The organism is Acinetobacter baretiae, assembly GCF_015627105.1.
Lineage (GTDB): Bacteria > Pseudomonadota > Gammaproteobacteria > Pseudomonadales > Moraxellaceae > Acinetobacter > Acinetobacter baretiae.
In genome coordinates this window covers 1-53,416 of the sequence record NZ_VTDM01000020.1, presented here as the reverse complement: position 1 = coordinate 53,416, position 53,416 = coordinate 1, and the positions used below count along the sequence as shown (strand labels likewise).

Annotated in this window: 71 protein-coding genes, 4 tRNA genes and 1 pseudogene; 25 read left to right on the top strand and 51 right to left on the bottom strand. The window is 37.5% G+C overall.

The features are described from left to right. Positions 1 to 49: 49 nt before the first annotated feature. From I2F17_RS09045 to I2F17_RS09020, 6 genes are all read right to left on the bottom strand, one after another. The gene (locus tag I2F17_RS09045) at positions 50 to 388 is read right to left on the bottom strand and encodes a phage tail protein (protein WP_211139682.1); all 339 of its coding nucleotides are present in this window, start codon (positions 386 to 388) and stop codon (positions 50 to 52) included. Then, the gene (locus I2F17_RS09040; protein WP_211139681.1) at positions 388 to 717 is read right to left on the bottom strand and encodes a hypothetical protein; all 330 of its coding nucleotides are present in this window, start codon (positions 715 to 717) and stop codon (positions 388 to 390) included. The genes I2F17_RS09045 and I2F17_RS09040 overlap by 1 nt, the downstream gene beginning before the upstream one ends. Before the next feature lie 25 nt (positions 718 to 742). Further along, positions 743 to 4,546, bottom strand: a complete 3,804-nt coding sequence (locus I2F17_RS09035) for a tape measure protein (protein ID WP_211139680.1) — start codon at positions 4,544 to 4,546, stop codon at positions 743 to 745. Positions 4,547 to 4,618: 72 nt separating this feature from the next. Continuing rightward, a complete protein-coding gene (locus I2F17_RS09030; protein WP_211139679.1) occupies positions 4,619 to 4,963 on the bottom strand; it encodes a hypothetical protein in 345 nt (114 codons plus the stop codon). Between the two features lie 85 nt (positions 4,964 to 5,048). After that, positions 5,049 to 5,936 (bottom strand): KilA-N domain-containing protein, encoded by an 888-nt coding sequence (locus tag I2F17_RS09025; protein ID WP_211139678.1) that lies wholly within the window; start codon positions 5,934 to 5,936, stop codon positions 5,049 to 5,051. 80 nt (positions 5,937 to 6,016) lie between these two features. Next, positions 6,017 to 6,169: an Arc family DNA-binding protein gene (locus tag I2F17_RS09020; protein ID WP_211139677.1), complete on the bottom strand. Its 153-nt coding sequence runs from the start codon at positions 6,167 to 6,169 to the stop codon at positions 6,017 to 6,019. A 92-nt stretch (positions 6,170 to 6,261) separates the two neighbouring features. On the opposite strand from I2F17_RS09020, the gene I2F17_RS09015 reads away from it, so the two are divergent. Further along, positions 6,262 to 6,867 carry an XRE family transcriptional regulator gene (locus I2F17_RS09015; RefSeq protein ID WP_211139676.1) on the top strand — a complete coding sequence of 202 codons (606 nt, stop codon included), beginning with the start codon at positions 6,262 to 6,264 and terminating at the stop codon, positions 6,865 to 6,867. Positions 6,868 to 6,886: 19 nt separating this feature from the next. Here the strand turns inward: I2F17_RS09015 and I2F17_RS09010 are convergent, their stop codons facing one another. From I2F17_RS09010 to I2F17_RS08955, 12 genes are all read right to left on the bottom strand, one after another. Then, positions 6,887 to 7,123, bottom strand: a complete 237-nt coding sequence (locus tag I2F17_RS09010; RefSeq protein ID WP_211139675.1) for a hypothetical protein — start codon at positions 7,121 to 7,123, stop codon at positions 6,887 to 6,889. A 32-nt stretch (positions 7,124 to 7,155) separates the two neighbouring features. Next, the gene (locus tag I2F17_RS09005; protein ID WP_211139674.1) at positions 7,156 to 7,599 is read right to left on the bottom strand and encodes a hypothetical protein; all 444 of its coding nucleotides are present in this window, start codon (positions 7,597 to 7,599) and stop codon (positions 7,156 to 7,158) included. Positions 7,600 to 7,602: 3 nt separating this feature from the next. After that, a complete protein-coding gene (locus I2F17_RS09000) occupies positions 7,603 to 8,532 on the bottom strand; it encodes a phage tail tube protein (RefSeq protein ID WP_211139673.1) in 930 nt (309 codons plus the stop codon). 87 nt (positions 8,533 to 8,619) lie between these two features. Then, a complete protein-coding gene (locus I2F17_RS08995; protein ID WP_211139672.1) occupies positions 8,620 to 9,015 on the bottom strand; it encodes a hypothetical protein in 396 nt (131 codons plus the stop codon). Further along, complete coding sequence (locus tag I2F17_RS08990) at positions 9,012 to 9,431, bottom strand: hypothetical protein (RefSeq protein ID WP_211139671.1); 420 nt, start codon at positions 9,429 to 9,431, stop codon at positions 9,012 to 9,014. Before I2F17_RS08990 ends, I2F17_RS08995 begins: the two co-directional genes overlap by 4 nt. A gap of 2 nt (positions 9,432 to 9,433) precedes the next feature. Further along, on the bottom strand, positions 9,434 to 10,075 hold the full coding sequence (locus I2F17_RS08985; RefSeq protein WP_211139670.1) for a hypothetical protein: 642 nt from the start codon (positions 10,073 to 10,075) through the stop codon (positions 9,434 to 9,436). A 50-nt stretch (positions 10,076 to 10,125) separates the two neighbouring features. After that, the gene (locus I2F17_RS08980; RefSeq protein ID WP_211139687.1) at positions 10,126 to 10,566 is read right to left on the bottom strand and encodes a hypothetical protein; all 441 of its coding nucleotides are present in this window, start codon (positions 10,564 to 10,566) and stop codon (positions 10,126 to 10,128) included. Further along, positions 10,562 to 10,939 carry a hypothetical protein gene (locus I2F17_RS08975; protein WP_211139669.1) on the bottom strand — a complete coding sequence of 126 codons (378 nt, stop codon included), beginning with the start codon at positions 10,937 to 10,939 and terminating at the stop codon, positions 10,562 to 10,564. Before I2F17_RS08975 ends, I2F17_RS08980 begins: the two co-directional genes overlap by 5 nt. 5 nt (positions 10,940 to 10,944) lie before the next feature. Further along, positions 10,945 to 11,373 (bottom strand): hypothetical protein, encoded by a 429-nt coding sequence (locus tag I2F17_RS08970; protein WP_211139668.1) that lies wholly within the window; start codon positions 11,371 to 11,373, stop codon positions 10,945 to 10,947. Positions 11,374 to 11,425: 52 nt separating this feature from the next. Further along, a complete protein-coding gene (locus I2F17_RS08965; protein WP_211139667.1) occupies positions 11,426 to 12,382 on the bottom strand; it encodes a major capsid protein in 957 nt (318 codons plus the stop codon). Positions 12,383 to 12,400: 18 nt separating this feature from the next. Continuing rightward, on the bottom strand, positions 12,401 to 13,162 hold the full coding sequence (locus I2F17_RS08960; protein ID WP_211139666.1) for a DUF6651 domain-containing protein: 762 nt from the start codon (positions 13,160 to 13,162) through the stop codon (positions 12,401 to 12,403). A 112-nt stretch (positions 13,163 to 13,274) separates the two neighbouring features. Next, positions 13,275 to 14,120 carry a phage antirepressor N-terminal domain-containing protein gene (locus tag I2F17_RS08955; protein ID WP_211139665.1) on the bottom strand — a complete coding sequence of 282 codons (846 nt, stop codon included), beginning with the start codon at positions 14,118 to 14,120 and terminating at the stop codon, positions 13,275 to 13,277. 207 nt (positions 14,121 to 14,327) lie between these two features. Here I2F17_RS08955 and I2F17_RS08950 point away from each other — a divergent pair, with 207 nt between their 5' ends. After that, the gene (locus tag I2F17_RS08950; protein ID WP_211139664.1) at positions 14,328 to 14,555 is read left to right on the top strand and encodes a transcriptional regulator; all 228 of its coding nucleotides are present in this window, start codon (positions 14,328 to 14,330) and stop codon (positions 14,553 to 14,555) included. Between the two features lie 81 nt (positions 14,556 to 14,636). Here I2F17_RS08950 and I2F17_RS08945 read toward each other — a convergent pair whose 3' ends face one another. The 22 genes from I2F17_RS08945 to I2F17_RS08840 form a co-directional block, all read right to left on the bottom strand. Continuing rightward, on the bottom strand, positions 14,637 to 15,455 hold the full coding sequence (locus I2F17_RS08945; RefSeq protein WP_211139663.1) for a hypothetical protein: 819 nt from the start codon (positions 15,453 to 15,455) through the stop codon (positions 14,637 to 14,639). 80 nt (positions 15,456 to 15,535) lie between these two features. Next, positions 15,536 to 16,216, bottom strand: coding sequence for a hypothetical protein (locus I2F17_RS08940; protein ID WP_211139662.1), 681 nt, complete (start codon positions 16,214 to 16,216; stop codon positions 15,536 to 15,538). Between the two features lie 33 nt (positions 16,217 to 16,249). Further along, the gene (locus I2F17_RS08935) at positions 16,250 to 17,287 is read right to left on the bottom strand and encodes a minor capsid protein (RefSeq protein ID WP_211139661.1); all 1,038 of its coding nucleotides are present in this window, start codon (positions 17,285 to 17,287) and stop codon (positions 16,250 to 16,252) included. Further along, positions 17,265 to 18,734, bottom strand: a complete 1,470-nt coding sequence (locus I2F17_RS08930) for a DUF4055 domain-containing protein (RefSeq protein ID WP_211139660.1) — start codon at positions 18,732 to 18,734, stop codon at positions 17,265 to 17,267. The genes I2F17_RS08935 and I2F17_RS08930 overlap by 23 nt, the downstream gene beginning before the upstream one ends. Beyond that, positions 18,731 to 20,221, bottom strand: coding sequence for a terminase (locus I2F17_RS08925; RefSeq protein ID WP_211139659.1), 1,491 nt, complete (start codon positions 20,219 to 20,221; stop codon positions 18,731 to 18,733). Before I2F17_RS08925 ends, I2F17_RS08930 begins: the two co-directional genes overlap by 4 nt. Positions 20,222 to 20,229: 8 nt before the next feature. After that, positions 20,230 to 20,682 (bottom strand): terminase small subunit, encoded by a 453-nt coding sequence (locus I2F17_RS08920; protein ID WP_211139658.1) that lies wholly within the window; start codon positions 20,680 to 20,682, stop codon positions 20,230 to 20,232. Between the two features lie 9 nt (positions 20,683 to 20,691). Next, entirely contained in the window at positions 20,692 to 21,219 is a 528-nt protein-coding gene (locus I2F17_RS08915; protein ID WP_211139657.1) for a hypothetical protein, read from the bottom strand. Between the two features lie 89 nt (positions 21,220 to 21,308). Beyond that, positions 21,309 to 22,382 (bottom strand): RelA/SpoT domain-containing protein, encoded by a 1,074-nt coding sequence (locus I2F17_RS08910; protein WP_211139656.1) that lies wholly within the window; start codon positions 22,380 to 22,382, stop codon positions 21,309 to 21,311. A gap of 92 nt (positions 22,383 to 22,474) precedes the next feature. After that, positions 22,475 to 22,750 carry a DUF968 domain-containing protein gene (locus tag I2F17_RS08905; protein ID WP_211139655.1) on the bottom strand — a complete coding sequence of 92 codons (276 nt, stop codon included), beginning with the start codon at positions 22,748 to 22,750 and terminating at the stop codon, positions 22,475 to 22,477. 25 nt (positions 22,751 to 22,775) lie between these two features. Next, positions 22,776 to 22,982, bottom strand: a complete 207-nt coding sequence (locus I2F17_RS08900; RefSeq protein ID WP_211139654.1) for a hypothetical protein — start codon at positions 22,980 to 22,982, stop codon at positions 22,776 to 22,778. Positions 22,983 to 23,043: 61 nt separating this feature from the next. Next, positions 23,044 to 23,217 carry a hypothetical protein gene (locus tag I2F17_RS08895; RefSeq protein WP_211139653.1) on the bottom strand — a complete coding sequence of 58 codons (174 nt, stop codon included), beginning with the start codon at positions 23,215 to 23,217 and terminating at the stop codon, positions 23,044 to 23,046. Positions 23,218 to 23,871: 654 nt separating this feature from the next. After that, positions 23,872 to 24,426, bottom strand: a complete 555-nt coding sequence (locus I2F17_RS08890) for a hypothetical protein (protein WP_211139652.1) — start codon at positions 24,424 to 24,426, stop codon at positions 23,872 to 23,874. A gap of 10 nt (positions 24,427 to 24,436) precedes the next feature. Beyond that, a complete protein-coding gene (locus I2F17_RS08885) occupies positions 24,437 to 25,111 on the bottom strand; it encodes a metallophosphoesterase (protein ID WP_211139651.1) in 675 nt (224 codons plus the stop codon). Next, positions 25,108 to 25,416, bottom strand: coding sequence for a PDDEXK family nuclease (locus I2F17_RS08880; RefSeq protein ID WP_235985942.1), 309 nt, complete (start codon positions 25,414 to 25,416; stop codon positions 25,108 to 25,110). Before I2F17_RS08880 ends, I2F17_RS08885 begins: the two co-directional genes overlap by 4 nt. Positions 25,417 to 25,422: 6 nt before the next feature. Beyond that, complete coding sequence (locus I2F17_RS08875) at positions 25,423 to 25,605, bottom strand: hypothetical protein (protein WP_211139650.1); 183 nt, start codon at positions 25,603 to 25,605, stop codon at positions 25,423 to 25,425. Further along, the gene (locus tag I2F17_RS08870) at positions 25,602 to 26,177 is read right to left on the bottom strand and encodes a hypothetical protein (RefSeq protein ID WP_211139649.1); all 576 of its coding nucleotides are present in this window, start codon (positions 26,175 to 26,177) and stop codon (positions 25,602 to 25,604) included. Before I2F17_RS08870 ends, I2F17_RS08875 begins: the two co-directional genes overlap by 4 nt. Before the next feature lie 211 nt (positions 26,178 to 26,388). Beyond that, positions 26,389 to 27,108, bottom strand: coding sequence for a hypothetical protein (locus I2F17_RS08865; RefSeq protein ID WP_211139685.1), 720 nt, complete (start codon positions 27,106 to 27,108; stop codon positions 26,389 to 26,391). Continuing rightward, a complete protein-coding gene (locus tag I2F17_RS08860; RefSeq protein ID WP_211139648.1) occupies positions 27,098 to 27,970 on the bottom strand; it encodes a DNA-binding protein in 873 nt (290 codons plus the stop codon). The genes I2F17_RS08865 and I2F17_RS08860 overlap by 11 nt, the downstream gene beginning before the upstream one ends. An 8-nt stretch (positions 27,971 to 27,978) precedes the next feature. Continuing rightward, the gene (locus I2F17_RS08855; protein WP_211139647.1) at positions 27,979 to 28,275 is read right to left on the bottom strand and encodes a hypothetical protein; all 297 of its coding nucleotides are present in this window, start codon (positions 28,273 to 28,275) and stop codon (positions 27,979 to 27,981) included. Further along, positions 28,275 to 28,952, bottom strand: coding sequence for a phage antirepressor KilAC domain-containing protein (locus I2F17_RS08850; protein ID WP_211139646.1), 678 nt, complete (start codon positions 28,950 to 28,952; stop codon positions 28,275 to 28,277). The genes I2F17_RS08855 and I2F17_RS08850 overlap by 1 nt, the downstream gene beginning before the upstream one ends. 46 nt (positions 28,953 to 28,998) lie before the next feature. Further along, complete coding sequence (locus I2F17_RS08845) at positions 28,999 to 29,262, bottom strand: hypothetical protein (protein WP_211139645.1); 264 nt, start codon at positions 29,260 to 29,262, stop codon at positions 28,999 to 29,001. Between the two features lie 10 nt (positions 29,263 to 29,272). Next, positions 29,273 to 29,455, bottom strand: coding sequence for a Cro/CI family transcriptional regulator (locus tag I2F17_RS08840; protein ID WP_211139644.1), 183 nt, complete (start codon positions 29,453 to 29,455; stop codon positions 29,273 to 29,275). Between the two features lie 76 nt (positions 29,456 to 29,531). On the opposite strand from I2F17_RS08840, the gene I2F17_RS08835 reads away from it, so the two are divergent. From I2F17_RS08835 to I2F17_RS08825, 3 genes are all read left to right on the top strand, one after another. Continuing rightward, positions 29,532 to 30,206 carry a LexA family protein gene (locus I2F17_RS08835; RefSeq protein WP_211139643.1) on the top strand — a complete coding sequence of 225 codons (675 nt, stop codon included), beginning with the start codon at positions 29,532 to 29,534 and terminating at the stop codon, positions 30,204 to 30,206. 74 nt (positions 30,207 to 30,280) lie between these two features. Then, positions 30,281 to 31,147, top strand: coding sequence for a KilA-N domain-containing protein (locus I2F17_RS08830; RefSeq protein ID WP_211139642.1), 867 nt, complete (start codon positions 30,281 to 30,283; stop codon positions 31,145 to 31,147). A 51-nt stretch (positions 31,148 to 31,198) separates the two neighbouring features. After that, entirely contained in the window at positions 31,199 to 31,471 is a 273-nt protein-coding gene (locus tag I2F17_RS08825) for a hypothetical protein (RefSeq protein ID WP_211139641.1), read from the top strand. 7 nt (positions 31,472 to 31,478) lie between these two features. On the opposite strand, the gene I2F17_RS08820 is transcribed toward I2F17_RS08825, so the two are convergent. Beyond that, positions 31,479 to 31,784 (bottom strand): hypothetical protein, encoded by a 306-nt coding sequence (locus tag I2F17_RS08820; RefSeq protein WP_235985941.1) that lies wholly within the window; start codon positions 31,782 to 31,784, stop codon positions 31,479 to 31,481. Positions 31,785 to 31,989: 205 nt separating this feature from the next. Between I2F17_RS08820 and I2F17_RS08815 the strand changes: the two genes are divergently transcribed. From I2F17_RS08815 to I2F17_RS08760, 12 genes are read left to right on the top strand one after another with little or no spacing between them, the layout of a single operon-like run. Then, complete coding sequence (locus tag I2F17_RS08815) at positions 31,990 to 32,175, top strand: hypothetical protein (protein WP_211139640.1); 186 nt, start codon at positions 31,990 to 31,992, stop codon at positions 32,173 to 32,175. Further along, positions 32,175 to 32,384 carry a hypothetical protein gene (locus tag I2F17_RS08810; protein ID WP_211139639.1) on the top strand — a complete coding sequence of 70 codons (210 nt, stop codon included), beginning with the start codon at positions 32,175 to 32,177 and terminating at the stop codon, positions 32,382 to 32,384. Before I2F17_RS08815 ends, I2F17_RS08810 begins: the two co-directional genes overlap by 1 nt. Then, positions 32,381 to 32,749 carry a hypothetical protein gene (locus I2F17_RS08805; RefSeq protein WP_211139638.1) on the top strand — a complete coding sequence of 123 codons (369 nt, stop codon included), beginning with the start codon at positions 32,381 to 32,383 and terminating at the stop codon, positions 32,747 to 32,749. Before I2F17_RS08810 ends, I2F17_RS08805 begins: the two co-directional genes overlap by 4 nt. 2 nt (positions 32,750 to 32,751) lie before the next feature. Continuing rightward, complete coding sequence (locus tag I2F17_RS08800) at positions 32,752 to 33,420, top strand: hypothetical protein (protein ID WP_235985940.1); 669 nt, start codon at positions 32,752 to 32,754, stop codon at positions 33,418 to 33,420. Continuing rightward, positions 33,420 to 33,605 (top strand): hypothetical protein, encoded by a 186-nt coding sequence (locus I2F17_RS08795; protein ID WP_211139636.1) that lies wholly within the window; start codon positions 33,420 to 33,422, stop codon positions 33,603 to 33,605. The genes I2F17_RS08800 and I2F17_RS08795 overlap by 1 nt, the downstream gene beginning before the upstream one ends. Beyond that, a complete protein-coding gene (locus I2F17_RS08790; RefSeq protein WP_211139635.1) occupies positions 33,592 to 34,134 on the top strand; it encodes a hypothetical protein in 543 nt (180 codons plus the stop codon). Before I2F17_RS08795 ends, I2F17_RS08790 begins: the two co-directional genes overlap by 14 nt. Beyond that, positions 34,122 to 34,673 (top strand): HNH endonuclease, encoded by a 552-nt coding sequence (locus I2F17_RS08785; RefSeq protein ID WP_211139634.1) that lies wholly within the window; start codon positions 34,122 to 34,124, stop codon positions 34,671 to 34,673. Before I2F17_RS08790 ends, I2F17_RS08785 begins: the two co-directional genes overlap by 13 nt. After that, on the top strand, positions 34,661 to 35,170 hold the full coding sequence (gene ssb, locus I2F17_RS08780; RefSeq protein WP_211139633.1) for a single-stranded DNA-binding protein: 510 nt from the start codon (positions 34,661 to 34,663) through the stop codon (positions 35,168 to 35,170). Before I2F17_RS08785 ends, ssb begins: the two co-directional genes overlap by 13 nt. 9 nt (positions 35,171 to 35,179) lie before the next feature. Next, positions 35,180 to 35,617, top strand: coding sequence for a hypothetical protein (locus I2F17_RS08775; protein WP_211139632.1), 438 nt, complete (start codon positions 35,180 to 35,182; stop codon positions 35,615 to 35,617). A 2-nt stretch (positions 35,618 to 35,619) separates the two neighbouring features. Then, positions 35,620 to 36,030, top strand: coding sequence for a hypothetical protein (locus I2F17_RS08770; RefSeq protein ID WP_211139631.1), 411 nt, complete (start codon positions 35,620 to 35,622; stop codon positions 36,028 to 36,030). Continuing rightward, on the top strand, positions 36,023 to 36,274 hold the full coding sequence (locus tag I2F17_RS08765; RefSeq protein WP_211139630.1) for a DUF551 domain-containing protein: 252 nt from the start codon (positions 36,023 to 36,025) through the stop codon (positions 36,272 to 36,274). The genes I2F17_RS08770 and I2F17_RS08765 overlap by 8 nt, the downstream gene beginning before the upstream one ends. Next, the gene (locus tag I2F17_RS08760) at positions 36,274 to 36,573 is read left to right on the top strand and encodes a hypothetical protein (RefSeq protein ID WP_211139629.1); all 300 of its coding nucleotides are present in this window, start codon (positions 36,274 to 36,276) and stop codon (positions 36,571 to 36,573) included. Before I2F17_RS08765 ends, I2F17_RS08760 begins: the two co-directional genes overlap by 1 nt. Here I2F17_RS08760 and I2F17_RS08755 read toward each other — a convergent pair. The 4 genes from I2F17_RS08755 to I2F17_RS08740 all read right to left on the bottom strand — a co-directional run bounded on the left by I2F17_RS08755 (position 36,570) and on the right by I2F17_RS08740 (position 40,099). After that, the gene (locus I2F17_RS08755; protein WP_211139683.1) at positions 36,570 to 37,577 is read right to left on the bottom strand and encodes a tyrosine-type recombinase/integrase; all 1,008 of its coding nucleotides are present in this window, start codon (positions 37,575 to 37,577) and stop codon (positions 36,570 to 36,572) included. The genes I2F17_RS08760 and I2F17_RS08755 overlap by 4 nt on opposite strands. Positions 37,578 to 37,739: 162 nt before the next feature. Beyond that, a tRNA-Val gene (locus tag I2F17_RS08750) sits at positions 37,740 to 37,816 on the bottom strand. A gap of 287 nt (positions 37,817 to 38,103) precedes the next feature. After that, a complete protein-coding gene (groL, locus tag I2F17_RS08745) occupies positions 38,104 to 39,741 on the bottom strand; it encodes a chaperonin GroEL (protein WP_196422480.1) in 1,638 nt (545 codons plus the stop codon). 67 nt (positions 39,742 to 39,808) lie between these two features. Further along, on the bottom strand, positions 39,809 to 40,099 hold the full coding sequence (locus tag I2F17_RS08740) for a co-chaperone GroES (RefSeq protein WP_196422481.1): 291 nt from the start codon (positions 40,097 to 40,099) through the stop codon (positions 39,809 to 39,811). Positions 40,100 to 40,402: 303 nt separating this feature from the next. Here I2F17_RS08740 and I2F17_RS08735 point away from each other — a divergent pair, with 303 nt between their 5' ends. After that, positions 40,403 to 41,110 (top strand): glycosyltransferase, encoded by a 708-nt coding sequence (locus tag I2F17_RS08735; protein ID WP_211139628.1) that lies wholly within the window; start codon positions 40,403 to 40,405, stop codon positions 41,108 to 41,110. On the opposite strand, the gene I2F17_RS08730 is transcribed toward I2F17_RS08735, so the two are convergent. Together I2F17_RS08730 and I2F17_RS08725 are read right to left on the bottom strand one after the other, a co-directional pair. Next, a complete protein-coding gene (locus tag I2F17_RS08730; RefSeq protein WP_196422483.1) occupies positions 41,076 to 41,864 on the bottom strand; it encodes a metallophosphoesterase family protein in 789 nt (262 codons plus the stop codon). The genes I2F17_RS08735 and I2F17_RS08730 overlap by 35 nt on opposite strands. Next, positions 41,845 to 42,783, bottom strand: coding sequence for a diacylglycerol/lipid kinase family protein (locus I2F17_RS08725; protein WP_211139627.1), 939 nt, complete (start codon positions 42,781 to 42,783; stop codon positions 41,845 to 41,847). Before I2F17_RS08725 ends, I2F17_RS08730 begins: the two co-directional genes overlap by 20 nt. Positions 42,784 to 43,164: 381 nt before the next feature. Between I2F17_RS08725 and I2F17_RS08720 the strand changes: the two genes are divergently transcribed. The 3 genes from I2F17_RS08720 (at position 43,165) to I2F17_RS08710 (ending at position 46,534) form a co-directional block, all read left to right on the top strand. Further along, positions 43,165 to 45,003 (top strand): phosphoenolpyruvate carboxykinase (GTP), encoded by a 1,839-nt coding sequence (locus I2F17_RS08720; RefSeq protein ID WP_211139626.1) that lies wholly within the window; start codon positions 43,165 to 43,167, stop codon positions 45,001 to 45,003. A gap of 121 nt (positions 45,004 to 45,124) precedes the next feature. Then, complete coding sequence (locus I2F17_RS08715; RefSeq protein WP_211139625.1) at positions 45,125 to 45,553, top strand: hypothetical protein; 429 nt, start codon at positions 45,125 to 45,127, stop codon at positions 45,551 to 45,553. 57 nt (positions 45,554 to 45,610) lie between these two features. Continuing rightward, positions 45,611 to 46,534 (top strand): TIGR01777 family oxidoreductase, encoded by a 924-nt coding sequence (locus I2F17_RS08710; protein WP_407926559.1) that lies wholly within the window; start codon positions 45,611 to 45,613, stop codon positions 46,532 to 46,534. A gap of 45 nt (positions 46,535 to 46,579) precedes the next feature. On the opposite strand, the gene folD is transcribed toward I2F17_RS08710, so the two are convergent. After that, positions 46,580 to 47,428 carry a bifunctional methylenetetrahydrofolate dehydrogenase/methenyltetrahydrofolate cyclohydrolase FolD gene (folD, locus tag I2F17_RS08705; RefSeq protein ID WP_211139623.1) on the bottom strand — a complete coding sequence of 283 codons (849 nt, stop codon included), beginning with the start codon at positions 47,426 to 47,428 and terminating at the stop codon, positions 46,580 to 46,582. Positions 47,429 to 47,578: 150 nt separating this feature from the next. Between folD and I2F17_RS08700 the strand changes: the two genes are divergently transcribed. Beyond that, positions 47,579 to 47,652 (top strand) — tRNA-Cys (locus tag I2F17_RS08700). A gap of 12 nt (positions 47,653 to 47,664) precedes the next feature. Beyond that, a tRNA-Leu gene (locus tag I2F17_RS08695) sits at positions 47,665 to 47,750 on the top strand. A gap of 66 nt (positions 47,751 to 47,816) precedes the next feature. On the opposite strand, the gene I2F17_RS08690 is transcribed toward I2F17_RS08695, so the two are convergent. Together I2F17_RS08690 and I2F17_RS08685 are read right to left on the bottom strand one after the other, a co-directional pair. After that, on the bottom strand, positions 47,817 to 48,476 hold the full coding sequence (locus I2F17_RS08690) for a hypothetical protein (RefSeq protein ID WP_235985943.1): 660 nt from the start codon (positions 48,474 to 48,476) through the stop codon (positions 47,817 to 47,819). A gap of 91 nt (positions 48,477 to 48,567) precedes the next feature. Beyond that, positions 48,568 to 50,661, bottom strand: a complete 2,094-nt coding sequence (locus I2F17_RS08685) for a TonB-dependent siderophore receptor (RefSeq protein WP_235985939.1) — start codon at positions 50,659 to 50,661, stop codon at positions 48,568 to 48,570. A gap of 335 nt (positions 50,662 to 50,996) precedes the next feature. Between I2F17_RS08685 and I2F17_RS08680 the strand changes: the two genes are divergently transcribed. Together I2F17_RS08680 and I2F17_RS08675 are read left to right on the top strand one after the other, a co-directional pair. After that, positions 50,997 to 51,082: transfer RNA gene (locus I2F17_RS08680), tRNA-Leu, on the top strand. Positions 51,083 to 51,252: 170 nt separating this feature from the next. Continuing rightward, positions 51,253 to 52,596 (top strand): MFS transporter, encoded by a 1,344-nt coding sequence (locus I2F17_RS08675; RefSeq protein WP_211139620.1) that lies wholly within the window; start codon positions 51,253 to 51,255, stop codon positions 52,594 to 52,596. Between the two features lie 641 nt (positions 52,597 to 53,237). Here I2F17_RS08675 and I2F17_RS08670 read toward each other — a convergent pair. Further along, positions 53,238 to 53,416, bottom strand: a pseudogene (locus I2F17_RS08670) (IS982 family transposase); the annotation flags it as partial.

Here is a 53,416-nt window from a genome sequence, read left to right as displayed (position 1 = left end):
AGGCATAAAAAAAGCACCTTTCGGTGCATGGATTGATTTGGTTGTAAAACTAAAACTGCTGTTTAAATGTAGTTGAGATTCGCCACACTGCACCGCCTAAGCATGTAGGCGTATAGCTTGTATCTGTTTTCACTCGAACTGTGCCATCAAGTGGCGATTCCCATAAAAAAGAATCTGCCCCTTTATGGTCATCAAAGAATGCTTTAATCGCTAAGATTTCATCTTTTAACGCAGTTCGTTGATAGTTCCACTGTCCTTTTCGGTTGTTGATGCCAATAGATGTATGTTGCTCATACCCATCACCAAGTACGTTAGACACCACGTTAAAACTTTGAGTATTTGAGTTGCCATCTAAGTCAGATTTGAATGTGAATTGTCTGTTGCTCATTAGGATAATAAGCCCCCTTGACGTTTTTCATCACGTATTACTTTTTGTATCGCATCATGAATAATTTGATTTAAATTTGGCGTTTCCAAATTAATTGAATGCAATGCTAAAAATTCATCATGACTGAGAATAACTATCTCTTTGTTATCTTTCTCAATAATCCAGTCGCCAAAGTGGATTTCTGCATTGAAGTCATTACGTCTATAAGAGATGGTTATCTGTTGTGGTTTACAGGTTCCAACATAGCTGATCTGGCCACCAAGTAGACTTAACACTTCATCATCATTACCAACTACTCCAACTGCGTTCTTGAATTGAATTGCTTTCATAATATTCTCCAGATAATAAAAAAGGCTACTTACTCAGTAGCCCTCCTTGACGTTGTTCTTGTTGAATGATCGTTCTTACCGTATTACCAATCATTTGACCTAGTTGTTTTTGGTTGTCTGTACTAGCACCAGATGTTGTTACACCTGAGTCTGTTACATTCACTTCAATATTCACATTGCCTTGTGGTTGACCATTACTACTCAACTGGCTTGCAATACTTGCAGATCCACCAACTACACCGCCATCAGAATAGCCTTTAATACCCTTCCGAATGCCTTCGACTGTTGAAACACCACCAAGCCGTGCAACATCGGCTTGTGAGAATACAACTTCACCTTTGTGCACAACACCTGCAGGTTCAAATACACCACCATCACCTGTGTAACCACCATCTGAAAATCCTGCGATAGTTTGGGCAGCGATAAGGCCTACTGATGCATAACCCATAGCACGGATCAAAGTTGCTGCTGGCAAACCAAAAATACCTGTTTGGGCTGTTGTTGCACCTGCTGCCAACTCAGTATTAATAATTTGCTGACCAATAGCCATTGCCTTTTGTGCTAAGAACATTGCCTTGTATTCTTTGGAGTTTTCTCCTCTTGCCTGCTTAACCATATCAGTCATAGAGCCCCACACTTCCGATGCTTGGCTTGTAAGTTGACTATATAATTGTAGTTGACTTTGGGTTTGAGCAATCCTTAAGCTATCTTCTTGGTTAGCATATTTTTGTGTGATTGCAAGTTTTTGTGCTGAATATGCTTCATCAGCCTCAAGTAACAACTTATATCTTTCGTTTGCATCTGCTATTTCATACTTACCGTTTTTATCCTGGCTGTTAATTTTACGGGTACTGCTATTGTGATCATCAGAAGCTGCACTCAATTCACTACTATATTGATTTTGCATGTTCCACATAGCTAGTGATTGTGGTGTCATTGCACCTCTAACTTGTGCTTGTGCTTCTATAGAACCTGCTTGAGCCTTACCGAGTTGATCATTTATTGCTGTCTGAAGCTCTTGCACTTTTAATGCTTGAGTTTTCCTAAAGGTATCAATCTCATATGATGCCTGCTCATCAATACCACGTTTAGCAATAGTTTTTTGCTGTTCACTAAGGTCTGTAGATGCATCAATAATCGCTTTTTTAACCTCAGCATCTTTAGCTATTCTTTGCTCACCAACCCAAGCCCAACCATTGACTTGTTGATCAAATTGAAGTTTTGAAAGTTGTGTTTGAGCTTGGAACTGATCTTCTGATTGTTTCAGCTTTTCAGCTTGTTCAGAACCTGTGTAGGTTAAGCGGATATCACGAAGTTCTTTTTCATGATCTTGTTGTAGCTTTTGATCCTTAGTATAAAACTTTTCAGCAAGCTGGAGTTTAATTTGATAGAGCTTATCTTCATCTGCACCGAGTTTACTAATATCAAGGTCACTTGAATCACCATTTGTATTAACTATATTTGCTAACTGATTTCTATAGTTTTGCTCCTTTGCTTTTGCACTCTCTGCTTTACTAACACCAATTTTATTACCGCTATAATCCCATCTAACATAATTGGTGCCAATAACCTTAGATAATTCAGATTGACTCAATGAATCATTAGTTAGAGCATTTTTAGTTCTCTGGTATGATTTGTTCGTTGTAATTTCACGAACTGCAAATTTCGCTTGTGCATCAATAGCACTCTGATTGTTTTTAATCGTACCATCATCATTCAACAGGTCTTTTGAACGTAACTCACGTATAAGATCAGTTGCTCTATCTCCTTGATATGAGAACATGCCAACATTTGTTTTTTTATTGTTTGCATCAATATGAGAACCAAATAAATATTTATCATTAAAGTCATTCTCACGACCAACTTGAGCAGCCATTGCGAGTGCTTGGTTTTTTCCTAGACCAGCTTTTAAAAATGCTTGATATATTTGATAGCCTCTAGCAAGTTGCTCATTTGCACTAAGATCAAGAGCTAATTGACGCTCTTTTTCTTTTGTCTGCTCCTTAATCGCCTTACTATTGTCTTCTTGTTGATTTTTCAAATCTTCTTGAAGATTGAACTGATTATCAGAAATGCTTTTCTGCTCTTTCGTGAGTATTTGAGTAAATGGGATTTTATTGTCTTCACGCCACTTCACAATAAACTCTACATAACGAGCACCACGCTCAGTACCACCATTTAACCTTTCAGTATTTAACTGATATTGTGTTTTGAGATTCTGAGTATCTGTTAGCTTTTGCATATCCCGAATCTTTTGATTATACATCTCTTGGCTTGCAGCTGCTTTTTGTGTAGATTCTGATGTTTTATCCATACCAGAGCCAACACTATCAAGCTTTCCTTTTACATCGAGCAACGCCTTACTTGTATCAACATAACTATCATATAACTCACCTAAGCGACTGATTTGCTCAGGTGTTACTGTCTGAATTTTATTTAACTGCTTAAATGCCTCAGCCTTGCTTATAACACCTTGACGCACTTTATTTGAGATATCTACAACTTGCCAATTTGCTTTATTACTGTTTTGTATATCAATGACCTGAGCATTATATTGACTAGACAGCTCTTTCATTTTCTTAGCTAAATCAGCATATGTTGCTGAAAGATCCTCAATTGCACCTCTTTTTTGTGCTCCTTGAAGTTTTAACAAATCTTCTGTGCTTTGTCGTGCATATTTTGAGTTTTCAATTAATGCTTGTGTTGATCGATCTGTGCTATCACGCATAAGTAAATAAGCTGCAGCAGTAGCTGCTACTGTTACACCCAAACCAACAGGTCCACCAATGATGCCAAGTAAAGAACGACCAACTGCCAAACTTGTCATCTTAGCTGCATTGTTAGCAAGTACAGCTCGTGTTTCAGTATTCCAAGCAACAATACTTCCTGCCATTGAGATAGTTTGCTTTACAATTTGGGTGGTGATTAAGCCCATTAAAGTGGCGATACCAAGTGAAGCAAATGTACTAAAATTATTTGCAATCAATTGAATACCATCGGCTAAAGCTTTGGCGCTTCCATTCGCTTTGCCTGCTTCACCCACAAACTTTGTCACTTCATTATTCAAGATAGTAAATGACTGTCCAATGGTTGGATCTGTTTTAGAAAATAAGGTATCGACTGAACCTTTGGCTTTATCTAGTGCCTTAACAAGAGCTTCGGAAGTAATAGATCCTGTTGCTGCTACAGTTTTTAATTGGCCAACTGTAATCCCCATCCCCTGTGCAATTGCTTTGGCGAGTGCTGGCGTTTGTTCCATCACAGAATTTAATTCTTCACCACGTAAAGCACCTGCAGATAATGCTTGGTTAAATTGAATTAAGGCTGCTTCTGCTGATGCTGTTGTTGCACCTGAAATGGCCACTGCTTTTGATACAGTCTCAGTAAGCCTTGCAGTTTGTTGCATGTTTAAACCAAGTGTTTTAGCATTGTTGGCAAAGCCTTGATAAACCTGTGCTGCACTTTCCCATGATTGGCGTGTACTTTGAGCAATTTTAAAAGTATCGCTCATAGCTTGACTAAGTTCAATTTGGGATTTAGTGACAAGCTTTAATCTATTTTGAAGATTGGTGTAAGCATCAGACTTATTAATTGCCTCTGAAATTGAAAGATACCCACCCATGATGACAGCAAGTTTTTTAGCTGAAGTTGCAAGTACATCAACATTTTGAGTTGATTTATTCGCATTATCACCAAAGCTTTTAACTGACTTACTTGCATCATTACCACTTCTAGTTGTTTGATTTAAAGCAGCAGCTAAAGCTTCCGCATTTTTTTGGGCATTTTCACCACTAATTTCAATAACCAAACGGCTTTTAGCTTCTGCCATGAGTTGTATCTCCAAATTTTAGGCAATAAAAAACCCACCGTTTGGTGGGTTTTATTAATCATGTAATATAGTTTAGTCATCTTTCATGACTTTAACGCATCTTAAGTACTTCTGATTTGCAAACTCATTAACAGCATTTTTCTTCGCTTCCTCTGTTTCCCATCTCGGCTCAGCATATGCACTATAGACGATATTTCTATAGTAATCTTTTAACGAATCTCTAATATTGGGAAAGTCATTAATAAAGTGAATATCATTAGAAATACTCCCATCTGTTTGACGCGATTCCATAATTGTACGGGCAAAGTCTGCCATGCCACTACAAAATTTATCAATACGTTCCTCGTCTACTTTTGTTCCAGCGAAAGCACTACTAACCGTAAGAGAAATTAAACACCCTAAAATTATTTTTTTCATATTCACTCCTAATTATTAAAGCAAATATAATTTATTGGGCAATAAAAAACCACCCATAAAGGGTGGCTGTTAAGATAATTTTAAATTACCAAGACTGTGCATTAAACCATTTAGGATTCACGCCCATTCTTATACCTGTTGAAAAATTAATGGTTCGGCAATATCCATCAATCAAAGGCAACCCTTGTTTTGTTTGATAATTAAGGTCAATGCTGACTTCCCTTGCTAATTCGTTAGATCGAATGATATATCTAGCATAATCTCTCATATCACGTGGACACATTAACTCTAAAGCTTTCCATAGATCATTCATCATGCCATTTTGACTCAGAATCGCTTCAATTAAGCTTCTGATCTTTTCGTACATTTCATTTTCTTCAAATTTCGGGGCTTGTTCCACTTTACTTTTAATTACCATTTCTTCTAAATATTTCACGGCATCTTCAAAGTGAATAGCCAATAATTCAGAGTAACGTGGAATTTTAAAATGGCGGTTATGACGTGACCACATTTCAGCATAAATCTTTCTTTCGCCTTTAGAGCGTCTGTCTACAATTTCATGTAATAGAGCTTGTTGTTCAGGTGAAATACTTTTTCTATCGTTCATTTGCCACTGCATAACCATAGCATCATAAGCACGAATTACAGTTAAATGAAACTTTGCAGAAATCCACATTGCGTAAGCATAAACAATTTCTTTAACAACGTATGTACCTCGATTTTTACCACCATTGATTGATTTAATTGCACTCTGCAAATTTGCAGAGTGGTTTTCTGATTCAATCTCAGCTACCAAATCTTTTGTTTGCTTGTTGCGAACAAAGAATGCAGGTTGATGTTTTTCAGCACCGCCACTTGCCTTATGCAAATCATGTAAACAATAACGTCCATCTTCATCTTGACGAATTGAAAAGTCGCCAATTGCTAAAGGTTGAGTATTTGTGCTGACTCGGTTTTGTGTTAAATTAGACATGTTGTTTTTCCTTACAGATTGCGACTTCATCAAAGCTCCGTACCGTCCAAAGTCAGGAGCTTTTTTGTTGTCTGTTAATTTCATGCTTTCGCACTCTCTTTTCGTTTTTCTTCAAGAATTTTGATTACTTCAAATGAGAAATTGCGATAGTTTTCTTTTGCTCTTTCATTCAACCAATCGACGAGGTCTTTTGGCATGCGAATAGATGTTGTCTTTACATTATTCTCTTGCATAATCTATACTCAAATTTAGCTAAATTACTCCAACTTATTTTGGAATAACTTAATACTAAACCATATTATTAGATAATTTCAAGTAATTTATTATGAATTATTCAAAACCCCTACATGTTGCACTTAGAGAAGCACGTCTAAATATTGGAGTCAGTCAGAAAGAATTATCTGAAATGACAGGGATAACTCGTGCCTTGATATCTAAATATGAGAGCGGAGTATCAAAGCCTAGAGCTGAGACTATTCAGCGCCTATCCGTTGCTTTGAAAACGGATTTATCTAATTTGTTGCAATCTACTGAAAATCACATTCCTTTTATTCAGATAGGATATAGACATACAAATATTGATGATAAGTTTTTTACAACTACAATAGATTGCTTAAGAGAAAATAATATTCACTTAAACACACTTTTTGCATACGTTTCTTCTGGCTACTCTATGTCACCAACAATTATTGACAATGATAAACTCCTTATAGATGAATCAAAAACCACAATTAGTGATGGCTCGATATATCTAATAAGTCACGGTGGCTTACTAATGATCAAGCGTCTATATAACCTACCTTTAGGCGGGGTAAGGATTGTCTCGGATAATGCTGTTGAATTTCCTGAAATAAGGCTTACAGCTCAGGAATCAGTAGATCAATTTTTCTCTATTTTAGGAAAAGTTGTTTTAAGACAGGGCTTTTTATAAGAAAGCCCTCAATCGAGGGCTACTTACTCCTCTCATCTTTCAAAAACTTATCATCTAAAGCAAAGATACTCTCTACAAATACCACCATTTCAATATCACAGCCGTATACTTCAAAGTACGCCTGAATATCTTGCAGTGACAGATCAAGAGGTATCGCTTCGATATAACGACGTGAGCGAGAAATAATGTTAAACGCACCTAAAATATAAGATGCGGTAAAACTTGGTTTGATTGGCTCAGGCGCTTTAAGCCCCAAAGCCTCACGTTGTTTTCTTTGGTGTTCAGTCGTTATGCCGTACTTTCTGTACTCGAAGTACTTGAGGACTTTCCCACTTCTTCTGCCAAACTCGCTTGACGATCTTTTTCAAGATCAAATGCTTTATTGACAACAAATGTTGCTATCTCTAAAGATTCTTGAGTTTGAGTACATAGAATTTCAGCATTTTTAGCACTGTATTCAAACGGCTTATTAGGCTCTGAATCAATCCCTGTCCAACCAAGTAACAAGTGTGAAATAGCACGATTAAAAGCAAGCTTTGCGCCTTCTGCCGTATCATCTGTTACTTGCTTCATGCCTTGTAGCTCTTGTTCAGCCTGCATGTTGCTGAGTTCTAATGTGCGATTAAATGAAGGCTTATTTGAGCTTGCAATTAATAAACGCACACCATCTTTATAATCCACCCATGTTTGTGAAAACTCAGCTTTAGGCGGTTGCTCAATTTTAATCAACATCTATTAAGCCCCTGTTTTAGCAAGTGTGCGTGTAATCGTTGGCGACACTTTGATGTGGTTGTAATTGATTGAGATCGTAATGGTGTCATTACCACCACCATCAGGATGATTTGCTTCTGCAACTTCAAGCTGTGGGAAGTCAAAGGCATACTTATTGCCTTTTGGATCGGCAATTTCAAACTTAACCGGCATAGTTGCACGAGATTTGATGTAGTCGATATAACCTGCAGATTGAGCAGAAAACATATACGATGTATTCAAAGTAATATCGACCATCTTTTCAAGATATGTTTGAGCAGATAGTTTTTGATTACCAATACAGCGAATTGCTTCAAGGTTATTGTTAATGGTCAATTCAGCAGATTGTAAACACGCTGTCCCAACCACGCTTTGACCATTGACTGTTAATGCACCCACATTGGTTGTTGATACAATGACTGCATCACCTACAGCTTGAGGATTGGTTACAGGGTTTACTGTAGTACGCTCAAAATCTGTACCCATCAAACTAAACTTATTGGTCAGTTTGCCTGTGGTTTGAATGCTAAGGGTTGCTTGATTGAAGCGTACGCCACGATAGATAAATACTTGACCAATATCTGCAAATACTTTCACAAAAGTAAAAGTTTTACGCACATTACCACCAAAATTTAAAACATCAGCAGACCAATCATTCATAGCAACTGCTGACCAGAAATCATCAAACAAGCCAACTGACATCTCAACTTCAAGTTCGCCTGTAATTTCTGATTCTGTGGCCATACCACCTTGCTTGAATCGTGTATCTGCAACACTGTCCGATGTTGCTGTCGTTACATTTTCAGTTAGGCCATCTGTCACACGACGTACAGTTTTCCAAACTGGTGTGCTTGGTGTGGTGCCCGGTACATCTTCGGCACAATAGTAAAGTTGAATACGAGCACCTGAGCTCATGGCATTCTCCAAATGTTAGGTATAAAAAAACCACCCAAAGGTGGTCAGTTGACTGAGCGCAAAATTGCGCTGAGTGTTTATTTCTATTTAGTTCACTCGGTAAGGCACTCGAATGTAGCGAATCACAAAGTCGGCATTTTCATTTTGTGCGATTTCACCATTTAGGCACTCAAGCTGTCCTGTTTGGTAATACTCAAGATGATTTAGCCACGAATCAGCCAAATTGTTTAGCTCTAACAAACCTGTGTTTGGTCGTGCATAACATGTGATTTGTATTATGGATAATCTGCGTGTTTGTGGGCCATCTGCGATACCACTGATTAGTGATTGACCTACAAAAATATCAACCGAACACCATAAACCGTTTGTTGGTACAACAAATGGCTGTTTGCTTTGTGGGTATAAAATACGGTTTTGATCTATGCCAGTGAACTGACTCACACGCCTAATCATTGCAATATGAGCCTGTGTAAGTGTCATCATCTAAATTTCTCCTTTACAAGCTGAAATGTAAGACCGTATAGCCCTGTTGGTGCTTGCTTTGAATAACCGTTGATTGTTTTTGGCGTTTCGGGTTTTTCAGTGAATCCACCATATTCGATCTTCATGGCTTGCGGTGCATTGGTTTGAATATATACCGTGGTAAATGGCACAAGACCGTTAAGTTTAGATATACCTTTCGAGATGGTGGCTTGTCCGGTCTTATCGGCATTGTTTGGGTTGTAGTTATAATCAGGTTGTCCAATACTCAAGTTGTGAGAGCCACGAAATACGCCCTTATCTACAGGTGACTGGTAAATCACACCTGTCAAAGCAGTCAATGCAATAGCTCGTTGTCTTTCAGTGAGATCAGATTCAACCATCTTTGAAAAGTCACTTGGATTTACTGTCCAGCCCATCGTTACTCCTGAAAAATTGGAAGATCATTTTTAAAACTAGGGAATTCCTGTACAGCGTGCTTAATATAACTAGCTAATACCTCATCTCCATCGGAGTGTTTTGCTATATCTAAATAATAGTTCTCATTATTATGTTTATGATAAATAATCCACTCTCCAGTAATAGAATGTGTGTTTTTTCTATCCAAATACTGTTGTGTAGCAGAGAAATAAGCCATTTTTTGAATTTTGTCATTAACTGAAAGCGCTTCATTATTAATGATTTCAAAAATCTCTGCATCGAAATCTTTATTTTTTGATATTTGATTTTGTATATTCAAAGCCATAGATCCAATATTCGATGGCTCATAATGCTTATGCCACAATCCTTGTAGAGGGTTCTTTTTAAACTGCGAAGGGGGTTTTGTTGAGCTACCTAAGTTATTACTACTCTCTAAAAACCCTATCTCTCCAACAATTTCATTTATATTTTCACCCAACCTAAACGCATGGAAAAGCTTAACAATAAAGCAGAGTGTAAACCTTTCTCCAACTATTTTTTCAAAGTGATTATTCCTCAATATACCGCAAAAGAGACTAAACTTATCCTTTTCACTTGGATCGGAAAACTCTAAATTGTTCTGTATTCTATCAACCTTACTCATGCCTTGAACCCCAAATTTAACGATATAAGTATAGGTATAAATATACAGTATTAAGTCTTCCTTAACTGAATTACCCAAATGCTATCCGTTGGATCTTTACCTATACTTATCACTCTTAAACGATTATTCTCGCCCCACAACTTTATAGTTACATTATCTGCTGTAATTTTTGTGCTATCAGATGTTGTAGGTGAAGTGGCTTTTACCCAAATATCATTAATTTCAGGTGTTGCAGTCACTTCATTTTGTAAAAGTGTCGCTTTTGCATCATCAGATTGATAATTATCAGGTTTAACCAAGTCTTTCTGGTATGAACCAAACAGCACTCCACGACCTGAATAATTAATAGTGCTTCCATTCATTACAGTTTCTGTAATCGGATTATATTCACCACCTTGCACACGTTCACAAGTAAATGAATGCACAGCATCAGCTAAATCATCATTAAATGCTTCTGCAAGTTCTGACTGAATATCATCACGCATATCAATTCCTTGTCATTGAAATAGTAAACATCGGCTTTCTGATCTGCTCTGCATCAATCAATGCCAATGCAATTTGTTCAAACTTAGAAACTTTACGACTATTTTCAGCAAAGGTTTTGGCAACGCTGGTTCCTGTTTGTGCAGATACTGTTTTACTTAAAACTTTTTCGGCCTGACCTGAATACAAGTCGCCAGACAATATGCCTTTGATGATTTCACACGATGCTGCTTTAAGATTGTCTGAAATTACTTTAGGCACAAAACCAATTTGATTTTTCATCCATGTATTGGCAAGCAGAACTAAACGAGCTTTATCACTGTCAGGTGCAAAGCTTGACCCTAATAGACTATTTGCATCATCAATAGAAATAAAGCTCATAAGTATTACCCCTGCAACAACGCAAGTAGTTCATCTTTGGTTGCACCTGATTTAAATTCAATGCCTTTTAGGCTAAGTACATCTTTGAGTTCATTCAACTTTAACGTGCTGTAATCCACATTTTTTAGTTCTTCAATGCGAGATAACATTGCATCAATGTTGTTTTGAAAAGCAATATATTCACGTTGGACTGTTGCTAATTGATCTTTGGTGTTTTCTAAATCTAAGACCACTAAATCAAACTGTTCGAGTGAGATAAAGCCATCATTTGTGATTTTTTGATATTGGCTTGGCACATCACCACCCACTTTATCACATGCTTCCACGATGTCTGAAGCATGACAAGCTGAAGCTTTACGCAGTAACCATCCGTCATCTTGTAACTTTTTGACATTTTCATGTGAAAAATCATCTGTGAAATATAACTTTTTCATATGTTACTCCCAACAAAAAAGCCCCAATTCAGGGGCCTTGTCGTCATAGTGGTTATTTAGATTTAACTAATACGCCTGCAGTATCTTTAATACTTGAAGCAGTTAAATCCCAGTTAGTTGGTGTGGCAATCGCTGCGTCACTTGGTGACTTACCGCCATTAGCTTGATCCCAAGCATAACCTTTCACACCGACGTTATAAGACCATTCAGCTTGATAGGTGTATTTGAGGTTCTCACCACCTGTTGTTGGTACAAGTTCAGCATTGAAGTCTTGGTTATCACTAATAACCAACGCACCTTCAACAAGACCTAAAGTGTTGTAATAGGTGTTTGCATTTGCAGTGGTTGATAATGCTGGAGAATCTGTCACAACGAATACACGGCCAAATGGATCACGTACAACATTGATACCATCGTAAGAGAACAATTTCTCAGTATTAGTTAATGCGTTATCAAATAAATTATGCATTGTCGTTGAGTGGAGAATCCAAGAGCGTAAAGCACCTGAACGGTCTCCCATGCGTGAAGCACCTTTATTTAACAGTCGGAAGCTTGGATCAGATGTACCATCACCCTCCACAGCATTTGTATTGCCACCAATAGCAGATGCTGCACCTGATAAACCAGCATTTAGCATATCGCCTAGTTTAGCTTTTGCTAATTGTTCACCAATCATGAGTGCAGCTAACTCTGGGTTTTGCTGCACCCATAGGTATTGTTGTTTTTCGTATTCAATTGGCGGTGTACCTGCTGCTACTTTCACCGCAACATTTAACAGTTGCTCTAACTTTTTGGCTTGTACTGTGCCATCACCATAAGCATTACGACGACGCACTAATCCACTGATATTTTTAAACGATGCTTCAATATCAAAGTCACCATTTGTTGGCTTATTCAAAAGAACAATAGAGCCTTGTGAGCTTTCGTTAAATTTATCAATGTCTTGAGCAATAGTTTCAGTCATTGCTGTATATGTTTGTTTATTAAATACCTGTAAGTCAAAAGGCATGAGTAAAAACTCCTAAAATTAATGTTGTTCGCCTACTTGTTTTAAGTAAGCCACTTTTTCTGCTTGTGTTTTGCATTCGCTCAATGATTTCGGGCCATGAGCTTTACTTCCTTGACCACCAAAACCACCACCTGATGATTGATTGCCTTTGAGAATTGAATCTTTATGTTGGTATCCACCGACTAAAGTTTCTAATGCTTCATCAAAGTTAGCTAACTCACCAGGACGTGAGCGTGAATAAAGTTTTTGACCATTTGCGTCATAACCCACCACTTTGCCATCTTCAATTTTGAAGTTATTGCCAAAAGTGGCTTGGATCATATCTGCAGGGATTACAATGTTGTCTTGAATGAATTTAGATCGAGCAAAACCACCACCAATTAACTCTTGGTGCAATTGGTTTTGTACTTGATCTCGTTCTGTTGTGAGTTGCTGAAGTTGAGGCTCATACGTTTGTTTTAATGCTTCGGTAAGTTCAGTTTTCACTTTCTCAATTTCGCCTGCATCCACAAGCTTTTTAGCATCAAGGTTTTGAACGGTTTGCAAGGCTTGTTTTGCTTTACTTGCGTCTAGTCCTTCAAATGCTTTGAGTGATGTTTCTGCTTGTTCTTTTGCTTCACGATGGCTTTTTGCTTCCGCATTCAATTGGCCAATTTTTGCAACTGTTTGTACAGCATCAAAACCAACTTCTTTACCATCATCATGCACATAAACAGGTAACCCCTGTTCACTTAAAACTGCATATGATTTACCTTCAATAACAACTGTTTTGATTTTCATTTGGTTATCCAACCTTTACTATTTAATGAGTATCCACTCGGTTCGCTGTTGGCATCCGCTTTCAGCAGGCATAAAAAAACCACCCATAAAGGGTGGTTTTTAATTTCAATAACTATCTTGTCTGTCTATTTCTAAAAAAATCTATCTTGCCATGACTATTTAAATCATAAGGTAAGTCTTCAAGAACTTGTAAACTTAACTTTCTTGCATCCTGTCCTAAAATAATAGATGCAATGAACGCTCCATCAATAAAATGATCATTGATGTGTCCTGCCATTTTTGGATTAATTAATCTAAATGCATCAGAATAGCACCGCCACCAAGCTGAGACCCAAAACATACTATGAGCTAATGCTTTAGCATTATTTGTAAATATCTCATTATTGGGTTTAATGGCTGTACTATATAAAGCAATTAGTTGGTGAACATACTCGACTGCTATAGAAATAGCATCGTAAGGTATCTCATCAATATGCTCTACATTAAAACGTTGGTGCACAAGCTTATATGCATCGCTGTAGTTGAGATGCTTTGTTTTTGCCACAAGCAAATTTACAGCACTTGTTAATGGTGCACGTTCTTCTTTCGATGTTCTTGGGTTTATTGCTTGCCCTTTAGTCCAATAATCCCACAAAACATCATCACATTCATTTTGGTACAAGATAACTGTGTCGCGAAGTTCAGGTTTAATTTTATTTGGACTTATAGAGTACAACCATGCAGGTAACTTTCGCACAGGCAAGCATATCATTAATCGCTCTTTACCATCATTTGCAACCATTGCGATTTCCGCAATAGTTGATGCAAACTTTTGTTTTAGCTTATTAAATTGTGAAGCCCAATCTAAACTCATACCTTCAACAATTGGCTTCATTGGCGTATATGGCTGACCGTTATGCTCAACTAAATATAGTTCGGCACTATGGAATGGTACAGTTATTTGAGTTAAACTATTCATGTCTATTTCTCCAAAAGATTAGATATAAGCCCTTGCTTTTGGTTGGTAGCCTGCAAGGGCTTTCTTGTCTCAAGGTAATTAACCTTGGTAGAGCCATCTTATATAATACCTTTTATTGTGTCAATTCTTTTTATTGTGCTACAACAAAAAATAGTAATTATCTTTTGTTGTGCTATTATGTTGTGAAATTCAACTTGTGGTGCAATTATGGAAATTAAAAACAATGTTGCTAGTTTGCGTGAAAAAGCAGGCTTGAGCGTTTACGAACTATCAAAAAGGTGTGGTTTTGTTAGTGGTAGTAGAGTTTTATCAAACTATGTAACACGAGCTGAACAAGGGCACTCTGTTAAAGTAGATACCGCCCTACTTATCTACATTGAACTCAAAAAAGCTGGCCTATGTGAAAATTTTGAAGATGTCTTTTGGCTTGAATAGAAAAAATCCACCGTTTTAGACTGCACCCCAAAAGCTGAACATTTTTCGCCTAATTTAAAGGGTGCATTTCACTAGGTTGCTTTACAATTGATTCCAATTGCAGTTGTTTTTTTGCTTCCTCATTCCATTTTTTAATGATTTTAAATCAAATGTTTGCATAGAAAAATCGTCACCGCTTGCCCTAAAGCTAATTGTTAGATTATCTGATCTTTTTAACACAGAGTATAGCTGTTCATTACTTCCAAAAGTTTGATACCCATCATTATCATCTAAGTATGGTATTAATACCATGTCTGCACCACCCTCCTTAGTGCTTATGGCAACATGCTTGTCCAGTGAATAAGAGACAGATTTCATCGAGTATAATGAAAATTTTGTTCTGCCATCTGTACAATGAATTTGCAATATTGGATATATATACATACCTTCTTTAAGTACAGGACCTGTTGGGGTTGTTGTGGCAAATGTATCCCCAAACTTTGGGTCAGGTTTATTATAAATGGGGTCTGGCAGTTTGAAATTTGGTAATACTAACTCTCCATTTGCGTCAATCTTTGGTTTTTCTGAACAAATTTTACTCCAAGCATTGGGAAAAACTTGAGTACTAATATTCTGCTCATCCTCAAAAACAACCGCCTTGTCGTTCAATACAATAAACCGATTAAAGCCAACATAGCCACCAAACTTATTTTTAGAGTTCAACTCACCACAATACCCTTTCAGGTTTCGAAACTGAGCAGAAGATGGGTCAATTAAATCACTGCTTGCAACCTTCTTTACAAATTCAAATGCCTTATCTGTTGTTATTTTATCAATTTTAGCCTGCTTACTTTCCTTACTCTCACACCCACCTAAAGCTACAATCACACCCATTACACTACATAAAATTATTTTTTTCATATTCACTCCTAATTATTAAAGCAAATATAATTTATCGGATAATAAAAAACCACCCGAAGGTGGTAATTAATATTTAAAGTTTATGATCTACTCTCTTTCAATTTTTTTTCTGTAAATCGAATTAAGAAATGATCTTTCAATAGAAAGGTGAATATTTTTAGTCCCATCCAATCGATTAGCAACATACAAAATAAAGCAAAAAAAGCTAATCCGATCTGAATAAATGCATGATTACTAATAAACTTTATAAAATTTAGTGAATAAACTAAAGCGCCATAACTTAATACCACTATTAAAATATAAATAGTTAAACCTATAGTTTTTTTCTTACGAGCTTTTTTAATGAATTTTTGATCTATTACTTCTAATGGTTCAAATCGCCAAGTTTCGGTATTAAGTTTCAAACTATTTCTACACTGCTTATACAACCATACCGCATCTATAACATTTTCATAGCTATGTAATGCCTTTAAAACTGGCAATGATTCGCCTCTAGTTTTTAGATAATCTTCATAGTCAAATTTCACTAAATCATATTCAACTATAGATTTTTCTGACTCTGTTAATAAATTAGATTCGAGCATTTTTTGGAGCTGTTTTCTTCTATTTTTTCTTTTACTCATTCCTAAAATATCTTTCACTAATTCAGCATTTTTAACTTTTGCATAGAATGCTAGTACAGACAATATACCAACTGAAATCACCCCCAAACTAGATTGCAAGAAATCTATTAACTTTTGTATATCTACATTACCAACCATTTTTATACCCCAATATAAAAAAATACCAATATATTAGGGGTTATCTAGAATTTCCAACTCTTTCAACGTAAAAACCTGCCCCGACAACGGATCTAAAAACTTATCCAATGTGTACTTACCATCTTTATATAGATTATACCGTGCAGGTCCTAGCCAATTCTTCTGAAACGTTTCATCTTGCTTAGCAAACCATTCCTTAAATGATGTATTGCTATCCACTGTCTTAATGTCTTTACCATTATCGGATGGACGTTGCCCTATCGTTTCACCCGATTCATCTACGCCCACCAAAATAGACCTACAATGGGGATGTAAAGGTGGCTTTCTTATATCAGGGTCTCCTACTTTCCAAATCGTGCCATCAAGACTTGCACATATTTTTGATGTTCTGCTGTCTAGTACAGATACAAATTTAAGGTACTTCGCACCGAGTGATTCAAACGTACTGACGTATGCAACATTTGAGATGTGGCTTCTTGCTGTCCTTACCATGGCATCAATACTATTTCTCGACTGATTCAGTAATCCATCTTGATAGTTAAACTGCTTTGTACCTCGTATACGTTGCATTATTTGCTGATTCGTCTGTCCTTGGTTAATCCCATCACGGATAACATTCTCAACCTTTAGCCTTGTATCAACTGTAATCTTACTAAATAGCGAATCAACCAAAGTACCACCCGTTAATGGCGTATTTTGAACCTGAATCATTAGAGCTTTTCCATCTGCCTTAATTGCCTGATCTGCAAACTTTCTTGCAATATACTGTGCCTCATAGATTGCTAATGCTGTCGCACTGACATTAAAACCATCAAGTAAGACTGTACTTAACTTTTGTTGCCATTCTTGGATTAGAGTTTGAATGTCTTTTAGGTTATTGGTGGTGTACTGGCCTGACATTAATGCCGTCTTTTCGGCATCACTTAAATCATCAAGCAAATCTCTCAATTGTGAAAGCATCTGACTCGTATTGCTATCAAATGCCTTTAATAATGTCACGACTTCACTTGAAGACAGACGATATAGATATGCTTGATGTTGTATTAGATCATTGAGATTGTCCTGATCCATTGCTTACTCCATTAGGCTGATAACCACCAAGTGGCGCATTGACCTGTTCTTCCTCAAGCAATGCTTGTACTTCTTCCCAAGAATAATCAGGTACCACACCTGTACGCTGATACTCATACCAACCTTTGTACGGATAACGATTAGATAAACACGCTTCCCATAACTGCTTCGCACGTTCAGGATCAAACTGAGGTTTACTAAAATCTTGATCGATACTAAACATGAGGTCTTCACTGTTTAGACTGTCGCTATTTGGCAACATAAACCGAGCTATCCATCCCAATGCTTGTGTAAATGCACTGCTGATATTGACTGTACATAAAGATAAAACTGAATGTTGCACAGCATCATCATTATTGGCTTGTGTTGCTGTTTTTGTTGCAGAGCCTTGTTCAATCAGACGTGCACCAATTTCCTTCATTTGCTCCCATTTCTTATCCATGGCTGTTTGTGCCAACGTATTAGGTTGAGCTTGGACCATTTCAATTTTTGTGGGAAATGCATTTTTACAGCCGATGTATAAACCATCTCTTTTAATGATGTCATACATATCTTCTGTTACTTCTGGCATTGAAAACTGTGGCTGTCCTACAAAATAAACTGACTCTTGAAAGTCTGCTGAATCTTGGTAATGGGCAATATTTAGATCCACCAATTCAAGTAGTGGCGGGTTATCTAATGTCGTTGAATTATCAATCGCACCAACAAAAGTAAAAGGTATGTAATCCCATGTCTTACCTGCATAATCAGTAGGTATATACTTTTCTTGTGGCTCAAACATGCTGTTTTCAGTATTTTTATAAACTTGCACAGTAAAAACATATTGGCCATCTATTTGTTCTAACCGCAATACCCGATATTGATCTGAAGTTGTGATTTCAAACTCACCATCTGCACGACTTGTCACATGCTCTTTAATGACGACTAAGCATATTTTCTGCTGATTGCCTACCATCATAGTATCCCAATTGATCACAGCAACTGCAGGCAGTACATGCATCATGGCATATGCATTTTTCTGTTTATCATCTTGGCGTGTTTTAGAGGGTTGTACTTGAGGGAAATCAACATATAAAGCACAGCGATAATGTTTTAATAAATAACGTAATGCTGTTTGTGTAAGCTGATAAACACTCATACCCTGACCATTAGCATTAATGTCTAAATAGCCAAGTTGATCTGGTCGTTGAAAGTTTGGAAGCTTTGCATAAGGTGCACCAACTAAACTACCTAGCGTTTTACCTGTTACACCATAAAATACTGCATTTTCTAAATAGCTTTTATATTGTTCTTGAGCTTCAATTGAGATGTCATGTTTATTACGACGGCAAAGGTATTTTTCACCTTTGCTTTTCACTTTTGATTGACCCTGACATACATCATCAACCTTGACCCATATTGGCAAGTTGGCAACATAGTCAGGATGTTGAAATGAAACGTCTGTCATCGTGCAAATCCTATTTTTAATGAAGTGATTTTTTTCGGCTTATTCATTGCCACGCCAAACATACGAAAACCATCTGCACCATGCGATGTATGATCGTGCAACGGCTTGTCTTTCCAGCAACCCTTATTGTCATCCCACTCTTTGCGATAATTTTCTAAGTGGGAAATACCTTCAGCACACTTATGCTCATCAAACTCACAGTAAGCAAGAATCTCTCGGGTCTGTTCAATACCATCCATCACACCAATACTTTCAACCACCTCAAACCGTACTGAGTACAGCTCACCATCAATCATGTAACCCTCTTTGGCCACATCAAGACGTGACTTTGCATCGTTCAATAAGGATCTGTTTTTAATATCGTGCGGTGCGTAATGTTTAGAATATTTATAAGGTTTATCTTTGAGTACTTTGAAATAGTGCCGTAAACCTTCACCTGAGTTCTCGTAGTAATCAATCACCTGGTAACATGTATCTGAAAGTTTACGAATAAACCAAATAGCCATCGAATCAGATACACCTAAATCCCAAAAGGTCATTACGGGTAAATGTGAGTTGTCAGGCAATGTGCCAATACGGCCATCTTGATAGATCGCTTTAAACTGATTCTTGTAGTACGCACCTTCAACACTCTGAGCAAAGGCTTCTGCAGGAATACTTGGATATTCACGCTTCATATCCTCACCAAGTGTTTTTTCTTTCGAGTGATACCACGCCTTTTGACGTTCAGTGACTACAACGCCATGCTTTACTTCTAACTCACTAAAGTAAGCCACTAGCCGTTCAGGTAATGGCTCAATAACATCAATCGCATATTGTGGATTCTTCCACCATGAGAAAAAGAAAAACTTCCAATCTAGGGGACTTAAAGCCTTTTTGAGCAAAGCCATCTTTTCAGATTCTTGGCAGTAGTTATAAAAGTAACCTTGCTTACCTTCTGCTGTGCTTTCTAAAGTGATCTTTCCACCGAGTGGCACAGCTTCAAATGCACCAGTGACAATCTCTTTGGCTTTTTGTGGATACTTAGCACAGATTTTCCCAAACTCAGACACATGCAAGCTATACAGCGTTCCACCACGAAATGAAGTTGATACAGTAACGCTACCACCTTTCTTAAATACAAGCTCACTGGTGTTGGCTTTAACAATTGGATTAGCCTGCTTTACATCGTCAGGCAGTCGCTCATAAGCATATTGTGTTTTATTGCGAAATAGACGCTCAGCATCAGGGAGTGAATGAGCAATCAAAGCACAGTGTTTACGGTGAAATAAGGCAAGGTCTAGCTGAATGATGCACATTTCAGTAGTAAAACCTAACTGCCGTGCTTTTAGAATGACATTACGATCATGCATATTGTCAAAGTATTCTAACTGCTCAGGTGTCATTTTAAATGTGACACACTTTCCTGACTTATCCTCAATTTTATAAAGATGATTTAAACGCCAAAAACGATTTTTAAGAAGTTTCTTCTGCTTATCTGTGAGCATAGATCCTCCTACAAATCATTGTCTCCTATGTTGTCCATGAGATCAGCAATGGAAGTTACCGTAACACCACCACTGTGTTCGACTTTGTCTTTGAACATGCCCAAGTGCTTGCCTAGCATCTCCAAGCCCTTTAAAGCACCCTGTTCCTTGAACACAAATGCTTGGGCAATCTCACCATTTTCGGTTGTAGTTTCACCATCAATAGCTTCAACCTGCATACACCGCTCAACTACTTTTTTAATATTACTTAAAACATAGTCTTGTGTTATTTCGGTACGCTCAGATCGTTTGTTTTGTGCTTCTTGGATAGCCTCTGAAACTCTAGTTTTCCCTAGTAGTTCACTTCCAATTTTATCGGCACTCTTTTCACTATACCCAGCTCGAATTGCTGCCTGAGTTGCATTCAGGTCTATCAAATACTCATCGACAAACCTTTGCTGTTTAGGCGTTAGGTTCGCCATGATGTTCTCCTATTTTTCTAAAGCCCACTTCAAATCATCAGGACACGTCAAGTGTAGCCCCAAAGTAATCGATGCAAAGTCATGAATCTTGTCGCAAAACTCTGATAGCTGTTTTGTTGTTGCTGTATGTGTTTTTAGGTGATCTTTAACAAACATTCTCACCAGATTGTTGTACCGCACCCAATAATGTTCTTGCTCACTCTCATCTAGTTGTTTAATCACTTTTTTAAACTGAATCACTGAGTCATATTGCTCTTTAGATTCTTCATTATCCCGAACCATAATTGATGCAAAGAATTTCTTTTTCATTAGAAATTTCACATGCTCTGGTGTATCACCCATGTTTTTGGCTATTTCACCAAACCACATATGGATTAAACGGTTTTGAGCTTTTGTTCGTGTTTCTTCTTTTTGATCCACTCGCACAATTAAAGGCTTATTATCACCTACTGCTTCACTGTGGTTTTGACCCAAGAACCCATGTACTCGCATCACATCGGTAAAGGATTTAATGACGAATGTTTGTTTTAGATCCATCGTCATTTCCCCACGTTTAGTTACATACAAAAAGGGTACACAATTAATTATGTACCCTTGAAATCTATAAAATAAACCTCTATTGAATCCTATTGCTCTAAATACTTTTTAAATGCATTCTGCATTTCCTTGATGAACTGGTTAGTATCAAGGAAATAGTTTGGGTATGCTTTTTTGATTGCCTTCATATCCCCAACAGATACAAGAACAACATCAACATTCGTTTCTGTTTTATCTAGCTCTTCCATAGAGGAATACATTAGTTTAGCTAGTTTTTCTTGGGCTTTGGTAAAAGGCATAACATTTACTTTCCAGCCACCATCTTCTTTTTTCAACATCAAAAGATGGTATGCATGTTGGCTTTTAGATGTCGCCTCAATATGTTTAGCAGAAATTTGTAACCCTTTAAGCTTTGTAAAAATTTGAAGTCTGGTTTCTAGATCTTTAGCTTCACTAGCTATGTCATATGGCTTTAAATTAGCAAGCTCATCAACAACAGAGGTGCCCTCTTTAATAGAAAATAAAGCACTGCTCAACTTGAGAAACCGTCTAATTTCATCACTTCCAAAACCAGACTTAATAGATGCACTCTCAATAACCCCCAACGTTTCAACAGCTGTGGCCCACGAATGTTGTAATGCCGTTCTGATTTGAAGTTCTATCTTTAATCCATCTAAACCTGCATGATCTCTACTCTTATAAGTAAATACCTGATGAATACTACGATAGCCATCATTCTTTGGTTTTTCAATGTAATTATGGCACGGCAATAATGGTACATGGTTAAATCGATTATTCTGTCCCACTAATTCGCCATGTAATTTCTCCACATCTAGTATTGAAGGAAGAATCACCCTAACCCCACCAATATCTTGCATCCTCGCAAGATTCATCTTTGGGTTTCTTTTTAGCTTTGAAATTATTGACGGCATTCTCTTAAGTCTCTGAGCTACCGTAAAGCTTCTAAATTTCAACTGATTACATTTGCTTCGTAGGTTTTTTTGAAATACATCAATAGGATATGAATGAAGCGATCTCCATCCATTTAATACTTCATAAGCCTCTTTTTGTTCTATATCTGAAGCAGAGTCATTCATTAGAGTAGTTCCGGCCCTACGCAAAACATTAGTGCCCGGTACAATCAACTTCAAATCTTCACTCATACTAACCTCCTAGCCTTATCAACAGGTTAGCATAAAGATTTAAATGGCTGTTTAATTTTTTAATAAATATATGTATATTATATGTTTTTTAATCAAAAAATCTCACCATCACCTAAACTAAGCATTCGATTCGTCTTAGCCAGCATCTGCTCAAACCATGCTTTCGACTCATCACGCTTCATACTTGAATACGTGTCAAACTCATAATGGCACTTATGGCAAAGCGGTATCGTAAATTCATCACTGGCCTTAATACCTCGCCCTTTCCCATGTTCAGTAAAGCTACTATGTGCTGCTTGAGAATTGGGACTACCACACTTCACACACGGCAATGATCTAACCGCGTTTAAACGTTGATTACTTCGCATAGTTGCTCATCCTTGAGCTGTTGGATTAAAGAAACTTAATCGCAAGTGTTAAAAGTTCGGATTTAGCATCAGGGCCTAATAGATCAACGCCATGCTGAATAAAGCTATATGCCTTTTCCAAATCATCAACACCTTTTTTAATTACGTTTTCTGCGTCTGTTGCGATAGTCGTAATTGTGCTTTCTGTTGCTGATTCTGTTGTCGTTTGTGGTTGTTGCTCTAAATCAGTCATGATGACTTCCTTTTGTTGGGTTTTAAAAAACTGTATGAAGGTTGCGAATATGCTAAATACCTTAGTGAGCATTGATCTGCTCTCTAATGTTCGCTATGCACCGCTTAAGATAAATAATCTTCTTATCGATATGAATCATGTCTTTATAATTCATTAACAATCTGTCTAAGCTCTGGTATTTGTTAAGTTCAGCTTGATATTCTTGTAAGTGCTTACGTGCTTCTGATGTATTCATGAGCACTCCTTAGCTAAATAGGGGGGGATTGTCGGTACTTGCCAATAAAAAACCCCGCAATTTGAGCATTGTTAAGAGGCTTGCAGGGTATGTTAAGAATTAACTATCCGGAAATACCGGATAGTTGAACACAGAAGAAATGCTTCTTAGTTGAATGTTTACTGCATCGACACATTCTAACTGTCATGTCGATGTTTTGGGTTTTTATAAACATGTGTTGGTTTGACTGGGCGCAACTTTGCGCTGAGTGAATATATTTAATCAATGGAGTATGCTCAGATTTGAGCACCCCCAATGATAGCCTATAGATTTCGACATACTAGCTCGGCCAACTGCTAATACACCACTACTCACAATCACACAAACCTAACATGCACGGTCTGCTTTACTTGCTTTCAATCCTTTAAGGTCGGGCATACCAATAGCCCTAGTTTTGGTTTTTTACTCGATGGCATGTTCTGTAGGTGGTTAATCTACAGGCAATAAAAAAGCCCAACAATTGAATGTCAGGCTTATTAATTTTCCGCCCACCGTTAATCACAGTGCAACCTTGTAAGGCGCTCGAATAATCGAGCCAAAACGGAATAAGCAGTATATTTATATAATACGACCACTATATAAATATCCTACCTTAGTTATCACAAAAATGATAGCTTAGAGTTTAGCTTCTTTTATTGTTTCTTTTTTATACTCACCCATTGTTTTATTGGCTTCTTCGATTGCACTCTCTAAAGCTAAAGTCATTAGGTTTTCGTATGGCTTCCATGTCAACCGATATACGTTTGTAGTCATCTGATTTTCTCTAATTCCCGCATAAAATAAACGACCTTTTGCCGTGTATGCACTTTCTAACTCAGGGTCTAGAGCAAAATCAATCACCATACGAGCGACTAGCCACGCCATATGATACATCGCTATACCGTCAGGCTCACGTTTCTTATCCTGTGTCGCATTTAGAATCATCACATTTGCTAAATGATTACGCACATACTCATAATCATTTTGCGATTTATAACCAAACAATACGAGCGAAGCCACCGACTTAGCAAGTTGTGTCTCTATCTTGGCAATTACACCTAGCTTATCTTGATAGTCCAATGGTTTTGCTCCTGTACTACGAATTGTCGGCTCAAGGCTTGCAGATGAAGCAGTCAACCCCTGCATATACCACTCGAAATTACTAAATTTTTCTGCTGTGACTGCACTCATCTTTATCTCCTTAAACCTTATCTAAATCCAAGACCGTCAAAGTTGCCCAATGCACCGCACCTGTATCAATGAAATAACAGTTATCTCTTTTAAATGGCTTTGGTGTCACTGTATGACCAAGGAAAACCGCATCAACACCGCCTACTTTTGTATATTGCTTATTCTCACTATCGAATCGATTTCTATTCCACATTGCCAACTGATCTGCATCACGAAGCGACTCCTTGAAAAATGATGCTTTAAATTCATCCCAATCATTTTCTTCAATGTGCCCATGTACAAAACCAAACTTCTTACCATGGTGACTTACTTCTAAAACGATAGGCAATTGCTCAAACTTTTGGATAATTTCGTTTTGTTCTGTACTGTCCAAAGCATAAAACCACTCACCACCATTACCTACGTGGCATTGTTTGTGTGCAAGGCTAGATAACCCATGAATACATAATTCCTCATGATTACCACGTACTGCCGTAAACCATGGTTGCTCTAAAAGTGAGATACACTCTAGGTTTTGTGGACCACGATCAACCAAATCACCAACTGATACCAAAAGATCATTTTCAAAGTCGAAACCAATCGTATTAAGTCGTGTAATAAGCAAGTTATAACAACCGTGTAAATCCCCAACTGCAAAGACCTTGCCTTTGATTTCTTTATCCCAAACCTTTACTGCATTATTCATAATTTGCCCTGTATTATCGTTATAGCCTGTTCAACACTTTCAACCACATAAACCCGACCTCGCCATGACTGATGCCATACCACTTGATCGCTTGTGAGTTTCCTTTGTGATTTAACTTTTTGACCGTCTTTTACTTCTAATAAATAATTGATACCGTTTTTACCGCACAGTAGATCTGGGCAACCTCGACCAACCGAGTGCAAGTGTTCAACTGTGCACCCGATCTGGCGTAATGCTTTGACAATTTCTGTTTGATTGGCATCGACTTTGGCAGCTCTACGCATTTGCCACCTCGGTTTGGTCATGTTTATTCATGTGCACACCCCAATTTCCACCAGATCAACTTTGACTGTGACTTTTTCCCAAGACTCACCCCAACCGTCCTCAAAATAGAACCACTGACCGTTCTCTTGCTTGTAGTACACCTCGTGTTTTGGATCAAAATGTGTTGCCCCTAATGGCTGATTCCCACGCTTATTTGTTTTTATTGTCATGCCGCCTCACCTAAATTTCTAAGCGACTTTGCTTGCTTGAAGTAAAAATAGTCTTCAGCACTATTGAAGTTTGTTGTCACTCTAAATAATGCATCTGAACGGATACGCTCAAATCCCTGCGGTGCGTCTGCTTCAATAATTTCATTCAGCTCAGTATTAATGCCTTTCCAACGTGTTTTAAGACCATTACCACGATCAATTTTTATTGTTTCTGAACCAAATCTAAACTCTTCAAAGCTCATTTTGGGTGTAGTGAATTGAGCAGGGATTGTCACAACTTCTTCTGTTTCATAGTTGAAAAAATGACTATCAATCCCTAAAAACCATTCTTGCTCCAGTGGAATAAGTAAGTTTTTAAGACAGATAATTAAGTCACCGTGATAAACATCATAAACAACAGATTTAGGCGTTAATTCTCGCTCTGCAATATTGTTTTCTTCACGCCACTGATCAACACGATCATTTACTTCATCAACACAAAAAGTCATTTCTAGCGTGTGTAACTGTGATGCAAATGATGCAAGCTTTTGAACACGCTTATGTGGGTTGTATTTTTTAGTACGTTTTTTCATGCAACAGCCCCTTTAAATAATCTTTTCTCAATCGCTTTCGGCATAGTTGTTGTGTGCCAAAAATTACACTTGTGACAAAAATAAGGACGCTTTTGTTTATTGGCTTTCTTGTCATGAAACTTCCTAAAATGAACCTGAACAGATCTCATATGTCGGATGTCTGATATAGCGGCTTCTTTTGATTGATAAGCAATTTTTACACATCCACTACTCATACCGACCTCACTTCACGTATTTCTGACATCGCTTTAAGAAGTGCAGATGGATATGACAATCCTGTATCCATCAATTCCTTTGTTTTCGCCTTGAGCCATTTTTCTTGTTCTGGTGTATGTTGATCTATTTTTAATTTCGGTTTACTGGAAAGACCCACTGGTGGCTCAATCGCATCAGGTCTCTTCCATAGCTCTTGTGTAAGCCCTTGTTCCACAAATTCCTTAACCACGTCCACATAGTTCTCTTTGAACGCCTCATACGCGTAATAAGATGCTCTCTCATGATTTTTTACAGTGTTCAGTGTGCTAAATAAATCAATCGATCTCACATACGCTTCACGTTCTGCCGTTGTAATGGGCGTACTTTTTTTGCTACACCATTTCACAATGTTTGCTAGTGCAGCATTGCGACCCTTGAATGAATCAATCGCTCGTTGTTGTTCAGTACCAAAGCCAACAACTCCCAAACACCATTTGCGAAACATTGCCAAGTCTGGACAAAATCCGTTATCACGTACTTGAGCTAAACCGAAATTAATTTGATCTCGTGTTAAGCCATCGATACAGATTTTCATGGCAGTGTTGATTGCTTCTGTTGGCATACCATCGAATGTTTTTTCAAATGAGCGAGGTACGATAGATTTGAATACAGCAACCAATTGAGCCGATTTGATTGGCTGTACTTCAGCTTGAGTATTCGTAAGATTAGAAACCATGGTATTCATCGCCTTGCTCCTCTTTTTCGATGAGTTCTTGAATTTCAGACCAACGGTTTGAGCTTTGTGGTTGTTGTTGAGTATTGTTTTGCTTTGGCCTCACTGAATCCCAGCTGGCATTGAAACTTTTCCAAGAGTTCACAATGCAAAGCTCTAAGACTTCATCGAGTGACTTGCCTGATTTTTGTTGTTCAGAGATGAATCTGTTGAATGCGGTTTGTGAGTCGACTGCATGTTTTGCTTTTCGCACTTGCATGAACTCAGATACGAATTGTTTGTTTGCTCCAAGTTTCAAAAGTGATTTTTCAAATGAGAATTTTGAAGGTTTGGTTTTGCGTGTGTGCGTTACGCTCTTAATATCTGTAGTACTCTCTGTTGTATTCTCTGTAGTACTCTCTGTATTAGTTTGGCGGATTCCGCCATCACAGTTTGGCGCTTTCGTGCAAACTAGCTTGTCGGTTTCGTGCAAACTAGCTTGTCGGTTTCGTGCAGACTTGTTTGTACGTTTCGCACATGGTTTTTCTTGTGCCAAATTGATTAATGCTTGGTATAAAACTTCGTATTCAACCTTGAAAAATACTTTGCATGGAACACCGTGTTTGTGCTCTGTAATGAAGCCTAATTCTTTAAGCTTATTACGTGCTGTTTCCTGCTCACGACGAGATAAGCCTGTTTCTTCGGTCCACTCTACACCTGTCTTGTAAATCCACCCATTGGCGTTATTTGTCTTCTTTGTCCAGTACACCAGTTGAGACAACATCAAGGCCCCTGTGATGCCACAACCTAGGTCTACATAGTGCTTGTTGAATGCGATAGGACGCTCATTGAGTGTATCAACGAGTGCCATTAGTTGAATGTTCATTGAGCTCATTATTTGCCCACCTGTAAAATTAAGCCTATACGTTCAGCTTCTCTGCCTAGTGAATCCATCATGTCGTCAAGACCAAAGATATTTGCACGCTCTACTAGGTGGCGAATTGTGTTTGCATCAAACTCAACTAAAGGGGCGATATCGCAAATGTCACGCTTGTTAATAGCTTTTTGCAATTCATTGATTTCCTCTTTTTCAGCAAGGCTAATGAATTTACACATATCAGAAACTTCTATCTCAACCTCAACATCAGCGTAAGTACTAACTTCAATTTCTTTTGTAATAGAGATACCCATCAGATCACGCCCTCATTCGTTAATTGCTCAAACACCCATTGCTCACCCTTTGTAGTAAACATTGCTTGTGGATAGCCTAATTCAGTCTCTTTAAGCTCACCTAAGCCCTGATCTATAAACCACTGCTTAAATACTCGACTGCGCTTCACGGCATGACTGTAGACATTGAGTGTGTCTAAAATCTTATTTAGCTTTTGAGCTGACATACTGATTTTTTGACCAACTTGGGTCGCATTCATTAAAGCAGTACGATCAACCAGTTGATCGTAAAAATTTACTTTCGGTGCTTGGAGTTCAAGCTGTTTAGCCTGATCTGCTGCTAACTGGAGTGCTTCGGCAAATGACTGTGGGAGTTGTTGTTGGTTTTCTAATTCGTACCAACGTTTTACCAGTGCTGCTGTAAATTCAGGGCAAAGTTGAGCAACAACCGTGATGCTGTCTAACTTTCCTTGTTCGCCACTAAATACATAAACCTCTGTTTCATAATTACGCCCATGTACAGTTTTGACCATAACCGCCATTGGCGGACGTGCTATTACGGCATTTCTTTTTTCATTTGCAGTAAACAGGCGCTCAATTGAACGCTTAACATCGTCATGGCGAGACTGAACCAATTCGGAAATATCCAAACTCGTCATGCTGTTTTCTTTTTGGTTAAACTGTGCAATCATATTCATCGTTTATTCTCTCTAAGTTTGAACACTAAAAGCCTGATGTACTAGATCAGGCTTTTTTAATTTCTAAGATCTGTGAATTTGGGTTTACCCCGACACGACCAACCAATCCTAATTCCTCCCGCTTCTTCCTGTTTTTATCTGCTCTTTCAAGCATTAAACTGACCTCATGGTATTCACCCATTATTGCTTTCTCTAAGAGGATTACAGCTTGAAGCGCATATTCTTTACCACGTACATCTGCAACCAATCGCAATCGCTCCATCATGTCTGGAAGCATTTTCAATCGCAGGTCATCTCTTTCAAGACTCATAATTTTTTCCTTAAGCCACTCGAATTTTCTTAATTGGCTCTTTGCCGTTCGCTATATCTCGGATTTGGTACTCACGAGCTAGTGGAATTTTATTTTTCGGCCACTGATAGATAGCTGCTGGATCGATATCTAGGAGTCTTGCCAACTCAACACCATTAACTCCGAGCAACTTAAAAGCTTCTTGCTTGGTCATAACTAATACTCAAAAATAAGATTTCTTATTATTTAATCAAAGAAAACTTATAAAAGCAAGATGTAAGATAACTTATATGGAAAAACAAACTATTGGTCAGCGCATACGTGCGCTTAGACGTTCGAAAAAATTAACTCAAGTGCAATTGGCTAAGATTGCAGGGGTCAGCTCGCCTGCTGTTACTGAATGGGAAAAAGACAGTTATTTACCCAAGGCTGCATCACTTGATGCTATGGCAAAAGGTCTTGGAGTAACACCGGATTTCATTCTCACTGGTATAAAGACTAAAAAGCTAGACAACAACGTCGTTCCAGTAACATCAAAGCTACTACCTGTTTTATCCTGGGTGCAAGCTGGGTTAATGAGCTCAGTTGAAGCAGTAGACCTTTCGGAGGTCACTGAGTGGCTGCCACCACTAAGTAGTGATGATCCTGACGAATGTTTTTACTTAAGAGTTGTCGGAATTAGTAATTTCCCTACATATATCGAGGGTGACTACATTCTAATAAATCCAAAACTGTGTGCTTCTGAGCTTATATCTGGCGACTTGATTGTAGTGCGACATGGTACAGATGCTACTTTTAAAAAATTAGTTATAGAAACTGATGGACGCAAGTATCTACAAGCACTCAACCCAAATTTTCAGCCAAATATTATTGAATTTGAAGAGGGTGCCGAGCTTGTAGGGTTAGTCATTGATGCCTTTAGACCACTAGGTGGGTCAAGACCAAAGCGTGATAGAAGAAGTTAAAAAAACATCAAGCATTCGTGCGTGATATTTAACGCATTAAAGACTGCTAATCTAATTAGGTAAAGGAATAAGTAATGGTAAAAGATAAAAATAGAAAAATTGACGTAAATGGTATATCTGTCACTGTATCAACAGTAAATAATGAAGACTTTATATGTATAACAGATATTGTCAGACCACTAGAAGATGGGTTGCAGTTAATTGATGCTTGGCTTAGAAGTAAAGATACTCTTGAATTCATTGGCACATGGGAGAGAATTAATAATAGTAATTTTAATTCTGTCGAATTCGACAGAATTAGAAATGAAGCTGGTACAAATAGATTTCGAATATCGGCAAAAAAATGGATTGAAGCTGTAAATGCAATAGGTCTTATTGCAAAAGCTGGTAGGTATGGAGGAACTCATGCACACAAAGATATTGCATTTGAGTTCTGTTCATGGCTTAGTCCAGAATTTAAATTGTATTTAATTAAAGAGTTTCAAAGATTAAAAGAAGATGAGGCACAAAAAAACTCTATTGAATGGCAAGTTAAACGTGAATTGGCGAAAGTAAACTATCGCGCACAAACAGATGCTATTCAGCAAAACTTACTAGATAATGTGCCCAAAGATAAGCAAAGATGGGTGTATGTTAGCGAAGCAGATCTACTGAATCTGATAGTATTTGGGCAAACTGCCAAAGAGTGGAGAGACAATAATAAAGATATTGATGGCAATCGAAGGGATCATTGTTCGGCTTTGGAAAATGCTTTGCTTGCAAATTTGGAAAGTTACAACAGTATTTTGATTGCACAAAAATTAGATATTTCTACACGAGCTAGTGAGCTAGAAAAGGTTGCTAGAACTCTGCGCCAGTCAATGAGTGGCTCACCTGCTATGCAACGTCTTGAAGATCAATCACGCCCAATATTAACACCTGATAATAAAAAAATTAAATAATCAAACTGTGAGCCCGACACAGCCTATACAACAGATCGGGCGGAGAAGAAAATGGCTTTTTATATTGTAAGTTATGATTTAATTAAAGAAAAAAACTACGTACGACTAGAGAAAGCAATTTTATCAATTGCTTTCAAAGCCAAAAAGGTTTTATTTACTGTCTGGATTATTGAGAGTAATAGAACTGCAACCAACTTAGTTGAAGCTCTATTCCAACATATTGACAATGATGACAAGATTCTTGTGTCCGAAATAAATAGGGATAGTATATCTTGGGTAAATATTAATGATGCTGAATCAAATTGGCTACAAGATAACTTATGAGGGGTAACTATCTTTTTGGACTACAAACAACACCCTTATTGCCACTAGATTTTGACTCATTCAGGTAAGCATCTTGGTCTTCAATTGCTTTATCAATCCAGTATTGATCTGCATCAACTATTACATCTTGAAGTAGGGTTACACGACCGTCATACAATTTAATACGTGTACCCTTAGGGATAATGCCGCACTCTTTCTTTTTAGTCTCAAGGAGCTCTTTTGCAGCATTAAACATTACCCCTAAATCACCAGGACTGGTAACACCTTGCGAAATTAATACCAACATTAAATTATATTCTTGCTCTTTTGTCATAACAACCTCCATTCAGCCCTGCACTCTGCGGGGCTTTCTTTTGGGTATTATAAAGTAAAAAATAAGATCCAAATAAAAAAATATAAGATTTCTTACTATAACCATTGACAATAAAACTAAGTTTTCTTATATTATAACCATCAAGACAACAAAAAGCCCATCTCGACTCCTACATCTAAATGGGCTTTTCACTAACGAGGTTATTATGCAACAAGATCAAGAAATGACGCAAGAGGAATTGCAAAAACACTGCATTCACTCTTTGCTCAAGCTTCAAAAAGAACGTCTTAAAAGAGATGCACGTAACGAAGTAAAGGACGACATGAAAGCCGTTGCTTTATGTGCCCTGCTCTGCTTAATCGCTGTTTTTATCGTGTGGGGGTTTAAGTAATGAAATTACAAGCTCCCGAAGCCCAACGTGTTGTTAATGCATTTCAAAATGATACGTGGCAAGAAAAACAAGCTGTTGTTGAAACACTCTACATGCTTGGTTATTTAAGCAATGAAGAACATACCAAGCTTACTCAAGAATATATGCACATCAAAACGCAAGTGCATCAATACGAAGAAGCTGTGTTATTTGGTGAGGTGCTCGCATGAATATGTATCTTGTAACAACTCCTCAAAATGGTTGCCACCCTGTTAAAGCGATGAAAGTTGGAGATCAATTCCAAACGCTTAATGGCGAAGTTATTTCTCGCTCAAACATCAAAGGTCTTGCACGTGTAACTCCAGATCAAGCTGAGTTTGAAACTGAGTATCGCAAGTTTGAAATGTTTGTCGACTTTTCTAAACACGAAAGCCTTATTTATAAGAACAGTAAAACTCGATCTGTATACAGCTTATGGAGAAGCGCTAAAGGTTATTCAATAGATGATCCTGAGTATATTTATGTTGCCAATCAAGCTGTCGGCACCCCTGATGACACTCAATTGTATTCAAACAGAAAATATAAAGGGGATTGATTATGGATAACAACAATATGGCTTTATGGGATTCAGTATTTGTGACTGACCCTAAAAATGTTAAGCCAATTACAGGTAAATCATACAAAGGTAGTTCACCTAAACCATATTGGCTAACTACACGTGCAACTGAAGTATTCGGTCCATGTGGTCTTGGTTGGGGTGTGCAGGTTGTAGATCAAGGATTTCAGCAATGTGGCACTGACGATGTATTGCATTGGGCGACCGTGAAAGTTTGGTATGTGTACGACGGCAAGCGTGGCGAAATTGAGCAAATGGGTGGCACAAAAGCTTGCTACCGATCAAATAACAACAAACTTATTGTTGATGAAGATGCTGCTAAAAAAAGCATCACTGATGGAATGGTCAAATGCTTATCAATGATTGGTTTCGCTGGAGATATCTTTTCAGGCAGATGGGATGATTCCAAATATGTTGAAGAAGCTCGTGAACACTATCATGGCACTCAGAAGAAACCAACAGTAGTTAGTCAAGCACCACCTCAAAGAACCCTAGAACAAGAATATAACCAAGCATTGTCTGACATTCAAAATGCTCAAGACAAACAGGTTTTAGTTAATGCTTGGAATTATTTTAAAAATACAAAATACGTTGAGCAAATTAAAGCAAGTACTGCTGCTAAACGAGATCAAATGGGATGGGTTGCGTAATGGAAGTAAGCGAAAAAAGACAACTTCTCGAAGCAATCGACACTCTAGTAAAACGCCCAACTGCTTGCACTGAAGAAACACTTGGAACAGCGATGGGTTATTTCAAAAAATTAGTTGAAGAATCAACTCAAAATCAAATTGGTGTGCATTACGTGATAAATGGTGAAGAAGATGAAACATACTAAAGAAACTTGGGAAAAGTTTGTTAAAACCTTGGCAAAGGCACAAACTGAAGATAATGCAATCACTGCAAATCCTATTTTTTGCGTTCAAGAAAAGTTGGTGGCGTGGGGTAAAGATAAAGATCACTCTTACGATGTTTGCTGTTTCTGTACACCTGATGATGGAAGTCGTGAGAATGGTGATGATCTATATGCTTGTTTGGATGCAGCGGAAAAGCATGAGCTAAACGGTGTTGCCCTTGAAGAATTTGGGGATATGTTTTCCGATCTTGATGATAATGATCAAGAAAAAGCTGTGGAAGAATGGGATTCAAGCTATTCAAAAGTATATGGCTCTGTGTACTGGTCAGATGTTTGTACTCATTTAACAAAAGAAGCAGCAGAACGCTATATCAAAGAAAATTCTCACAATCATAAAGAGCTACGTGTTTATGTTAAGTCATTAAATCGCTGTCCTGAATTTATTGCTTTGGTTCAAGGAATTTTAGGTGGTCAAATTGGTTTTGTCGGAGAAGCAGAATGCGTGGCGTAAATAAAGTATCTCCAGTTGATGAATATGAGCTGTATTTATCAGGATTATCAATTACTGAAATTCATGCAAAAACTTCAATCCCACTGTCAACTCTGCGTAATAGATTTTTAAGAGCAGGTATTTTAAGAAGCAGAGGTGATGGTGTAAGAAATGCAGCTCAGCGTGGTTTACTTGGAAAAAACAAAGGCATTAAACGCACATTTAGTGAAGCGTGGCGTGCAAACATATCTAGAGCACAAAAGAAATTAGCAGAAATTAACAGTAATGGCGTAGACACATCAAAAGGATATGCACGTTTTACTAGAGGAGCTAATAAAGGAAAATTTGTTCACAAATATGTAATGGAGCTTTGGCTTGGTAGATCATTAATTGAAGGTGAATGTGTACACCATATTGATGGCAACAAGTTAAACAACGACATAAACAACTTGGCCTTATTAACCACAAGTGGCCATGCTCGACTACACCGCTACGAAGATGAAATTAGTGGAAAAACAGTACATAGAAATATGAAAGGAGAGTTTACATGCGTGGCGTAAATCGTGTGATTTTACTCGGGACGTTAGGCAAAGACCCTGAAACAAAGACATTTCCAAACGGTGGCTCTCTCACTCAGTTTTCAATTGCAACCAGTGAAACTTGGACTGATAAAAACTCAGGTGAGCGTAAAGAAAATACAGAATGGCATCGTATCGTTCTAAATAATCGCCTTGGTGAAATCGCACAGCAGTATTTGCGTAAAGGCTCAAAGGTCTATATCGAAGGTTCATTGCGTACTCGCCAGTGGACTGACAACAACGGTCAAACCCAATACACCACTGAAATTCGGGGCGACCAAATGCAGATGCTAGATAGTAAGCAAGATCAGGGTAACAGTAATCAAACTAGTCAAAATAGCTACCAACCACAGCAAAATCAAGGTTATGGCTCAGGTAATCAAGGTCAACCTCAATCTAAGCAAGGTTACAGCCAACAACAATCACAAGGATATGGCGTATCGCCACATCTTAATAATTCAGACGATTTGCCATTTTAGGAATAGCTGATGATTACTCTATCCCAAATCAAAAAAGACCACTCTGCAGAGATTACACGTTTTCTTAAAAATGGTGGGCAGATTAAGCCAGCTGTAAATAGCAGTAAAGCATATAACTTCAATTTCTCTAATCCAGATGAAATAGCTAGAAATGCAGAAAAGCCAGATAGCATAAAAAATCATGAATTAAGAGTGGCTGCAAAAAATAAAGGTCTTAAATCTTATACATCATTTGCACCATGTAAATCATGCAATACATCTGCACGATCTGTTAAATCAAATGCATGTCTTGAATGTGATAGACGTAGAGCTAGATCTAGACTCAAACATTCAAAAAATATAGACGTAACAATATTAGACATTGCAACTTATCTGGTCGAAGAAAACAAGACTTTTGAGTTCACGATCAAGGGTAAAAAATACATTCTGAAAGCTGAGGAAGTATAAAGATGATTGATTTAGAAAAAGAACGTGAAACGTTTAAACAAAAAATGCTTAATGAGCATTATGAATATCTAGATAAAGATGAGCAGTTTGAAAAAAATAAGCACGGCGAATTTTCTTGGATAGGTACTAATTCTGATTTTGACATATGGCAAATGTGTGCTGAGGAAAAACAAGCCGAAATCAACGACCTGAAACAACAGATAGCTGAGCTACATGCAAGCCGTGCTTCATGGGTTGAATATAGTCAAAAAGTTGAAAGTGGTGAGTTTGTTTTGGTGCCGAAAGAGCCAGCAAAGGAAATGTTTAGAGTTTTTTATGATGCTTTTAATTTAGCAAACAAAGGAAATACAGCTCAAAACTTTAAGGTCGCATATAAAGCCATGATCGAAGCAGTGGAGAAAGACCATGAGTGAATGGATAAGCGTTGAACATCAGTTGCCTGACTTCGGGGAAAAGGTAATCATAGTTGGCGATTCAGATGTAACTATTGCAACATTTGAAAAAATTGGATTTGTTGAGCAATGCGATGGTTTTAAGTATATTAATGAGTATACATCATATTGGCAACCAAGACCTAAGCCACCAAAACCAACAAACCTCATAGACAGCTTCATTGCAGATGGTGGGTTTGATAAAGCAATTAATGAGGTGAAGTGATGGGTGCATTTAAATATGTGATTACAGTTGAAAGTAAGACTCCGCCAAACCTACTCATTGGTGGTAAAATTGGGGAAGCTGAAATTATTGGTATTGCTCGTGAATCAATTCCAAAACGAGTACCAATTACTTGGTTAATGGAGCACTACCCTTTTTCTAAGCAAACTATTTTAGACAATATTAGAATGTTCAACAAAGGCTCAGATCGTAAACATCTTTATGATCCTAGCGAGGTAATGCCTGTCTTAGATAATCTTGCACTGCTTAAATCTAAAAATAGCAGAAGAAGAAAAAATTAATCTAGCATATCAGCAATATCGCCCACATCAGGGTTGTAGTATGTATTTACTAAAACCTTGATTGTTTTGTGTCCTGTCATCTTTGCTAATATCTCAACAGGTAGTTTTTGTTGATTTACAAGCCTTGTAATAGCCTCATGTCGTGTATCGTGAAAATGTAAATCGCTTAAGCCTATTTTATTTTTTGTACGCTCCCACATCAGCCTGAATGCATTTTCCGACTGTGGGATGATCTTTTCATTCTCTAGAGGTATTAGTTTTAATAATTCACGAGCCTTTTTAGTTAATGGTACGTCACGCTCATCACCATTTTTAGTCATCGGTAGATGGACATGCTTTTCAAATACATGCTCACGTCTAATACTAAGAATCTCACCGCGCCTCATAGCGGTCTCTAGAGCGAACAAGAAAGCCCATGCGACATAGTGTTGCGGTAGTACTAGAACTTTCCCTTCAGAATAACCAAAAGCACTTAGAATTAAATTTATTTCAGTATCTGTAATGCGTCTATTTCTTGCTTTAGGTTTTTTCGGCTTAGATATACCCATCCAAGGGTTATCATGTATTAAGAACAATTCCTTTTGAGCATAACTAAAAATAGCTGAATAGAGGCTTAATTCTTTTAATACCGTGTTGGGGCTAACTTCTGTACTTCTTTTATTTCTCCAAGCTGTTAAATGCTTAGGTGTAATCTCATGGATAGACATTTGAGCTAATGTACCAAACTTATCATCAAATGTTTTTAGTTGGCCATATATCCATGTTTTAGATTTTTTATCACGTCCATGCTCCTGGTAATACTGCTCGAAAAGTTGTTTAAATGGATAGTGTTGTTTAACACCTAAATTTTCCTGTACTTTTCCCGACTTTAATTCTAACAACTTTAGTGCTGCCCACTGCTCACACTCTTTAGGTGTATCGCGAGTACAGTAATATCTTTTACCTTGAAAAGTTACTGTTATGTCATAGCTTGAGCCACGTTTTCTTGGTTTCGGCAGTTTCATAAAAACCTTGTCGCAGATTTGTCGGTAATTTTTGGACAAAATAGACAAAAAGCGTCCATTTTGATTGTTTTTGTAGTATATCTTAAAAGTTATTATTTTACTCAAGACCAAAAAAAAGGCTTTATAAGTCATTGAAAAACTTATAAAACCTTTTTTAAAATTTGGTAGGCATATCCAGATTTGAACTGGAGACCTCTACGATGTCAACGTAGCGCTCTAACCAACTGAGCTATACGCCTAATTGGTTGGAATCATAGCGACTGTCATAAAAAAAAACAAGACAATTTCATTCAAAACGCAATCAATAGTTCATTAATTCACCACAAAAAATTATATGATTTCAATCATCAAATTATTCACGACAGTTAGAGTACATCATTTATATTTTACGAGTCAAAATACAAAAATAAAAGAAGACCACTCACAAGTGGTCTTCTTTTTTACTACAAAAACATTTGTGATTAACTATTCAAAAATAATTAAATTAAATATTTTAATTCAAATATTTAGATAAAAACTGAGTGGCTTACATCATACCGCCCATACCACCCATGCCACCCATATCTGGTGCAGCAGGTGCTTTATCTTCAGGAATATCTGTAATCATCGCTTCTGTGGTTAACATCAAGCCTGCAACAGAAGCTGCATGCTCAAGTGCTGAACGTGTAACTTTTGCAGGATCTAGAATACCCATTTCCAACATGTCACCATACTCAGCAGTTGCTGCATTATAACCAAAGTTACCTTCACCTTGTTTTACAGCATTGATCACAACCGATGGCTCGCCACCTGCATTAGAAACAATTTGACGGAATGGCGCTTCAATAGCACGGCGTAAAATATTTACACCCACTGTTTGGTCATCATTATCGCCTTTTAACTCAACTAAACGAGCAACAGCACGGACAAGTGCAACACCCCCCCCTGCCACAACACCTTCTTCAACAGCTGCACGTGTTGCATGTAAAGCATCGTCTACACGGTCTTTTTTCTCTTTCATTTCAACTTCAGTTGCTGCACCAATTTTAATAACAGCTACACCACCAGCAAGTTTAGCAACACGTTCTTGCAGTTTTTCACGGTCATACTCAGATGTTGACTCTTCAATTTGTGCGCGGATTTGTTGTACACGGTCGCTAATCATTGCTGCATCGCCTGCACCATCAACAATCACTGTATTTTCTTTAGATACAGTCACTTTATGTGCTGTACCTAAGTCTTCAAGTGATGCTTTTTCTAAAGACATTCCAACTTCTTCAGAAATTACGTTTGCACCTGTCAATACAGCAATGTCTTGTAGCATTGCTTTACGGCGGTCACCAAAGCCAGGTGCTTTGACAGCACATACTTTAATAATGCCACGCATGTTGTTTACAACTAACGTTGCAAGTGCTTCACCTTCAACATCTTCAGCAATAATCAACAGTGGTTTACCTGTTTTTGCAACTGCTTCTAGCGTGCTAATCAATTCACGAATATTGGCAATTTTTTTATCAACCAATAAAATAAATGGATTTTCTAATTCAGCTGTTAGCGTGTCTTGTTTGTTTGCAAAGTACGGGCTCAAATAACCACGATCAAATTGCATACCTTCTACAACATCCAAAGCATCTTCAAAGCCAGATCCTTCTTCAACAGTAATAACACCCTCTTTACCTACTTTTTCCATCGCTTGTGCAATTAATTTACCCACAGTATGGTCTGAGTTTGCTGAAATTGAACCTACTTGCTCAATCGCTTTAAAATCATTTGCAGGTGTTGCTGTTTCACGAATATTTGCAACCACCGCTTTTACAGCCAAATCAATACCACGCTTTAAATCCATTGGGTTCATGCCTGCAGTCACAGACTTAATCCCTTCATTTAAAATCGCTTGCGCAAGTACAGTCGCTGTCGTTGTACCATCACCTGCCACATCATTGGTTTTAGATGATACTTCACGTACAAGTTGAGCACCCATATTTTCAAATTTGTCTTGTAACGTAATTTCTTTAGCAACCGTTACACCGTCTTTTGTAATATGTGGTGAACCAAATGAACGGTCAATCACAACATTACGACCTTTAGGACCCAAAGTCACTTTGACGGCATCAGCAAGTACATTAACACCAGCAATCATTTTTGAACGTGCTGAATCACCAAATTTAATATCTTTAGCAGACATGGTATAAACTCCAAATTTTGTTTATTGCGATCAAGTATGAAAATTTTTTAATGATAAATTAAATAAATTAGTGTTCTAATACCGCTAAAATATCAGACTCTTTCATAATAAGTAGCTCTTCGGCATCTACTTTTACAGTAGTACCTGCATACGTACCAAACAGCACTTTATCGCCTACTTTCACATCTAACGCGCGTACACCATTTTCGGTCACTTGGCCATTACCAACAGCAATAATTTCACCTTGTGATGGTTTTTCAGCAGCAGATCCTGGTAGTAAAATACCACCCGCTGTTTTAGATTCTTCTTCAACACGGCGAATGACAACACGATCATGTAGCGGACGAATATTACTCATTTTTCACTCCAATTCAGTTTACTTTTTTAAAGGATTGATCATGGCTATATCAATATGTGTTATACCATGATGAATCAATGATTGATGTCAATTTGGTGGGGGTAAAAACAAGAGCTTCAAGGGCGATTCGAAAAAAATGTGCTTTAATTGATTTTTTTTTATTCATTGCGAACAAAAGACAACCCTATGATTATAAAATAACGTTTAAAATAAATGCATCAGAGATAATCAAAAGCCATAAATGCATCTTAATCAATCCAATATTTTTGGTCAAAAAACCAACCCCAAACTCAACTTAAAATCATGAAAATTGCAATTATTACACCCTATTATAAAGAAGACTTATCAATCATTAAACGCTGTCATCACAGTGTATTACAGCAAAATATACTCAAAAGACAAGACGTAAGTCTCACCCATTTTTTAATTGCAGATGGGAATGCGTATATTGAAATAAATGCTTGGGCATGTCAGCACATTATACTGCCTCCGAGCAATAACTATGGAGATACGCCTAGAGGCATTGGTGCGGCACTTGCAAGTGCTCAAAATTTTGACGCTTTATGTTTTTTAGATGCAGACAATTGGTTTTCAGCAGATCATTTGAGCAATATTTTATCATTATATCAGACAGATCATCCGCAGATCATCACGACATCAAGGAATTTATATACATTAGATGAGCATTTCATAGGAAAGTGTCCCGAAGTTGACGGACAACGATTTGTAGATACCAATTGTTATTTTATTGACAAACATGCTTTTCACATTTGTGGTGAATGGTTATTCAAAAGTAAGAAAGACAGTGTGATGGGAGATCGTTTATTCTGGCAATATATTTTAAAATCAAATATCGTCAAACTGCATATTGATATTCCATCTGTTAACTACAGTACCCACTATGCCGCGCACTATCAGGCTTTTGCTTTACCCATTCCTATGACTGCAAAAGTGTATGACGCAATGAGCAGTACATTTATAAGCTATGCAGAGTTTTTAACTCAGCATTAGTCAGTGGATAAAACATATTGTCTTGGTCATGAAAGTAGTAGTGTATGACTTCGCCACGTTCACTGATGGTATTAAAACTATTTGGTTGATGTTTACGCAATCGCCAAGATGTTGCTGTACCTGCATGAATATCCCATATAGGTTGCACCGTTTTTAAACCAAATAGCTGGGTTAAATTATACATACCTGTATGATGCAAATGACCATGCAATAAGCCAAACAACCCCATATCAGCCCAACGCTCTAAGGCTATTTTTGCCTGTTTAGGGCAATCTTTCCAACCATGTGCTTTGCTCGGAGTATAAAAAGGCTGATGAACCACAACCAATTTCAGCGCATCTTTTGGGGCTTTTTTCAATACTTTATTCATACGTTCAATTTGGGCAAGGGAAATCTCTCCCTTGGTATGATGTCGTCGACGTATACTATTTAAACCGATCAAATAAAAGTTTTCAGTGGCTAAAATTTGCTCCGTTGGACCAAAGAATCCTTCATAAAAAGTAAAGGGATAAAATATACGCTTCCAGACATGGTAAAGCGGAATATCATGATTTCCCGGAACCACCAAATAGGGCAAATTTAAACTTTGAAGAAATTGTTTACAGGCTAAAAACTGAGAAAATCTTGCCCTTTGCGTCAGATCTCCACTCACAACCACAGCTTCAATACTATTTTGTTGGCAAAATAAGCGAATCGCATCGAGACATGGCTTTTTTTCAGTGCCAAAGTGTAAGTCAGACAAATGAAGTAGCATAAGGCACCATAACATGTAAAGCATGTTTATCTACAGAGATATGTAAAGGAGAATGCTCCTCCACCAATTCACCATCAATTGCCAAATAAAGTGGTTTATTTTGTACAGATTTTATTTCCATATGATCTGCCGTAAACAAACAAACACCTTTTGCCTGCTCCACATCTCCTCTAAATAGTCGTATAAGTAATTTAATCAATGAAATACGATCACTTTTCGACACAACAACCCCTGCAATTTTGCCCTGTTGCACGGCATCAGCAATGGTTAAGTTAAGCTCTTTAAGTTGTAGTTGATTATTACCTAAAAAAATTAACGAGGTTGTTACAGGTTGTTTAACCCCATCTAATGTCAATTCTAATTTTAAGGCATTATATTTACGCAAAAGTACATCTAACGCAGAGGTATATGCATGCAATGGAAAACGGCCTAAATACTTATTGTAACGCTCTCTTTGTTCAATAAATAAAGGATACAAGCCCAAACTGGCATTATTTAAATAAACATGGTCATTTAAACGTGCAACGTGTACCGAACGAGGCGTACCTGTCACAATGACTTCAGCCGCTTGAATCAAATCAATAGGAATATTTAACGCACGTGCCACATAATTAAAAGTACCTAGTGGTAAAATCCCCAATGGAATATTTGTGCCAATTAAATGTGAGGCAATCGCATTGAGTGTTCCATCACCGCCTGCACCGACAACAACACCGTGACTTTGACTTTTTTCATGTCGTGTAATAATTTTTTTCATTAACAACGCAAGCGGAATCCGCTCATTTAATTCAAACACTTGAATTTCAAAACCATAGTAAGAAAACAAGGTCATCATTCGTTCATAAATTTCATCTTTATGACTCGCATGGAACCCCGATTTATGGTTATACACCAAAGATAATGGTTTTAAATCTGACATCACAACCACGAAACTCTTATCGCTATGAAAATATAGCATAACACCCATTGTCAGAAATTTTGTATAAAAACCGCGTTTTTTTATAATTTGCTTTAGTTCAATCATCAAAATATTAAAAATTATAAGTTATTGTTTTAAAAAATTATTTATTTAAAAAATAAAATTAAATTGAATATTTTTTAAATAAATACATTGGCAATATTAAATTTAAGCGATTGAAAATAATACTTATTTAAAATATATATAATGTATATTTATTTTTATTATATATATTTTCCGACTTAATTTAATGGGGCGATTATGCTCTAATAAATTAAGCAAAATATCAAAAATATCGATTTTTGATGGTATGACCCCTTTTAAAACCTCTAAGGCATTCGCATGAATTCACTCAATGTACCCGCATTTGTTCAACATACCAAATTGATCGAATGGGTTTCAGAGATTGCACAACTTACTCAACCTAAAACCATTCAATGGTGCGATGGTAGTGAGACAGAATATCAAGAATTAATTCAACTCATGATCGCCAACGGCAGTATGCAGGCCTTAGACCCAATCTGTCACCCCAACTCATACAGTGTTTTATCCGACCCAACAGATGTTGCACGTGTTGAAGATCGTACATTTATTTGTAGTGAAAAAGAAGAAGATGCAGGCGCTACCAATCATTGGCAAGCACCACATCTAATGCGTCAAACACTGAATGGTTTATTTAAAGGCTGTATGCAAGGTCGAACCATGTATGTTGTTCCTTTTTCTATGGGGCCAATCGGTAGTCATATTGCTCATATTGGTATTGAAATCACCGACTCACCTTACGTTGCGATTAGCATGCGTAAAATGACTCGTATGGGCAAAGCTGTTTATGATGTTTTAGGTACAAATCAGCCATTTATTCCATGTGTACACAGTGTTGGAATGCCTTTAAAACAAGGTGTGCAAGATGTTGCTTGGCCTTGCAACCGCGAAAAATACATTGTTCACTATCCTGAAAGCCGTGAAATTTGGTCATTTGGTTCGGGGTATGGTGGTAATGCACTATTAGGGAAAAAATGCTTCGCTTTGCGTATCGCATCTGTTATGGGTCGTGAACAAGGTTGGCTCGCTGAACATATGTTAATCTTGGGAATCACCAACCCTGAAGGTAAAAAACATTACATTGCTGCTGCCTTTCCTTCTGCTTGTGGTAAAACCAATTTTGCCATGCTTATTCCACCTCAAACCTATCAAGGTTGGAAAGTAGAAACCGTTGGCGATGACATCGCATGGATTAAACCTAGCCAAGATGGTCGTTTATATGCCATCAATCCTGAAGCTGGATTTTTCGGTGTTGCACCCGGTACAAATATAAAAACCAATCCCAACTGTATGGCCACATTAAAAAAAGATGTGATCTATACCAATGTTGCCGTGACGCAAACAGGTCAAGTATGGTGGGAAGGTTTAACAAAAACAGTGCCTGAAAACCTGATTAATTGGAAAGGTAAAACACACGAAGGCCATGAAAAAGCAGCACATCCAAACTCTCGTTTTACTGTAGCAGCAGATCAGTGTCCATCTATTGACCCAAACTGGGATAATCCACAAGGTGTACCTATTTCAGCTTTTATTTTTGGTGGTCGTAGAGCAGATACCATCCCTTTAGTATCTGAAGCATTTGATTGGATTGACGGTGTTTATAAAGCAGCAACAATGGGCTCAGAAACCACCGCAGCCGCCGCAGGTCAACAAGGTGTGGTACGCAGAGACCCTTTTGCGATGCTACCTTTCATTGGCTACAACATGGCTGACTATTTTGACCACTGGCTAACACTAGGCCAAAAAACACATATTTTAGCAGAAGCTAACGGCCATCAATTGCCTAAAATCTTTAATGTCAATTGGTTTCGTAGAGATGAAAATGGCACATTCATTTGGCCAGGTTTTGGTGAAAACATGCGTGTTTTAGAATGGATGATTGCACGTTGTGAAGGAACAGCCCACGCAACAGATACAGCAATTGGCAAAGTTCCTCGTTATGAAGACCTAAATTGGGCTGGCAGTGATTTTAGTCGATCTGATTTTGAGAAGGTGACTACACAAGAACCAAAACAGTGGAAAAAAGAAATTCAAAGCCACGGCGTACTGTTTGAACAACTTGGTGAGCGAATGCCAAAAGTGTTAAAACAACACCAATATAAGTTACTACAACGCTTTAGTGAAACTGAAACCAGTTAAACATAAAAAAAGAGCCAACAAGTTGGCTCTTTTTTTCTTCGATCAGACAGCACAAAAACAACAAAAATATTCTTAAAATTATGACATACTGCGCTTAAAACAGATTATGAGCTCAACAACAATGAAAAAAATATGTATCACCCTTGCCATATCAAGCCTGTTCGTCACGCTCAGTGCATGTCAGACTTCACCACAAGCATATAATGGCCACACGGGCTATGAAGTCGAACAACGCACTGCAAACAGTGCAGTCATCAGCTATACGCTTGCCACTAAAACCAATCAAAGTGCCAATACTGTTAAACTACAAAGTGCATGTAAAAAAGCACTTGGGGCACAAAAAAACTATCAAATTGAACTCCTCAGTAATAGCGAAATTGTTAACCCTGCCAACCACCAAAACTCATACGGTGTAGGTATTGGGCAAAGCCGAACCAGTTTTGAGCTTGCACAAATCAATAACAGTACAGATCAAACCAATGCAGCACGCACAGCCATGAATACTCACCCACAAATACTCAATGTTGTTCGCTACCGTTGTGTGGGCTAACCATATTTTTTCACTCATTTATTTATATACACAAACATGAGGTCAATCATGCAAAATTTGACACAAAAAACGATCCTAATAACAGGCGGTACAGGGCTCATTGGCACAGCTTTAATCACTTTTTTATTGCAACAATCGTGTCATATCATTGTACTTACTCGTTCACCACATCGTATTAAAGAACGATATTCATCTAAACAGGTTACCCCTGTTGGCACATTCAACGACATCAATACGGCAACTACAGTAGATTATGTCATTAATCTTGCAGGTGAAAATATAGGTAGTCAGCGATGGAGTGAACAGCGAAAACAAGACCTCATTCACAGTCGTGTAGACACCACACAACAGCTCACACATTGGCTAGATACCCAAAAAATTAAACCTGAATGTATCATTTCGGGCTCTGCAATTGGGTACTACGGCATAGACAATACAAAAAAATGGCAACATATTTGTGATGAAGATAGTCCATCACAAAATATTTTTGTCTCAAAAGTTTGTCAAAAATGGGAAAATGCCATTTTACCTTGGGCAGAAAAAGAGCAACAAAATGTGAAAATTGTTCGTTTAGGTGTTGTTTTTGCCAAACAAGCACCTGCCTTTAAACAAATGCTTCTTCCCATTAAAATGAATGCTGTTGGAAATATTGGTTCAGGTCAACAACCTTTAACGTGGATACATATTGATGATGTCGTTAATGCTATAGTTTTTCTGATGTGCTCAAATACTCAATACAATGTTTATAATTTAACAGCACCACAGCAGACCACACAACAACAGTTTGTGCGTACCTGCAAAGATATATTACACAAATATACACCACTTTCTTTACCAGAAAGCGTATTAAAATTTGTTTTAAAAGAGCAAGCTGAATTAATCACCAATGGCCAATATGTACGCCCTAAACACTTGTCTGAGGAGGGTTATCCATTTTTATATCCAACATTAGATAAAGCATTACAACACCTATTGACATAAAAAAACGCGCTTAATGAACCTTAAGCGCGTTTTAATTTAATTCACTTAAGCCAGTGCTTTTTCTGCAGCTTCTACAGTTTGACGAATGAGCGTAGTAATGGTCATTGGCCCTACCCCCCCAGGTACAGGAGTATATGCTGATGCAATTGCTTCAATACCGTTTAGCTCAATATCGCCAACACCACCATTTTCTCGTGGATGAAATCCTGCATCAACCACCACAGCACCTTGTTTAATCCACTCTTTTTTAATCAACTCTGCTTTACCAACTGCACCCACAATAATATCTGCATGTTTTACAAATTCAGCTAAATTTTGAGTACGTGAATGACAAATCGTGACCGTTGCATTGGCTTGCAACAACATCATCGCCATTGGCTTACCTAAAATTGCTGAACGCCCCACAACAACTGCATGTTTACCAGCAATTTCAATCCCACTTTCTTGCAAGATCGTCATAATCCCCGCTGGCGTAGCTGAACCATATGCATGCTCTCCCATCGCCATACGACCAAAACCTAAGCACGTTACACCATCAACATCTTTATTCAATAAGATAGCATCAAAACATGCACGTTCATCTATTTGTTCAGGTACGGGGTGTTGGAGTAAAATTCCATGCACATCTGGATTTTGATTGAGTTTTTCAATTTCAGCCAATAGTTCTTGTGTCGTGGTTGTTTGTGGCAATTCAATTTTGATTGATTCCATACCAACTCTACGACATGCATTGCCTTTCATACGCACATACGTTGCAGATGCACCATCATCACCGACCAAAATTGTTGCTAAAATGGGGGTACGTCCTGTTTTTTCTTTTAAAGCACTCACTCGCTCGAATAAATTTGCTTCAATTTTTTTTGCTAATGCCTTTCCATCTAAAACCAATGCCACGGCGCATCTCCACAAGGATTTAAAGTAATTGATAAATAATACATGATAATTTGAGCAATTTTTTTTTACATGTTGATTTTATGAACATATATCGACAACAAGGTATTGTCTTTTTTTAAAACCTTGCTAATATGTGCATCACCAAGAGATGGCGGGGTGGCAGAGTGGTCATGCAGCGGACTGCAACTCCGTGTACGCCGGTTCGATTCCGACCTCCGCCTCCAATCTTGTGTAACGCCCGGGTGGTGAAATAGGTAGACACAGGGGATTTAAAATCCCCCGCCCTCAAAGCGTGCCGGTTCGAGTCCGGCCCCGGGCACCATTTTTTAATTTAAAATGGTGTTAAAAAAACCAGCAATATGCTGGTTTTTTTGTACCTGATTAACAGTTATTTTTTCGTCATCCATGCAATAGATGCATCAAACAACTTCAAACCATCTTCAGATAAATTATCAAACGTATCATTACCTAAAAAAAACATTAAACGGCGTGCTGGAGCAAGTGTTTCATAATCCATCGTACTGTCTTTTTCATAACCCCAAATCGCTACTTTTTCAGGTTGCCCATAAATCGTTGCAATAATCGTTGCGCCAAGACCGGGCTTACCCCAACTCATCGGTGCTTGTTTTTTATAAACGTTTACTGTACCTGCAAGTAATTTTGCCGACAACTCATTGGGTTGATTCACCAACCACAAATAACGCTCTTTTTCCAACTCTCCAAAATCTGTATCACTTCTTTTTCCTGTCATGGCCAAATCATCAAGATAATCATTTTCCCAAGTCATCAATGGATAGTGAATATTTCTCCAACCCGACTTTAGGCTTTTAGATGCAACGGTAGAAGATAAAATCACTAAATCTACATTTTTAATGCTTTGCGGATCAATTGCCTGATCCACGATGTCGACCTGATGCCCTTTTTGTACCAAATAACGTTGAATATTTTGATCTATTTCTGCTTCTTTACCTTGTGTTTGAGAAACCAACATAATTTTTGCAGCTTGACTCATTTGAATCAGACCAAAAAATAATATAAATGCACTCATGATGCTACGGCAATCTAACCACTTCATTCATTCTTTCCTGTGTTTGAATGAAAATAGAACAGTGCTCTATTTTCACGCGATGGTGTCTATATTAAAATTTCATCGTTGCTCTTAAAGCAATCTCTCTTGCATCGCCACGAGAAACATTTAAATAAGCTGTACTGTCTGTGGCTGTAGTTGATGTAAAGTAATCTTTATCAAACACATTGTTTACATTCAATTTAAGATTTAAATCTTGACCTTTGAGCTGAGTGTCATAACTCATAAATACATTCATTAACGTATAATTAGGTAATTTAAAATTATTCGACTGATCACCCGGTCGACTCCCCACATAATTCCCACTTGCACCAAATCTTAATTGACCATTTGCAAATGACCCATAATCATAAGAGAGTGCTAAAGAAGCTGTATTTTTAGCAACATTCGCAAGAGATTTTCCAATCGCTGTTTGGTTCGTTGAATCTGTGACTTTTGCATCGGTATACGCATACGTTACAATCGCATCCAATTTTTGTGTAATACGTCCTGTTAAATCAACTTCTACCCCTTTCGAACGTGCATTTTGTGCTGTAGATATGCTTGTAAAGGTATCGTTATCAATAATGTTGGTTTTCTTAATATCATATAATGCAATATTTGCTGTTAAACGTTGATCGAGCTCATATTTAACACCGAACTCATATGACTTCCCCTCTTCAGGTGGAACAGCATTACCCAACTGAGCTTTATATCCTGCAATCGTCCAACTCGGTTTCAACGATTCTGTATAACTCATATAAACAGATGCTTGATCATTTAACTTATACACAAGACCTAAACGAGGTAACCATTGACCATCATTTGTATCAGTATTGGTATTAAATGGACGACCTCTACCTGCTATTTGCTGCCAATGCGTATATCTAGCCCCCATGACAGCAATCCAGTGATCTGTTAAATACATAGAATCTTGCACATACATGCCGTAAGTACGAAGTTTATTGGTTTGATCACTCGCTGATGCATCGATCGAAGATGATAAACGCGTATCAGCGCCTGCAAGTGTTTCATAATTTATTGTTTTTTGATTGGCTGTTGTTGTTCGCCATAAATCTTTACGGTAGTACTTCACATATGCACTTTCAACACCAATCTGTAGATCATGACGTAACCCAAATAATGATATCTCACCATTTAAATAAGCATTACCAAAACTTGAAGTACTTGTAGCTCCTGTCGTTGCATCATTGCTTCGTTTTAAAGTATGTGTTTTAGTGTTTAAACTACCAGGTACAACACGCATTTGACCAGCATCATAAGTTTCTTTGTTATAGCTATATCCTGCATGCAATTGCCACTGAGCCGTCAATTGATGATCGATATTTAATTGCGCCAAATGATCTTCACCAGACATCTGATTACTTGTTTGATCTAAACGTGTATATTTTGAAATTGGCAATACTTTTCCTGTGCCAAAACGATCAATGATTGTAGAACGATCAAAAGGAACATCAAATTTACGGTACTGATAACTCACATTTATTTTTGTGGCATCATGCTCCCATTGCAACGATGGAGCAATCAACTGCTGATCATTATAGCCAAAATTCCGCCAATAATCTTTACGTGATTGATCAGCGATTAATCTATAAGAAAAGTCACTAGTACCAATTTGTCCTGTTGTGTCTACAGTTGCACCAACACCATTTTTTCCTCGTTCATAGCTTGACCCATACAAAGAAAGGGTTGTGCTTTGTTTTTTCTGTGGCTTTTTGGTCACAACATTTACCACACCACCGGGGTCCATAATACCGTACAACAAAGATGCAGGTCCTTTAAGTACCTCAACTTTGGCCACGGCTGCATTCATTACTCGACCCTGTACAATGGGCATTCCATTCACCATAATTGAGCCATCACGGTTATCACCAAAACCTCGCTTCATTAGCGTGTCTTGCGTTCCTGCAAGCGTATTCCCTTGTGTAATTCCACTCACTTGGCTCAATGCATTGTCTAAATTTTCAGGTTCATAATCATTCAAATACGCCGAAGACACCACATTAACCGTTTGTGGCACATCTAAATTTTTTTGCTTGGTTCTTAAGGTAGATTCATCTTTTACTGCTGTATAGCTTTCATTTTCCTGAGCTAAAACGGCAATCGTTGGTAATACAGCTTGATCCTTTGCATAAACAGATGACATACAAAGCAATGCCACAGAAAGTGTGGTTAATTTAAATGAAGGAGATACATACATAACTAATGAACAAAGTCTAAAATTTACCGAAAAGATACAATTAATCATTCTCATTATCAATAAATAGTCATCACTTATAAGAATTAAGAATCAAACTGCGCTTGTTATGATTTTTATCGCTTAAGATTCATCATAAAAACTAAGAATAGTTTCATTTTTATCAAAATAAAAACGAAATAATAAGAACAACAGCTTAAATCAGCTATTTTATGAACAGTCTGATACTAAATTTGATCTAATGTATTGCCATTTATAATTATTTTCACTATTATTGCGCACATGCCCGGGTGGTGAAATAGGTAGACACAGGGGATTTAAAATCCCCCGCCCTCAAAGCGTGCCGGTTCGAGTCCGGCCCCGGGCACCATTTTTTTAATTTAAAATGGTGTTAAAAAAACCAGCATATTGCTGGTTTTTTTGTGTCTGCTTTTTATACGTCATACTAAAAAAACTGCTTTTTGATCCGTGTCACTTTATGTATCGTTTCTGTAATGTTATAAGCAGGGTTCAAATGCAATCTTGCCTTAGAGCCACATTATGTCTATCGATTTAAGTGCTAAAAAAGCCACTAGAATTCATCTTTTTAATTTTAAAACTGCCACCATGCGAGCATTTCATATGAGTTGGCTTGCTTTTTTTGTTTGTTTTTTTGCATGGTTTGCTTGCGCGCCTCTCATGCCAATTATTGCTGAAGAATTTCATTTAACTAAAGATCAAATTGCCAATATTAATATTGCAGCTGTTGCTATTACCATTTTAGTCAGACTCATTGTTGGTCCATTATGTGACAAATACGGCCCTCGTAAAGCACATACAGGATTATTATTAATTGGTAGCATTCCTGTATTTGGCCTCGCAGCCGCCAACACTTATGAAACTTTTTTATTTTTTAGATTATTTATTGGTGCTATTGGTGCCAGTTTTGTTATTACTCAATACCATACCAGTATGATGTTTGCATCGAATGTTGTCGGTACAGCCAATGCAACTACAGCAGGCTGGGGAAATGCTGGTGGTGGTGCAACACAAGCACTCATGCCTTTATTGTTATCTGCATTAGTAATGTGTGGTGTTGAACAGGCACTCGGCTGGCGGTTTGCTCTTGTCATGCCGGGAATTATGATGATCATTGTGGGGCTTATGTATTGGAGATACACACAAGACTGCCCTCAAGGCAATTTTTCCACATTACACGCACAAGGCATTTATGTCAGTAGTGGTAAAAAAGGCGGTCTTGCCATTTTACGTCATGCAGCTAAAAACTATAGAGTTTGGGTGCTCTTCATGGCCTATGCTGCCTGTTTTGGCATTGAAATATTTATACATAATGTTGTCGCAATGTACTACATAGAGCAATTCCAATTTGGACTCAAAGAAGCCGGCCTTACTGCAGGAATTTTTGGTTTATTGGCCTTATTTGCACGTGCATTAGGAGGAATAGTCTCAGATCGCATTGCTGTAAATAAAGGTTTAGATGGCCGAACCCATGTCTTATTTTTCATGATTGTATTAGAAGGCGTTTTTTTAGTCCTCTTTTCATACATGCAAACCCCTTTACTTGCGATTTTAAGCATGACTGTATTTGCTATATTTACTCATATGGCATGTGGTGCAACTTATGCGTTAATGCCGTTTATTGACCGAGACGCTTTGGGAGGTGTTGCCGGAATTATTGGTGCAGGTGGTAATGTTGGTGCTGTAGCCGCAGGTTTCTTACTCAAAGGTATGTTAGATATTCAAACATGCCTTATGGCATTAGGAGTGTTAGTCATTATTGCAGGTGTATGTGTACTGAGTATTCGTTTCTCTACAACTCATAAAGCCAAAGAACAACAACTCTTTGAAGAAGCTTTACGTGAACGTGCAAATACAATGAAATAACGATTCTATTTGTTTTGAGCAGTCACTGGTCTTTCAACAAAGTACTGCTCATACTTAGCTTGGTATATAATAAGCATCATCTATCGTTTGATATTTTTTCAGCCCATCTTTTTCATGATAGATATCAATCAAAATCTTGAATATATAGTGATAACAACTATTTAAAATACTTCATTTGGATTTCAATCCCCCTGCCTACTCATTCAAAACCAACATCAATAAAATAAGAATATAAGCTTCATTTACCCCAGTGATGAATACAGATTTATGTTAAAAGTCACAACGAAATCACATTTGAGGTCAATAAAATAAAAGCTACGGGTATTTTACGTTTCAAACATACACCACTCAAACCAAAGCTTGTTTTAAAATTCAAATAAAATCCTGTTTTATCTAAATGATAACTTTTACTTTCTCTCTTACATTACAAACAAGCTCATTCATTTCTCTTTAAAAAATAAGCATTGCTAATAAAGGTAAATTATATGCTAAACAATATAAATTATTAATTTTAATGCAAAAGATTAAAAGAGATTTATTTTTATCAAAAGTATAGAAAACCCTATGGTTTTTTAGACTACACTTAGATTAATAAAAATACACTTCATTAAACTAAAAAACTTAATTAACCCGAATCCTGTTTAAGCCGAAGCACCGATGATTCGAATGTTCGGCTTATTCTTATGACAAACCTGATACGCACATAAAGATGCATAAATTCCTGCTAAATAGCCTTGAACACTTCTCGCCTTACTTGTCACTAAGTTGTATTTAGCTTTCAACAAACCAAACAATGTTTCAATCTTATTTCGTTGCTTCA

Excerpts from the sequence above, each read along its gene's own strand:
- I2F17_RS08975 (WP_211139669.1), bottom strand. The coding sequence starts at position 10,939 with ATGAGCTTTATTTCTATTGATGATGCAAATAGTCTATTAGGGTCAAGC.
- I2F17_RS08920 (WP_211139658.1), bottom strand. The coding sequence starts at position 20,682 with ATGGCGAACCTAACGCCTAAACAGCAAAGGTTTGTCGATGAGTATTTG.
- I2F17_RS08715 (WP_211139625.1), top strand. The coding sequence starts at position 45,125 with ATGAAAAAAATATGTATCACCCTTGCCATATCAAGCCTGTTCGTCACG.
- I2F17_RS08870 (WP_211139649.1), bottom strand. The coding sequence starts at position 26,177 with ATGAAAAAACGTACTAAAAAATACAACCCACATAAGCGTGTTCAAAAG.
- I2F17_RS08940 (WP_211139662.1), bottom strand. The coding sequence starts at position 16,216 with ATGGTTGGTAATGTAGATATACAAAAGTTAATAGATTTCTTGCAATCT.
- I2F17_RS08825 (WP_211139641.1), top strand. The coding sequence starts at position 31,199 with ATGGCTTTTTATATTGTAAGTTATGATTTAATTAAAGAAAAAAACTAC.
- I2F17_RS08875 (WP_211139650.1), bottom strand. The coding sequence starts at position 25,605 with ATGACAATAAAAACAAATAAGCGTGGGAATCAGCCATTAGGGGCAACA.
- I2F17_RS08790 (WP_211139635.1), top strand. The coding sequence starts at position 33,592 with ATGAAACATACTAAAGAAACTTGGGAAAAGTTTGTTAAAACCTTGGCA.
- I2F17_RS08765 (WP_211139630.1), top strand. The coding sequence starts at position 36,023 with ATGAGTGAATGGATAAGCGTTGAACATCAGTTGCCTGACTTCGGGGAA.
- I2F17_RS09035 (WP_211139680.1), bottom strand. The coding sequence starts at position 4,546 with ATGGCAGAAGCTAAAAGCCGTTTGGTTATTGAAATTAGTGGTGAAAAT.
- I2F17_RS08795 (WP_211139636.1), top strand. The coding sequence starts at position 33,420 with ATGGAAGTAAGCGAAAAAAGACAACTTCTCGAAGCAATCGACACTCTA.
- I2F17_RS08945 (WP_211139663.1), bottom strand. The coding sequence starts at position 15,455 with ATGAAAAAAATAATTTTATGTAGTGTAATGGGTGTGATTGTAGCTTTA.
- I2F17_RS08730 (WP_196422483.1), bottom strand. The coding sequence starts at position 41,864 with ATGCTACTTCATTTGTCTGACTTACACTTTGGCACTGAAAAAAAGCCA.
- I2F17_RS08960 (WP_211139666.1), bottom strand. The coding sequence starts at position 13,162 with ATGAAAATCAAAACAGTTGTTATTGAAGGTAAATCATATGCAGTTTTA.
- I2F17_RS09020 (WP_211139677.1), bottom strand. The coding sequence starts at position 6,169 with ATGCAAGAGAATAATGTAAAGACAACATCTATTCGCATGCCAAAAGAC.
- I2F17_RS08820 (WP_235985941.1), bottom strand. The coding sequence starts at position 31,784 with ATGACAAAAGAGCAAGAATATAATTTAATGTTGGTATTAATTTCGCAA.
- I2F17_RS08955 (WP_211139665.1), bottom strand. The coding sequence starts at position 14,120 with ATGAATAGTTTAACTCAAATAACTGTACCATTCCATAGTGCCGAACTA.
- I2F17_RS08850 (WP_211139646.1), bottom strand. The coding sequence starts at position 28,952 with ATGAATATGATTGCACAGTTTAACCAAAAAGAAAACAGCATGACGAGT.
- I2F17_RS08675 (WP_211139620.1), top strand. The coding sequence starts at position 51,253 with ATGTCTATCGATTTAAGTGCTAAAAAAGCCACTAGAATTCATCTTTTT.
- ssb (WP_211139633.1), top strand. The coding sequence starts at position 34,661 with ATGCGTGGCGTAAATCGTGTGATTTTACTCGGGACGTTAGGCAAAGAC.
- I2F17_RS08785 (WP_211139634.1), top strand. The coding sequence starts at position 34,122 with ATGCGTGGCGTAAATAAAGTATCTCCAGTTGATGAATATGAGCTGTAT.
- I2F17_RS08760 (WP_211139629.1), top strand. The coding sequence starts at position 36,274 with ATGGGTGCATTTAAATATGTGATTACAGTTGAAAGTAAGACTCCGCCA.
- I2F17_RS08805 (WP_211139638.1), top strand. The coding sequence starts at position 32,381 with ATGAATATGTATCTTGTAACAACTCCTCAAAATGGTTGCCACCCTGTT.
- I2F17_RS09015 (WP_211139676.1), top strand. The coding sequence starts at position 6,262 with ATGAATTATTCAAAACCCCTACATGTTGCACTTAGAGAAGCACGTCTA.
- I2F17_RS08830 (WP_211139642.1), top strand. The coding sequence starts at position 30,281 with ATGGTAAAAGATAAAAATAGAAAAATTGACGTAAATGGTATATCTGTC.
- I2F17_RS08925 (WP_211139659.1), bottom strand. The coding sequence starts at position 20,221 with ATGCTCACAGATAAGCAGAAGAAACTTCTTAAAAATCGTTTTTGGCGT.
- I2F17_RS08725 (WP_211139627.1), bottom strand. The coding sequence starts at position 42,783 with ATGTCAGATTTAAAACCATTATCTTTGGTGTATAACCATAAATCGGGG.
- I2F17_RS08735 (WP_211139628.1), top strand. The coding sequence starts at position 40,403 with ATGAAAATTGCAATTATTACACCCTATTATAAAGAAGACTTATCAATC.
- I2F17_RS08865 (WP_211139685.1), bottom strand. The coding sequence starts at position 27,108 with ATGGTTTCTAATCTTACGAATACTCAAGCTGAAGTACAGCCAATCAAA.
- I2F17_RS08905 (WP_211139655.1), bottom strand. The coding sequence starts at position 22,750 with ATGCGAAGTAATCAACGTTTAAACGCGGTTAGATCATTGCCGTGTGTG.
- I2F17_RS08845 (WP_211139645.1), bottom strand. The coding sequence starts at position 29,262 with ATGAGTCTTGAAAGAGATGACCTGCGATTGAAAATGCTTCCAGACATG.
- I2F17_RS09000 (WP_211139673.1), bottom strand. The coding sequence starts at position 8,532 with ATGAGCTCAGGTGCTCGTATTCAACTTTACTATTGTGCCGAAGATGTA.
- I2F17_RS08990 (WP_211139671.1), bottom strand. The coding sequence starts at position 9,431 with ATGGGCTGGACAGTAAATCCAAGTGACTTTTCAAAGATGGTTGAATCT.
- I2F17_RS08840 (WP_211139644.1), bottom strand. The coding sequence starts at position 29,455 with ATGACCAAGCAAGAAGCTTTTAAGTTGCTCGGAGTTAATGGTGTTGAG.
- I2F17_RS08890 (WP_211139652.1), bottom strand. The coding sequence starts at position 24,426 with ATGAGTGCAGTCACAGCAGAAAAATTTAGTAATTTCGAGTGGTATATG.
- I2F17_RS08950 (WP_211139664.1), top strand. The coding sequence starts at position 14,328 with ATGGAAATTAAAAACAATGTTGCTAGTTTGCGTGAAAAAGCAGGCTTG.
- I2F17_RS08860 (WP_211139648.1), bottom strand. The coding sequence starts at position 27,970 with ATGAACATTCAACTAATGGCACTCGTTGATACACTCAATGAGCGTCCT.
- I2F17_RS08985 (WP_211139670.1), bottom strand. The coding sequence starts at position 10,075 with ATGAGTAAGGTTGATAGAATACAGAACAATTTAGAGTTTTCCGATCCA.
- I2F17_RS08855 (WP_211139647.1), bottom strand. The coding sequence starts at position 28,275 with ATGGGTATCTCTATTACAAAAGAAATTGAAGTTAGTACTTACGCTGAT.
- I2F17_RS08740 (WP_196422481.1), bottom strand. The coding sequence starts at position 40,099 with ATGAGTAATATTCGTCCGCTACATGATCGTGTTGTCATTCGCCGTGTT.
- I2F17_RS08880 (WP_235985942.1), bottom strand. The coding sequence starts at position 25,416 with ATGACCAAACCGAGGTGGCAAATGCGTAGAGCTGCCAAAGTCGATGCC.
- I2F17_RS08910 (WP_211139656.1), bottom strand. The coding sequence starts at position 22,382 with ATGAGTGAAGATTTGAAGTTGATTGTACCGGGCACTAATGTTTTGCGT.
- I2F17_RS08965 (WP_211139667.1), bottom strand. The coding sequence starts at position 12,382 with ATGCCTTTTGACTTACAGGTATTTAATAAACAAACATATACAGCAATG.
- I2F17_RS08995 (WP_211139672.1), bottom strand. The coding sequence starts at position 9,015 with ATGATGACACTTACACAGGCTCATATTGCAATGATTAGGCGTGTGAGT.
- I2F17_RS08815 (WP_211139640.1), top strand. The coding sequence starts at position 31,990 with ATGCAACAAGATCAAGAAATGACGCAAGAGGAATTGCAAAAACACTGC.
- I2F17_RS08720 (WP_211139626.1), top strand. The coding sequence starts at position 43,165 with ATGAATTCACTCAATGTACCCGCATTTGTTCAACATACCAAATTGATC.
- I2F17_RS08685 (WP_235985939.1), bottom strand. The coding sequence starts at position 50,661 with ATGTCATCTGTTTATGCAAAGGATCAAGCTGTATTACCAACGATTGCC.
- I2F17_RS09040 (WP_211139681.1), bottom strand. The coding sequence starts at position 717 with ATGAAAGCAATTCAATTCAAGAACGCAGTTGGAGTAGTTGGTAATGAT.
- I2F17_RS08895 (WP_211139653.1), bottom strand. The coding sequence starts at position 23,217 with ATGAATACATCAGAAGCACGTAAGCACTTACAAGAATATCAAGCTGAA.
- I2F17_RS08800 (WP_235985940.1), top strand. The coding sequence starts at position 32,752 with ATGGATAACAACAATATGGCTTTATGGGATTCAGTATTTGTGACTGAC.
- I2F17_RS09030 (WP_211139679.1), bottom strand. The coding sequence starts at position 4,963 with ATGAAAAAAATAATTTTAGGGTGTTTAATTTCTCTTACGGTTAGTAGT.
- groL (WP_196422480.1), bottom strand. The coding sequence starts at position 39,741 with ATGTCTGCTAAAGATATTAAATTTGGTGATTCAGCACGTTCAAAAATG.
- I2F17_RS08755 (WP_211139683.1), bottom strand. The coding sequence starts at position 37,577 with ATGAAACTGCCGAAACCAAGAAAACGTGGCTCAAGCTATGACATAACA.
- I2F17_RS08770 (WP_211139631.1), top strand. The coding sequence starts at position 35,620 with ATGATTGATTTAGAAAAAGAACGTGAAACGTTTAAACAAAAAATGCTT.
- I2F17_RS08835 (WP_211139643.1), top strand. The coding sequence starts at position 29,532 with ATGGAAAAACAAACTATTGGTCAGCGCATACGTGCGCTTAGACGTTCG.
- I2F17_RS09005 (WP_211139674.1), bottom strand. The coding sequence starts at position 7,599 with ATGTTGATTAAAATTGAGCAACCGCCTAAAGCTGAGTTTTCACAAACA.
- I2F17_RS08970 (WP_211139668.1), bottom strand. The coding sequence starts at position 11,373 with ATGAAAAAGTTATATTTCACAGATGATTTTTCACATGAAAATGTCAAA.
- I2F17_RS08935 (WP_211139661.1), bottom strand. The coding sequence starts at position 17,287 with ATGGATCAGGACAATCTCAATGATCTAATACAACATCAAGCATATCTA.
- I2F17_RS09025 (WP_211139678.1), bottom strand. The coding sequence starts at position 5,936 with ATGTCTAATTTAACACAAAACCGAGTCAGCACAAATACTCAACCTTTA.
- I2F17_RS08690 (WP_235985943.1), bottom strand. The coding sequence starts at position 48,476 with ATGAGTGCATTTATATTATTTTTTGGTCTGATTCAAATGAGTCAAGCT.
- I2F17_RS08810 (WP_211139639.1), top strand. The coding sequence starts at position 32,175 with ATGAAATTACAAGCTCCCGAAGCCCAACGTGTTGTTAATGCATTTCAA.
- I2F17_RS08915 (WP_211139657.1), bottom strand. The coding sequence starts at position 21,219 with ATGGATCTAAAACAAACATTCGTCATTAAATCCTTTACCGATGTGATG.
- I2F17_RS09045 (WP_211139682.1), bottom strand. The coding sequence starts at position 388 with ATGAGCAACAGACAATTCACATTCAAATCTGACTTAGATGGCAACTCA.
- I2F17_RS08900 (WP_211139654.1), bottom strand. The coding sequence starts at position 22,982 with ATGACTGATTTAGAGCAACAACCACAAACGACAACAGAATCAGCAACA.
- I2F17_RS08885 (WP_211139651.1), bottom strand. The coding sequence starts at position 25,111 with ATGAATAATGCAGTAAAGGTTTGGGATAAAGAAATCAAAGGCAAGGTC.
- I2F17_RS08930 (WP_211139660.1), bottom strand. The coding sequence starts at position 18,734 with ATGACAGACGTTTCATTTCAACATCCTGACTATGTTGCCAACTTGCCA.
- I2F17_RS08775 (WP_211139632.1), top strand. The coding sequence starts at position 35,180 with ATGATTACTCTATCCCAAATCAAAAAAGACCACTCTGCAGAGATTACA.